Here is a 57,671-nt window from a genome sequence, read left to right as displayed (position 1 = left end):
AGCCTCATCCCTGAGCACAGAGGCGTTGAGCGGCGTATTCAAACGCAGGTCCACCTTAAAATGTGCGAGGCGATTCTTGAAATAGCGTATGGTTTCGTTGAATTCCTCCTTGCCGGGGATCTTGCGCGCCAGGTTAAACTGGCCACCGACTTCATCTCGGGCTTCAAACAAAGTCACCTTGTGCCCCCGTTCAGCGGCGTAGACGGCAAACGCCATGCCCGCAGGGCCCGCGCCCATCACAGCCAGGCGTTTGGGTGACTCAGTCTTGGGGAAATTAATCTCTGTCTCATAGCAAGCTCTTGGATTAACCAGGCAAGTAGCACGCTTGAGCGAAAAGGTATGATCGAGACAAGCCTGATTACAGCCGATGCAGGTATTGATGGCTTCGCTTTGATTGGCCGCGGCTTTATTGACAAACTCAGGATCAGCCAGGAAAGGCCTTGCCATAGACACCATATCCGCCTGCCCCGAGGCAAGGATCTGCTCGGCTATCTCAGGCGTATTGATCCTGTTGGTGGCCACCAAAGGAACACTGAGTTCTTTTTTCAAACGTTCAGTGACCCAGGCAAAGGCGCCTCTGGGTACGCTGGTGGCTATGGTCGGGATCCTGGCCTCATGCCATCCTATGCCGGTATTGATGATAGTGACACCGGCTTGTTCCAGCGCTTTGCCGAGTTCTATGACCTCCTCAAGGCTTGAGCCCTTGTCGACCAGATCCAGCATAGACAAACGAAAGATAATGATGAACTCGGGCCCGACCTTGGCGCGGATAGCACGAACAATTTCCAGTGGCAGGCGAATACGGTTGGCAAAACTGCCGCCGTACTCATCGCTGCGCTGATTGACCCGCTCACAGATGAACTGATTGATGAGATAGCCTTCAGAGCCCATCACTTCCACGCCATCATAACCGGCCCGTTTGGCCAATTCGGCAGAGGTGGCATAATCCTTTATGGTGCCGCGGATTTGCCGCAAAGACATGGCACTTGGCGTAAATGGGGTAATGGGTGACTTGACCTTGCTCGGTGCCAGTGAAAAAGGATGATAGCCATAACGACCGGCATGAAGGATCTGCATACAGATCTTGGCGCCGCCCTCATGCACGGCGCGGGTAACGATTTGGTGTTTGCCCACTTGCCAGGGAAAACTCAGCTGACAGGCGTTGGGGGCCAAACGGCCGCGAAAGTTTGGCGCTATGCCGCCGGTGACAATCAAACCCACACCACCCAGCGCCCGCTCCTTGTAGAAGTGTGCCAGTTTCTCAAAACCGCCCTTTTCTTCTTCCAACCCGGTATGCATGGAACCCATGAGTACCCGGTTTCTCAGCTGGGTAAACCCCAGATCCAAGGGTTCTAATAAATGAGGAAAGCCCGACATTAAAACATCCTTTTTAAACAAGTGATTTAAATCAGCATAACCTGAGCCGCCATCAAGCTCAACATAAAGCATGCATTGCAATCTCCCTTCGGCTAAGCCGGTAAAAGCACGCGTATAAAATCACTTACAAATGTGTTTTCCCGTTGCTGTTATTTTCAGTTAGCATTAGCGGAATGCATGGAAAAATGGAGTGGCTATGTCCGCAAAACCCCTGACAACCAAGAATACCCTGATGTTGATCTGGAATGTGATCAACTTCATTCGCAAGCTGGTGTTGAACCTAGTGTTCTTCCCGCTGTTCTTTATCGCTTTGATAGCCGTGGTCATCGCCATGGTCAGCAGTGATGAAATCCAAGTTGAGGATGGCTCGGCGTTGGTATTGAACCTGGCCGGCGGCATAGTGGATCAGAAACGCCAGATTGACCCGTTCGAGGCGATGTTAAACCAAGGCAAAGGACCCGATGTCAACGGCGAAATCTTATTGAGTGATGTGCTCTATACCATTAACAGCGCCACCAATGACAAGCGAATTAAGGCCCTGGTATTGGATCTGTCCGAGTTGCAATATGGCGGCCTGAGTAAGCTGAGCGCCATAGGCCAGGCACTCAATGAATTCAAGGATAGTGGCAAGCCTGTGGTCGCCATAGGTAACTATTATGATCAGAACCAGTATTTCCTGGCGAGTTTTGCCGATACAGTCTACCTCAACCCAGAGGGTATGGTGGCGGTAGATGGCCTGAGCCGCTACCGTCAGTACTATAAGTCGGCACTGGATAAGTTAAAAATCAAGGCGCACATTTTCCGTGTTGGTACTTTCAAGTCAGCGGTTGAACCTTTTATCCGTGACGACATGTCAGAAGCCGCCAAGGAAGCCAACTCTGTTCTGCTCAACGACATCTGGGGCAGCTATACAGACACAGTGGCAGCCAATCGTGGCATAGACAAATCCAACCTAGGCCTTAATGCTAGCACTTATTTGGCAGAGCTGGAGCAAGCCGACGGCGATTCAGGCACCATGGCAGTTAACCTCAAGTGGGTCGATAAACTTGCCAGCGCCGAGGACTTCCGCCTGGCGATGTTGGACTTGGTGGGCAAAAGCAAGGAAGGCGATAGCTTCAAGCAGATCAGCTACTATGACTACGCCAAGTTGATGGCACCGCTGCCCGAGTTGGTCCCCTCAGAAGAGATTGGCGTTATAGTGGCCAAGGGCAATATTCTCAACGGCAGTCAGCCGGCCGGTGATATCGGCGGCGAAAGTACCTCCGCCCTGCTGCGTAAGGCGCGCTTCGACGACACTATCAAGGCCGTAGTACTCAGGGTCGACAGCCCCGGCGGCAGCGCCTTTGCTTCCGAGCAAATTCGTCAGGAAGTGCTGGCATTGAAGAAAGCCGGTAAGCCTGTGGTGGTCAGCATGAGCAGCATGGCTGCATCAGGCGGGTACTGGATTTCGGCCAGCGCTGACTATATCTATGCCAACCCCACTACCCTGACCGGATCCATCGGTATTTTCGGCATGATAACCACCTTCGAGGACTCCCTGTCTTCCATCGGCGTCAATACCGATGGGGTGGCCACCTCTGACTGGGCCGGTCTTTCTGTTACCCGGCCACTTTCCGATGGCGTCAAGGCGGTGATCCAGCGCCATATCGAACGTGGCTACAAAGACTTTATCTCACTGGTGGCCAACGAGCGCAATATGACACTCGAGCAGGTGGATAAGATTGCCCAAGGCCGCGTTTGGTCCGGCAAGAAAGCCCTGGAGCTGGGTCTGGTGGATGAGCTTGGCGATCTCGATAACGCTATCGCCAAAGCGGCCGAATTGGCCGAGCTCGATAAGTTCGACAGCCGAGTGATAGAACAGGAACTGACACCTGAGCAACTCTTCATTCAGGAGATGTTCGCCAGTGTCTCAGCTTATCTGCCTCACAGCGTCAAGCAGTCCAGCGTACTGGAAAAGCTGCTGACTCAATGGAGCCAGGTACTGGAAGAGTTTGCCGCCTTTGACGACCCCAACGGCGTCTATCTCTACTGCGATAACTGCAGTTACTGATAATCCTGAAAGCCCGGTTCGCCGGGCTTTTTTGTGCCTTATGCTGTCGGGGTTGATTTGCTATAATCCGGCCTCTCTTTTGCTCCAATGATAAATAAAGCCAGATTATGAACAAAAAAAAGTCCATCTATGTCGCATACACGGGCGGCACCATAGGGATGCAAAAAACCAGTAATGGCTTTGCCCCGGTCGCCGGTTTCCTAACGGAATGCGTCAACTCCATGCCGGAGTTTTTCCATGAAGAGATGCCGACGTTCGTGATCCAGGAATATAGTCCGCTGATAGACTCCTCCAACATGGCTCCCAGCCACTGGCAGATGATAGCCGACGACATTCAGGCCAACTATGACAAGTATGATGGCTTTGTTATTCTTCACGGCACAGACACCATGGCGTTTACCGCCTCGGCGCTGTCTTTCATGCTGCAAGATCTCGGTAAGCCGGTTATCGTCACCGGCTCGCAAATTCCATTGGCGCAGCTGCGTTCAGACGGTCAAACCAACTTACTTAATGCGCTGTATATAGCGGCAAATTACCCAGTTGCCGAGGTTTGCCTGTTCTTCAACAATAAGTTGTTCCGCGGCAACCGTACCACCAAGGCTCATGCCGACGGCTTCGATGCCTTTGCTTCGCCGAATTTCCCCCTGTTGCTGGAAGCCGGGATCAAGATTCGCCTGCGCGCCGGTAAAATTGCTCCGCCCTGCGATAAGCCCCTGAAAGTGGCGCCCATTACCCCTCACCCCATAGGTGTGGTTACCTTGTATCCCGGGATCTCCACCGAGGTATTCAACAACATATTGCAGCAGCCGGTAAAAGCACTGATATTACTGACCTATGGTGTCGGCAACGCGCCGCAGGACCCCGCCTTGCTGGAAACTCTCAAGCGGGCCAACGACAAAGGCACAGTGCTTATTAATCTGACTCAGTGCCTGCAGGGAAAAGTCAATATGGGCGGTTATGCCACAGGCAACGCCCTGGCAAAAGCCGGCGTTATCAGCGGCGCCGATATGACCACGGAAGCCGCCTTGACCAAGTTGCATTACCTGCTCTCCCAAGGGCTGAGTACAGAAGAGATAAGACGGCAGATGCAACAAAACCTCTGTGGCGAACTCACTTCGGATTGAATTTAATTGATAGTAAAAAGCCCTGTTTATACAGGGCTTTTTATCATTCGAATCCAGAAACTTAATTAAAGATCAGATTCTTTGAACTCAGCAATGCTCTCACCGCGAAACTGCTTTTTCAGCTGCGCCTTGGACAACTCGTTGAGTTGGCCACCGGCACCTATAGTAAAGTGTTCGGTTTGCTCCAAACGTCTGGCCTGATAGAGCATCACCAGTTGCAGCGTGTTTTCCCGCTGTTCCTCGGTCAGCACAGTGCCATCTTCCCACTTACCTATCTCGGCGGCGCTGCGCAGTCTCTCATAGACCTCAACCGGCATCTCTTCAATCACTTTGTTGATATCTGTCATACACTTTTCCGCTTGTGCAAAATAATACGTACCCGGGTTATCAGGTAACCTACGAAACCGAGCGTAAAGCAGACCGCACCGGCGATGGCTCTATTGCCTTCAGCGACTTCGCCACCCCAGAACCAGATAACCACCCCGGCGATAAACAGGGTCAAGGCCAGAAAGCTCTGATTCATCAGTTTGGTCGACTGCTGAATATGGCTAATCCTCGACAGCGACTCGGTGTTGGGTCCCAATTTGGAACTACAGTGCGGGCAACTGGGTGCCTTACTGGAGATCCGCTTGCGGCATAAAGGGCATTCAACCAGTGCCATAACTGCTCCTTACCTGAGTTTGTCCACGACGGCCAGCATGGCGGTCAATGAAGCTTCACCCAGGTACAGGCAGCGCTCCGGGGACCAGCCCACCAGCGGATCAGCCAGATTATCGTTGTCTTTAAATGGCATTTCCAAGGTGTTGGACAGGCAGTTGAAGGTTTCGCCGACCCAGTTGGAACCTATGGTCAGGTTGGCCTTGCCGGGCTCGTCCTTTTCATAACCATGTTCGGTTTGGAAATCTGGGCTAACCAGCAATAGTGCCGAGGCAAATTCCTGTTGCAGTTGAGTCAAACGCTCATCCCAACAAGGAATGCCTTCACAGCCGGCCAGGAACACATAAGGTAGACCTTCATCACCGTGGACATCATAGAAGAGATCCACACCGGTTTCTTTCATCTTTTGTACCACATGGTACACCTCGGGGCTCTTCTCCAGGCTTGGCGTTTGCCACTCACGGTTTAGGTTAACTCCGGCGGCATTGGTGCGCAAATGGCCGCGGGCGCTGCCGTCCGGGTTCATATTGGGTACAACATAGAAGTTAGCCTTATCCAGCAACTGTTTGGAAACAGGATCGTCCGAGTCCAGCAAACGATACAGCAAACCTTCCACCAGCCATTCGGCCATGGTTTCCCCCGGATGCTGACGGGCGGTGATCCAGATATTGCGCTTGCTGTTATCGCCATCCCCCACCTTGACCAAGGTCAGATCGCGGCCATCCAGGGTCAGACCCAGGTGTTCCAGGCTTACCTCAGGATGCACTTGCACAGCGCTGAGCAGATCCAGGTGGCGCTCGTAACTGTAAGGTGCAAAATAGGCTATCTGAATAGCGTCGGTGTCCAATTCAACATTGATGCTTAGTTTGCCGTCTTCATATTTGGTCGGCAGACGGAACCAGTGCTGGCGATCATAGCTGGCAACCGCCTGGTAGTTTTCCCAGCCTTTGGGATAAGAAGCGCTGCCGGCGTTGATGATATTGAGGGTGTAACTGTTTCCTACCTGGCCTTCAAAACGGAAATTGAACCACTGGTAGAACTCTCCGCCCTGATCCGGGCGGATCGCCAGTCTGATGTCGTCCTTATTATCAAGACTGATGACCTGAATATTGCCACCATCAAAATTCGCGCTGATCCGCATGATGTTTTCCTTCATTGCTTTTATAGGGTGTGGAGCCGAAAGGCTCGCGCAAGTGGGCTATAGGATAAACCAAATCGGCCGCGCTTGAAAACGCGGCCGACTCTGGCTTGATATTCGGGGAAAAATCAGTAGAGTTTACCAAAGGCTGAAACTGTATCCTTGGCCGCGTACAGTATTAATAAGACTTCTTGGCAAACGGGTCTGCTCCAGTTTACGCCGGGTGTTGGAGATATGCATATCCAGGTTTCGGTCAAACCGCCCCAACTCTTTTTTTAACACCCGTCGCTGTAGCTCCTGCTTGGTAACCACCTGGCCCTTACGCTCAAACAGATATTTAAACAAACGAAACTCTGTCTGAGTCAATGCCAATTGCTGATCGGCAATGGCTACTGTGTAATCCGTCTCATCAAACTGAATATGCTTATTGAGCGCCAGATCGGTAGGTTCCTGCCCCTTGCTGATATTGATCCTTCTTATGAGCGCCTGAATACGGACCAACAACTCTTTGACGCTAAATGGCTTACTCAAAAAATCATCAGCCCCCAGCTCATAACCTTTAATCCTTTCCTCTTCGCTATCGACAGCCGAAATCACTATCACAGGTGTACTGTCCTTACGGGCAAGTAACATCTCAAAACCATTGAGTTTGGGCATCATTAAGTCGAGCAAGATAACATCCGGGGTAAAAGTGTCGAGTCTCATCAGTGCATCCAAACCATCAGCGGCACAAACAACATCGTGCCCCTCGCCCTCCAGTGCTTCCTTGAGCAAGTCCCTGAACTCCAGGTCATCGTCCACCAATAAAATTTTCGTCATTTTCGTTAATACAATTCTCAAATAAGAACCATTACCATTAACGTTAACATAATTATCCTGACCGAGCCAGAAAAATTCACTGGTTATAATGATGTAAGGTGCACAGAGTCACATATAACGAGTTATGAAAAAGGGATAGCCGGTCAAACTGTCCCTATAGTCAACTGAACAAATTAAGTTTACCGCCACTGGGCAGCAAACTTTATCCCTGCCTTTTGTTGTCCACCTTACTTGTCTTGCATCAACTGGCTGATGTATTTGACCGGAGCACTGCCATAACTGAGGAAGTTTTCGTGAAATGCCTTGAGCTCAAACGCCTTTCCTTGTTGCTGTTTAAGTTCTTCCCTGAGGTCGTAAATTTCACGATATCCGGCGTAATAGCTGGTTAACTGTACCTGGCTCAGCGTTGCCCGGCGCCATTTACCTTCCGCCTCGGCTTGCTGCTGGAAGGCTTCTTCAGTCATCAATTTGATAGCCTGCTCTTCAGTCATCCCCTTGACCTGAATGCTGTAGTCCAGAATGGTGTTACAAATCACCCTGAGGTTCCACTTGTAGTACATCAGCCACATTTCCGGCTCAAAGTTGCCATAGCCCTGTTCCAACATCATACGCTCGGCATAAACGGCCCAACCTTCGACCATGGCGCCGTTACCAAACAGGCTCTTGACCAGGCTCGGTGATTCATTGGAGTACACCAGTTGGGTGTAATGGCCGGGGATAGCCTCATGTATGTTCAGTACCTGCAATATCCAGTGGTTGTACTCGCGCAAGTAACTTTCGGCCTGCTCGTCAGTCATGCCATCGAGGGGAGTCACGTTATAATAAGTGTTGCCGCCCTTTTCATAAGGGCCGGGAGCACTGATGGAAGCACCGGCAAAACCTCGCATATATTCAGGTGTTTCCCTGACCACCAAAGGCTTTTTCGGATCCAGAGTCACCAGATCGTGTTGATTGACAAACTTCACCAGCTCGGGGATCTGCGCCCTCACCTCGTCCACAAAATCTTCCCGCTTTACATGCCGGGCCGAAAGCTTGTCGATCAACTGTTTGATAGCCTTCTTCTCGTCTTGCGGCTTGGGCTCTTGGAAATACTTGCTCCAGAGCTTATCGGTAATTTTCGCCATTTCACCCTGAACCCTGGCCTTATCGGCCAGCGCCTTTTCATAAAGGGCCTTGGCGCTCATACCGGCCTGAATATCGAAGGCAAACTTCTCCTCATAAAGTGCTTCTCCTATCCGAAAACTACGGCTGCCTTCGCGCTTAAGTTGCTGCTCAAGCTGTTTTAGAAACTGGATATGCCCTTCGATGGCTGCCACGGCATTAGCCAGTCTTTGCTTGAACAACGCCTTTTCATCAGCGTTCAGGCCGGAGGCGTTCACCTTGACGAGCAGTTCATCGGACAATACCGTAAAGGCACCCTGATTTTGCATGATGGCCAACTCTGTGTGCTCCAGAGTGGGATTATCTATGTTTTGCTGCGCCGCCCGGTAATAGGCCGGCACATTTTCCAATCGGCCCAATACAGAGCGCAACCTTTGATCCAGAGGTGCAAAGTCCTCATTGATGATTTGCGCAAAACCTCCGGCCACGTTGTAACTGGATGGGTCCCACTGCCAGGACTTGAAGCGTTTGATTTCCCACTCCATGCTGCCGAGAACATTTTCAATCAAGCGATAGTCAATCAGGTTGGCTGCGGTAAGCGCCGCAAAATCAAAGCTCGCCATCTTGGCACGCTGCTGCTGAATAAAGTTCAGCGTCACGGTGCGGCTGGCCGCATCCGGTACCAGGAGTTTGGCATCATATTGATGAAAACCATTATAGAGCGCCCAAGTCGGTGCAACTTGCCACAAAGAATCGATAAAACTTTGACTGAATGCAGTAAAGGCTTGGTTCTGATCTTGTTTGACGATAGCAGAAACGTTAGATGCCATCGCCTCTGGCGAGCTTTGGGTTTGACATGCGGACAGACCTGTCAGCGCCAGTGACACCGCCAGGCACAGGGTGAGTTTTTTCATATGATTTCCTTCCCGGCACCCGTATGTTGGAAATTTGAGTTTTTATCGGTTTTTCGGGTGCATAGTTTGCTAGTAAATCATGGAAGCAGGAACTTTTCAGCAATTGTTAGTAAAGAAACATGCTTTGTTACAGTTTGCGAGCTGGCATGAATTGCATGTGACCATAGTGAAGACAACGGTGAAGACAATAGTGAAGCCATTTCAAGCTGCTATGGAAAAGTAACTAATTACAGAAGAAGCATTTCACGCGCGGAAAAACAAAGAGTATCTGGCATAAAGAAGCTTCTTAAACGAGTTTTTATATTGTTTAATTTTAACTTTTTGGGCAACCGGAATATAAAGGATGATTGTGTGCTAGGGCGCCGTGCTTCCATATGGGTTGAACAGAAGGTGTTCAAAATTCTGTGTCACGCTAAAAAATACCGCTCATTGTAAGTGAGCGGTATTTTGCTTCTAGGACAAGGCTATTGTTAGTCGCGGTAAACCTCGCCGTAGAAGCTTGCCAGCAACAGGGCTTTTAACTCACTGATCAGAGGATACCTGGGGTTGGCACCTGTACACTGATCATCAAAAGCATCTTCAGCCAGTTCATCGAGCTTATCCAGGAAATCGGCTTCTGTGACACCGGCTTCCTGAATCGACCCCGGGATCCCCAAAGCCAGCTTCAACTGCTCAATTTTGGCTATCAAACGCTCGACTTTTTCGGTGTCACTCAGCTCGGCGTCTGTCAGCTTGAGATGATCAGCAATGGCAGCATAGCGGCAGAGCGCCTTGGGCCTGTCATACTGGCTGAAGGCGGCTTGCTTGGTCGGCAGGTCGGTGGCGTTGAAACGGATGACATTGCTTATGAGCAGTGCATTGGCCAAGCCGTGTGGCAGATGGAACTCGGCGCCCAGTTTGTGAGCCATAGAGTGACATATGCCCAGGAAAGCGTTGGCAAAGGCGATACCGGCAATGGTGGCGCCGTTGTGCACTTTTTCGCGGGCAATCGGCGCCGCGGCGCCCTCTTCGTAGGCCTTGGGCAGGTGCGTAACCAGAAGATCCAAGGCCTGCAATGCCTGGCCGTCACTGTACTCATTGGCCATCACGCTGACATAGGCTTCCAAGGCATGGGTAATGGCATCTATCCCGCCAAAGGCGGTTAAGGACTTGGGCATGTTCATCACCAGGTTGGGATCCACAATCGCCATGTTGGGGGTCAGTTCATAATCTGCGATAGGATACTTGGCACCTGTCTGCTCATCAGTCACCACGGCAAATGGTGTGACTTCAGAGCCTGTGCCCGACGTGGTGGGGATAGCGACCATCTTGGCCTTGCGCCCAAGTTTGGGGAACTTGTAAATACGTTTACGAATATCCATGAAACGCAGCGCCAGATCGGCAAAGTCCACCTGAGGATGTTCATACATCACCCAGATGATCTTGGCAGCGTCCATAGGGGAGCCACCGCCCAGTGCGATGATCACATCCGGTTGGAAACTCTCGGCCACCTTGGTGCCGGCGCGAACTACTGCTAAGGTAGGATCGGCCTCCACTTCATAAAACACTTCGGTATCCAGCCCCAAGCCCTTGAGGATCTTGACGGTTTCATCACAGTAGCCATTATTGAACAAGAACTTGTCTGTCACTATCAAGGCGCGGCGTTTGTCGGCCAACTCCTCCAGGGCAATAGGTAGACTACCGCGGCGGAAATAAATGGAGGATGGAAGTTTGTGCCACAACATATTCTCGGCCCTCTTGGCGACAGTTTTCTTGTTGATAAGATGACTCGGGCCCACGTTCTCCGAAATCGAGTTCCCCCCCCAGGAGCCACAGCCCAAAGTGAGAGAAGGTGCCAGCTTGAAGTTATAGAGATCGCCAATCCCGCCTTGAGATGCCGGGGTGTTTATCAGAATTCGAGCTGTTTTCATCCGCTCACCGAAACGCTTGACCCGCTGCACCTGGGTATCTTGATCTGTATAGAGTCCAGAGGTATGACCGATACCACCGAGTTTCACCAAGGCATCGGCCTTATCCAGCGCCTCATCAAAGTCGTTGGCGCGGTACATACCAAGCAGCGGCGAAAGCTTTTCATGGGCGAAGGCTTCGGCTTCGGTGATTTCATCCACCTCACCGATCAGTACCTTGGTCCAGCTCGGTACGCTAAAGCCGGCCATTTCGGCAATGCGCGCCGCACTCTGGCCAACTATGGCGGCATTGAGCGCGCCATCTTTGAGGATAACCTGTTTCACGGCAAGGCATTCTTCGTCATTGAGCAGGTAACCGCCATGATGAGCAAAACGCTCCCGTACTGCTTGGTAGACGCTATCGAGTACCACGACCGCTTGTTCAGAGGCGCATACCACACCGTTATCAAAGGTTTTTGACATCAATATGGAAGCCACCGCGCGTTTGATATCCGCGGTTTCATCAATAACCACAGGTGTATTACCTGCGCCGACACCTATGGCAGGTTTCCCGGAAGAGTAAGCGGCTTTCACCATACCCGGGCCGCCGGTGGCCAGAATAAGATTTATCTTTTCGTGGGTCATCAGGTGATTGGAAAGTGCGACGCTGGGTTCATCTATCCAGCCTATAATGTCCTCGGGAGCTCCGGCCTTAATGGCGGCATCCAGTACTATTCGGGCGGCTGCGACTGTGGATGCCTTGGCTCTGGGGTGCGGGGAGAAGACGATGGCATTACGGGTTTTCAGGCTGATAAGCGCCTTGAAGATAGCGGTGGAAGTAGGATTGGTTGTCGGTACTATGCCGCAGATGATCCCCACGGGTTCGGCAATTGTGATGGTGCCGAAGGTGTCGTCTTCTTCCAGAATGCCGCAGGTCTTTTCATCTTTGTACTTGTTATAGATATACTCGGAAGCAAAGTGGTTTTTAATCACTTTATCCTCCAGCACTCCCATGGAGGTTTCGGCGGCGGCCTGTTTTGCCAACGCTATTCTGGCATCGGCGGCAGCCAGCGCGGCGGCGCGAAATATCTTATCGACTTGCTGCTGACTGAAACCTGCGAATTTCGCCTGAGCCTGGCTGACTCTTTCCAGTAGCAGATCCAGTTCCTGAGTATTGGTGACTTTCATAATCAGTTTCCCGTAAAAAAAATTTAACAAAGGCTCATCTTGGTTAAACTCTCTCACATGAAATAAAATTACATCCAAACCGGGTGGACATCTGTGATCTTGGCCACAGGCATGGCGTTTTATGTAATTCAACAACGTTAAATCAGATTCAAGCATAGAAAAAATCTTTGTATTAGAATCGACTATACTGCAGCTTTGACTGCACTGATATTACGAAAATTTATTCGAAGTTGTGACCAAGTATAGAAAATCTCATTTCTGGGGTTTGTTAACTTAGGGTAGAGTATGCACCGTCTCAAGTTACTGTTTCCCGGTGAGTTCCCTACACTGGAAGGATACGAAATTGGATTTGACCCTGTACGTTAAATTTTTCCTCGGACTGGTGGCTATCATCAACCCGGTGGGCCTGTTGCCGGTATTTGTCAGCCTGACCAGTCACCAGACTGAGGCTGAGCGTAACCATACCGCTAAAATATCCAACTTTGCCGTGGTGGTAATCCTCTTGGTTACCACAGTGGCGGGTCAGTATATATTGAATATGTTCAGTATTTCGCTGTCGGCATTCCGAATTGCCGGCGGTACACTGATTGCCATCATCGCCATGTCCATGTTGCAGGGAAAGCTTGGCGAGGTGAAACGCAACCAGGAAGAAGACAGAGAAGCCTCGGCGATGGAATCTGTGGCTGTGGTACCGCTGGCTTTGCCTCTAATGGCTGGCCCAGGGGCTATCAGCTCAGTTATCGTCTTTGCCGCCGAGCATAAAGGCCTGGCTAATCTGCTGGCCATGTCGGTGACTGTAGCGCTGTTTGGTCTGCTCAGCTTTGCATTGTTCCGAATGGCTTCGGTCATCAATAAGCTCCTCGGTAAAACAGGGATCAACGTGATCACCCGTCTGATGGGACTCTTGATGCTATCCATTGGCATTGAGGTAATAGCCGCAGGTTTTAAGGGGCTGTTTCCCAACTTACTGGGATAAAATCAAATCGGCTAATGTGTTGATATTATGGATCCCCCTCTCACAAGCTGTGCCGCATACGTCAGGATTAGTCGTACAAAGCTAATTTGCTGCAGAAAGGTTGGGAATCTTGACTGCGCAGCCGCTATCATTCAAAGGACTATGCTCAGAAAAGCAAAAACCCGACCATAAGGTCGGGTTTTTTTTATCTGGCGGTGAAGGAGGGATTCGAACCCTCGATACGTTGCCGTATACACACTTTCCAGGCGTGCTCCTTCAGCCACTCGGACACCTCACCGTTTCGATACTTTTTACTGTGGGTATCAACACAACTATCAGGAGTGATATCTCTATCCCCTTGATGGAGCGGTACTTTACGCAAAAGGCGAATGCCGGTCAAGCAAAAATCCGCCTTAATCTCCGTTTGCGTGTTTGCTGAGCAAAGGCGATGAAAAATACTTCAATCAGTGTTCGTTTAAGCGGAATTTACTTACCTCATCGCTCATTTTGTTGGCGTCTTTAATCAGCAGTTCGTTGAGTTTGCCAAGCTCATTGGCTATATCCTGGGTATTGCGGTAGATATCACTGATCTGCATCGCATTGCGATTCACCTCTTCTGATACGGCCGACTGCTCATGGGTTGCGGCAGCTATCTGTTCATTCATGCTATCAATAACTTCCACGTGTTCAACTATGCGCCTGAGCTCCTCACCGGCGCGGTTTGCCTCATCAACACTGATGCCGGCCTGAGCCTTGCCTTTGGTGATAGCGGCTACCGCTACTTCGGCGCCCTGTTTGAGCCTTTCTGTCATATTACGGATATCTTCGGTGGAAGATTGTGCCCGCTGCGCCAGATTGCGCACCTCATCGGCCACCACGGCAAAGCCGCGGCCCATTTCGCCGGCCCGGGCGGCTTCGATGGCGGCATTAAGCGCCAGGAGATTGGTCTGCTCGGCTATGCCACTGATGACCTCCAACACACTGACAATGCCGTGAATATCTTTATCCAGTTTGGATATTGCATCGGCGGCATAACTAATTTCTTCAGCCAGTTCATTGATGGCCGATGCCGTGCGCCCCACTTCCAGGCTCCCTTCCCTGGCCTCAGTGCTGGCTTGATTGGATGCTTCAGAGGCCCGTACCGCATTGGAGGCAATTTCCTGTACGGTTGAACTCATTTCTGTCATCGCCGATGCCACTTGCTCTGTCTCGCTGGAGCCAACCGCTACATCGGCCTGCATCTGAGTAGAATGCTGTTCCATCTGTTGTACCACTCCCAGCAAGGTCTTACTACTGGAGCGAACCCGCAGTATCACCTGCTCAAAGTCGGCCATCATACTATTGAAGGATTCAGCCAGCTCACCAAACTCATCTTTACCCGTATGGGGCAAACGCACACTTAAGTCATAGTGAGCCCGGGCTCGGGTAACGCCCTGATGCAATTCCCGCAAGCTGCTATGCAGATATTTGAGTATGATGCTGGAGACCAGACTGACAATGATTAAACCAAACACCATAACCCCAAGTACTATCCAGGTTTGGTTAGTAGCATTTTGCTGTTTGTTCAAGGTCTCGGCCAGGAGTTTATTAGACAGCTTCTGCTCAAGTTCATGTAACAGATTGATGCGTACTGTCGACTGATTAAACCAGATCTCCGGAGATTGGGACTTGAGATCCTCGGCTTTCTGGCCATAAGCCAATTCCCTCAAGCGAGCGACTTCGGCGACAGCAGCTTGGGTTTGCAATGCCTGTAAATCCTTGCGGGCGGTTTCATCAGCCAAGGCCACAAACCTTTCCTGGTAAGCGTTTTGCTCAGAAACCAGAGTGATAAATTTACGATATACTCCGGGTTTGAATTCACTCTGTCCGAAGGTTGAACTCAGTACCGCCCGCTCGATACCTGCGCGTTCCTTCATCTGCAAAAACGCCGAAAAAGCGGCGGCCTTGATGGCAATCTGTTGATCGCCGCCCTTCTGCACACTAAGATCGACTATCGACAGCAGTAATTTATTCAGCTCAGTGTAAAATGCCACTTCTTCGGCAACGCTTATCCCTTGTCTATCTACCAGATTGCGAATGTCTTGCAAACGGGCAATGCTATCGTTAAATCAGTAGCAAAATCGGCGGGAAGCTGATGATTATTCAAGAAATCATTAAATTGCTGGAGTTGTTTATCTGTGAGTTGCCGCTGGCCCGGTAGTTTATCGGCAAAACTCTTGCCCTTTGAACCGAGATAACCCGCGCTCATGCCGCGCTCTTTTTGCAGTTCATGTACCAGCGCCGAGTTGACCACCGCCAACTCGCTGAGATCCAGCACCTCTTCCAGACCATCGGCGAGTGACAGTCGATCGCTGAACAATAAAATACCAAATAGGGTTGCCGCGATAAAAGGCGGCAGGATAACCAAGAGAAATTTGTGTTTCAGAGGAAGATTTTCAATCCATTGCCATTTCATTGATGCATCCTTTAAGCAGCTAACTAATTCATTTATTAATATGAAATTTATTTTTCAGCATACGTTGGCAAGTATAGTCGATGCCAATGGATGTCAATGGAAAAAGAGCCTACAAATGTAGGCTCTTTATTGGCTTGTCGAATAAAAAACAGTTTGAACTATTCAGGCGTTGCCTTTGACCTGCATATTGAGGGTTTTGGCAAAATCCAACATTCGAGTCAGCGGCACCAAAGCGCCTTGACGCAGCGCTTCATCGACGAAAATCTCATGTTGACTGTTGTCCTGGTTTTCCAGCGCGCTGGCAATCGCCTTGAGACCATTCATTGCCATCCAGGGGCAGTGAGCACAGCTGCGGCAAGTGGCACCTTCACCGCCGGTTGGGGCTTCTATCAGGGTCTTGCCCGGCGCTGCCTGTTGCATCTTATAGAAGATGCCTCTATCGGTGGCCACGATAAAGGTATCATTGTCCATGGTCTGGGCAGCCTTGATCAACTGGCTGGTTGAACCTACGGCATCGGCCATTTCCACAACGCTCGCCGGAGATTCAGGGTGAACCAGAATGGCGGCGTTCGGGTGCAGCGCCTTTAATTGACGCAAGGCGTTGGCCTTGAATTCATCGTGCACAATACACTCGCCCTGCCACATCAACATCTCGGCACCAGTTTGCTTGGCAATATAACTGCCCAAGTGACGATCCGGCCCCCAGATGATTTTCTTGCCTTCACTGTCCAGGTGCTCCACGATCTCCAGTGCTATGCTGGAAGTCACCACCCAATCGGCTCGGGCTTTGACCGCAGCCGACGTGTTGGCATAGACCACTACCGTGTGATCCGGATGCGCGTCGCAGAAAGCACTAAATTGCTCAATAGGACAACCAACATCCAAAGAACAGGTGGCTTCCAGAGTCGGCATCAGAATGGTTTTTTCCGGGCTCAGGATCTTGGCGGTTTCCCCCATAAACTTAACCCCGGCAACGATGAGCGTTTTGGCGGGATGATCACGACCAAAACGCGCCATTTCGAGCGAGTCGGAAACGCAGCCACCGGTTTCCTCGGCCAGAGCCTGAATTTCAGGGTCCGTATAGTAATGGGCAACCAGCACCGCATTCTGCTCTTTGAGCAGTTGCTTAATCCTGGCTTTGTATTCGCTTTTTTCCTGTTCAGACAAGGGAACCGGTTTTGGCGGGAAAGGATATTGAATATTTTCTATGCTTGGTGCTACCTGACTCATAACAGACCCAATGCGACTAATACTGTTGGCAATTATACGAAATCTGCCATCAAATCGTAACCACTTTGTGCTCAGGATCAAATAAAGCCATTGCCTTAAGCAGGCAGGAGTAATCTTGCTCCCGAAACACACCTAAAACAAGGCCCCGCATTGCGGGGCCTCCAATCTTATCTCATCGCCAACAGCATTTCCTGCGGCTGCTCGAGATATTGTTTCCACTGATTACAGAAGCGGGCAATGGTGCCGCCATCTATCACTCTGTGATCGCCTGACCAACTGACCTGCATCAGTTTACGGGCTTCTACCTTACCCTTGGCATTAAAGCGCGGCAGGGTTTGCACCTTACCCAAAGCCACAATCGCCACTTCGGGTTTGTTGATAATGGGCGTTGCCACAGTGCCGCCCAGCGCGCCTATGTTGGAGATGGAGATGCTGCCATCTTTAAGATCGGCAGGCGCCACTCTACCTGAGCGCGCAGCCTGGGTCAGACGGGTCACTTCGGCAGCAACATCCAGAATCGACTTATCCTGCACATCCTTGACGTTGGGCACCAACAAACCGACCTTGGAGTCGACGGCCATCCCTATGTTGTGACGACCAAGATAGGTGAGTTCGGTACAATCGGCGTTCACTCGGCTGTTGATCACCGGAAACTCGGTCAGCGCCAGCGACATGGCCTTCATAAAGAAAGGCATCATGGTCAACTTAAGCTCGTCATTGGAGTACTTGGCCTTCATCGCTTCACGAAGGGCGATAAGCTCGGTCAAGTCCAGCTCTTCGCAGTAAGTAAAGTGCGGAATGCTGGAGACGGACTCTGTCATCATCCGCGCCATCACGGCGCGAACGCCCTTGATAGGCTCAACCCTATCGCTTGCCGTTGCCGCTTTGCTGGCTTGCACTTGGCCCTCTGCCAAAGTTTGGGTTTGTACCTGAGGGGTCGCGCCTTTAAGGAAACGCTCGATATCTTCTTTGTAGACCCGGCCGTTTTTACCGCTGCCAGGCACTTTGGCGATATCAACATCCAGGCTGCGAGCCATACGTCTTACCGCTGGGCTCGCCAGCGCCTTGCCCTGGGCCACCATACCGCAGGCGGCAGTTTGCGAGCTGCTCTGGGCTTGAGTCTGGGCTTGAGAGACGGTAGATGCTGAGCTTGATGGAGCACTTGCTGCAGCGGTTTGAGCCACGGCTGCACTGGTGGATTCAGTGGCAACTTCAATGGCAAACAGTGGCTGATGCACCTGGGCCAACTGCCCCTTACGGTAGTGCAGCTTGACAATTTTACCGGCCTTCATCGCCGGAATTTGCACCAGTGCTTTGTCTGTCATTACATCGCAGATAGGTTGATCTTCAACCACAGTGTCGCCTTCTGCGACCAGCCACTCCACCAGTTCGCACTCGACTATGCCCTCGCCGATATCCGGCAGCATAAAGTCTTCCACCTGGCTGCCGGCGCTAGCCGTAGTGTTAGTGCTAGACGATGCGGCAGTATCGGCGCTGGCTGCAGGTACAGGCGCTTCGCTGTCTGCAGCATCCACTTCCACGGCATACAAAGGCTCATGCACCTTGGCAATTTCACCCTTGGCGTAATAAAGCTTACTGATAACACCCGGGAAAGGCGCAGGAATTTGCACCAGTGCCTTGTCTGTCATCACATCACAAACAGGTTGATCTTCGGCGACGGTATCCCCCTCTGCCACCAACCATTCCACCAGTTCACACTCGACAACACCTTCGCCTATGTCGGGCAAAATAAAATCTTTAATCATCCTGGCTCTCCTAAAAATTCACCGAGGCCTTGATGGCTTCAAAGGTTTTAAGCGCATCCGGCATATATTCTTTTTCATGGATTAAGGGATATGGCGTATCCAGACCACAAACCCGGCTGATGGGCGACTCCAGATACAGGAAACATTCCTGTTGGATGGTAGCGGCAATTTCACCGGCAAAACCACCGGTCAGTGGCGCTTCGTGGTTGATAAGCAATCTGCCGGTCTTTTTCACCGACTCGGCCACGGTTTCCACATCCCACGGGGCCAGAGTACGAAGGTCGATGACTTCGCAGTCAATACCTTCCTCTTTGGCCATATCGGCCGCCTTCTCGATGATTTCCATCTGCGCGCCCCAGGCCAGCAGAGTGATATCTTTACCTTCACGAACCACTTCGGCTTTACCCAGCTCCAGTTGATAATCGCCTTCCGGCACATCGCCGACAGAGGCGCGGTACAAGCGCTTGGGCTCGAAGAAGACCACAGGGTTGCTATCGCGAATGGCAGCCAGCAGCAAACCCTTGGCTTGGTAGGGGTTACGGGGAACCACCACCTTGAGACCGGGCGTTTGGGTAAAGTAGGCTTCCGGTGACTGGGAGTGGTAATGACCGCCGGCAATGCCGCCGCCATAGGGGGTTCTGAAGGTCAGGCCGCCGACATCAAACTCGTTGCCGCTTCGGTATCTGAACTTGGCTGCTTCGTTGACGATTTGATCGAACGCCGGGAAGATGTAGTCGGCAAACTGGATTTCCGCTACCGGCGTCATGCCGTTGGAAGCCAGGCCGTTGGCAAAGCCGGCAATCCCCTGCTCGGTAAGTGGAGTATTGAAGCAGCGCTCACGGCCAAACTTTTCCTGCAAACCGGAAGTTGCCCGGAACACACCGCCGAAATGGCCTACGTCTTCACCGAAAACCAGCATCTTGTCGTCGGCTTCCATCGCTATGGTCAGGGCATTATTGATGGCCTGTAACATATTCATCTGTGCCACGCTTATGATCTCCCTGCTGTTTTAGGATAGGCTTTCGGATACTTGGCAACATGGGCCTTAAGCTCGGTTAATTGCTGCTTGAGCGCCGCAGTCGGCTGATCAAAAACGTCTTCTATGATGGCTTCTATGGCTGGTGCCGGAACCTTTTCGGCCACTTTTACCGCGGCCAGCACTTCCTCACGATACTTCTCATACAGCTCGGTCTCGTCGCTTTCCTTGAGCCAGCCTTTGTTGATCAGCCACAACTTGAAGCGTTTCACAGGGTCGTGCTGTTGCCACTTGGCTTCTTCCTCTTTGGAGCGATAACCGGATGGATCGTCGGAAGATGAGTGGGCACCCAGGCGGTAGGTCATGGCTTCAATCAGCACAGGCGCGTTGTTTTCAAGCGCGTAAGCTCTGGCTTGCTGAGTTGCGGCCAGAACCGCCAACATATCGTTACCGTCGACTCTGATGGTGTGCATGCCATAACCAACGCCGCGGCTGGCTATGCCGTTACCGGCGTACTGCTCTTCCGTAGGGGTTGAGATGGCGTAGCCGTTGTTACGGCAAAAGAAGATAACCGGCGCTTTATGAACTGCGGCCATATTGAGACCGGCATGGAAATCGCCTTCAGAGGCAGCACCTTCACCGAAGTAACAGATGGCGACATTACGCTTGCCTTGCATCTTCAGCGAGTAGCCTACACCGGATGCCTGCGGGATCTGAGTCGCCAGCGGTGAAGAGATGGTTTGGTAGTTGAGTTCACGGCTGCCGTAGTGAATAGGCATCTGCCGGCCTTTGCCCAGATCTTTCTCATTGCTGAACATCTGGTTCATAAACTGCTCTGTGCTAAAGCCGCGATAACGCAGTGCGGCATGTTCGCGGTACTGGGCAAGGATCACATCCTTGTCATCCAGCGCGGCGGCACTGCCGATAACAGCGGCTTCTTCACCGATACAGGTCATGTAAAAACTGATCCTTCCCTGACGCTGGGCGCCCAACATACGTTCGTCCAGGACACGGGTAAAGACACAGGTATCGAATATCTTGCGTGACAGGGCTTCATCTATGACGGGCAATACCGCCTCTTCATAGGTGGTGCCGTCGGCCTGAAGTATTTTGAGTACAGGGATATGCAGCGAGTCCTTGTTCAAAAAACTCACCCGATGCACCGTCTCGTTCATATTTGTTGCGTTGCTCATAGTGTGCTCTTGTTGTCTCTGGGTTTGTCCGGCTCGAAACCGGCCCTACCGATTTTTTCAGTACGCGCCCCGAACATTACGTTAACGTAAACTTGCAAGCAACTCCCACCATGGGTGCTTTGCCAACTAGCATGGGATCGGCGCGTATATATTGGTTTACAATTCAGGCCAATGGCACCTCTTTGGCTTGAACTAGGCAGATTACTGTACGTTGGCCAATGGGCACCTTGGCGTTGGGAAACACCACGGCTTCCGAGTCCTGTTCTACTCGAATATCCCTGCCCGCTTCCCGCGCCAGCACATAACCCTTGGGGAAAGCGCTGAAGTTTTCCACATCACTGGCGAAGGTAAATTCAAAGTCGTCGGCCTGCTTATTGATGACCCTACAGACCTGATAGATATTGACCCGCTCAAGCGCCTGCTCCTCGAGTTCGAGCGATTGTTTGCAGATCAAACGACTCAGCATCTCCCGGGTAGCGATAAAACGTGTCATATCGTTTTGTCCCATGGGGTAAACCTTGCCCAGCTCAATGGTAAAGGCGTCGGCGCCAAACTGATTTGACGAGAAATAGCTGAAAGTGGTTGTGGGTTCGTGATGCAGCAACACGGTATCGACTCCGGCTGCCTCCAAGAACATCAATTGTTCACGGCTGTAAGCCTTACCCGGTCGATAGGGATAGATGGCAAACTTTTCATGCTTGGAGCCGCGAATGGCGGTGTGCAGATCGTAATGGATCCTTTGTCTTGCCCCTTGTGGTGCGTCTTCGAAGAAACGTGTGACATAAGTTTCCAGCTTCTTGGCGCGGATCCGCTCCGGGTTCACCAGCCCGGGGGGATTGGAATGCTCGCCACTGAACAGTCGGTTGAGGTTTTCATCGACAATACGGGTGCCACGGTTAATTGCCGCCGGGTTACCGAATATGAAAAGTACTCGCTGCCCTACCCGTAGCTCTTGCTTCAACAGCGACTTGATAATGCCATTGCACAGCTCGATAGGTGCAGTTTCATTGCCGTGTACCCCGGATGACAGCACAATATCTTTATCACTTTGTTTATCCAGAGGCTCGAACAGCAAGACTCCTGTGTCCCAAATCGCTATCCGGGTGTGGTCGCCAAGCGTGCCGCTAACACTTTCCAGTGAATTGGGGTTATCCAGAGTCAATGACAGGAAGTCAGGATTATCCTTCAAGGCTTGTAACACGAAATACTCCTTCTTATTGCCGCTTTGGCTGTTGTTTCCATTAACGCTGCCTCCTGGGAACTTGTCAAAATGCGTTTGCTTGTTGAGACCAGCGCCAGAGAGCAAGGTTTCATAGTATCACAGCTTAACCTGTTGGCTATGTGACTAACTACCTCGCTTCGCAGGAGTTTTATCAAAACGGCTGTCGCCAAAAGCCACCTCGAGCTGGCCAGGGCCTATTCAAAAGAGAGCTAGCTATATGCACAAGTCAAAATCAGTCAAACACGACACTTGACAGGAAAACTTATTGCACATAATTTTAGCCATCTGGACATCTAGAAGGTAAATTAAATGGCGGTAGCAACATTCGGTGGCGGTTGTTTTTGGGGAGTAGAGTATTTCTTTCGCCAAGTACCCGGCGTATTAAACGCCAGCAGTGGTTATATGGGCGGTGATGATAGAATCAATCACTATGAAGAGGTAAAACAGGGCAACAGCGGCCATGCCGAAGTGGTTCAGGTGGAGTTCGATGAAGCCCAGGTTTCATTTACAGAGTTGCTGCAAGTTTTCTGGCGTAATCACAACCCTACCAGCCTAAATCGCCAAGGGGGCGATATCGGCACTCAGTATCGGAGCGTGATTTTTTTTCACAGCAAAGAGCAAAAGGAGCAGGCTGAGGCCTCAAAACTGGCATTAGCTCGTAGTGGGAAGTGGGGGCAGCGGCACATAGTGACGGAAATTGTTCCAGTGAAACAGTTTCATCGTGCGGAAGAATATCATCAGGATTATATCCAGAAGAATAACCTGCCCAGTTGCCATCTGGAATATTGAACCCCGGGAATAAAAAAGCGCAGCTGTGTTCACGGCTGCGCTTTTTTACTGAACTGGCAATCTCTTAAGCTCAGTTCGGCTTGCCTTTTAGGGCGCTGGTTATCAGCGCTCTCGCCTGTTCCAATATCTGCTGCAGATGCTGCTCGCTGACAAAGCTTTCGGCGTAAATTTTATAGAGTGCCTCAGTGCCTGATGGTCTGGCGGCAAACCAGCCGTTGTCAGTTAACACCTTAATACCGCCAATGGCACCATCATTGCCGGGAGCCTTGGTCAGTACCGCCTCAATCTTGTCTCCAGCCAAAGTCTCTGCCCCCAAGGTATCTGCATTGAGGGTGGCAAAACGCGCCTTTTGCTTGGCATTGATTGGGCTGTCTATCCGTTTGTAGAAGCAATCACCGTGTATGGCAGCCAGTTCTGCATAACGCTCGGCTGGATTTTTGCCGGTAACGGCGAGGATTTCAGCGGCCAGCAGCCCGAGAATAAAACCGTCTTTGTCCGTGCACCAAGTTGTACCGTTACGGCGAAGGAAGGCGGCGCCGGCGCTCTCCTCGCCGCCAAAGGCCAGGCTGGCTTCACTCAAGCCACTGACAAACCACTTGAAACCAACCGGTACTTCACAAAGCTTGCGCCCGTGTGAGGCAACAATCTTGTCTATCATGCCACTGGAAACCAAGGTCTTGCCTATTTGCAGCGTCTGTGGCCAATCGGGTCTGTGTTCCAGCAGGTAATCTATCGCCACTGCCAAAAAGTGGTTGGGGTCCATCAACCCTGTCTCTGGGCAGACTATCCCGTGTCTGTCGTAGTCAGGATCGTTGCCAAGACAGATATCAAACTCATCCATGTGCTTAAGCAAGCCTGCCATGGCAAAAGGTGACGAGCAGTCCATACGGATCTTGCCGTCTTTATCCAGTGGCATAAAGCCGAAACTGGGATCGACTCGATCGTTGACCACTGTGATATTCACGCCATAACGGTCGGCAATATGTGACCAATAATGGATGCCTGAGCCGCCCAGGGGGTCGACACCTATGCGAATGCCGGCATCTTTGATGGCTTGCATATTTATTACAGAGGCGAGATCGGCAACATAGGGCTCAATAAGATCGGTCTCTTTGATGAGTCCGATACTGGCGGCTACGCCATAGTTGAGTTTCCTGACCCCTTCCAGCTGTGCCTTGAGATAATCATTGGCTCGCTGCTCAATCCAGGCGGTAATCTCACCTTCAGCAGGCCCACCATGGGGCGGATTGTACTTAATTCCACCATCCTGCGGTGGATTGTGGGACGGGGTAATAATAATGCCATCACTGAGCTCGGCGGCATTTCGGTTTGCGCTAACTATGGCATGGGAGATAACAGGCGTTGGCGTAAAGCCCTGCCTCTCTTGCACCACCAACTTCACATTGTTGGCCAGCAAGACTTCAATGGCTGATATATAAGCAGCCTCGGACAAGGCATGAGTGTCCATGCCCAAATAAAGCGAACCTTCAATCCCCTGAGATTGGCGGTAATCTACCACTGCCTGGGTAATGGCCCAGATATGATTTTGATTGAAACTGCCATTGAAGGAGCAGCCCCTGTGCCCAGAGGTGCCAAAACTCACTTTCTGGGCAGGGTCATCACAGTTGGGGACAATTCGATAATAATGGCTCATCAGCCGCGGAATATTAACCAGATCCTTCTGTATGGCCCTTTTACCGGCCCGCTCATGAATAGCCAAAATAGTACTCCTTGATGATGACAGATGTTGATAAACAGATTTACGCTTTAATCGGCAGCGCCAGATCGGCTATTACTTTGGCCTTGTCGCCGTCGCAGCCCATCTTTTCCAGTACTTCGGTCAATATGGTGTGCTTCTTGGCAGTGTTGTTATTGGTGGTTACCCAAAAGCCACTGCTGCCGACTTCTTTGGGGTTGGCCGATTTACTGGCCTTCAATAGCGCTTCCTTCGAGGTGGCAAAGTAAAGACGGTCACGCCCTTGAACCTGCAGCACCTGCTCAAACCCTTTTGGGTCCTGGTTATAGAGGCATTCGAGGGCAAACAAAAAACGGCCAACAGCCCCCTTTTGAGCTTCGATAGCCGCACTGCTGAATAGATTGTCAAAGTCCAGGGTTGGCTCGGCCTCGGGCAATGTATTGGGACGATAACCCTGCTCCATGCTTGGCTGGCTGATGTCAGCCGGTGCCTTGGGTTCAACAGCCGTCGCATCCAAGCCCAGCAGTCGACGAAGAATATCCGATGCACTTTCACCTATCCTTTCGGTTTTCCCGGCAATAAAGCGATACAGTTCCTCATCCACCTCAATATATTTCATGGCCCGATTCCTTTAGTTTCAACTTGTTCTATGTAGCCATCATGACATTGCCGTCATAGCGCCCGTGGTCGCGGCTACGAGATTTGGCTCAAAGTATGCCATAACTCGCCTGCGGGGGAAGGCTGAATCGCGCCAAAATGAGATAATTGGCTTACAAACCTAAGACTTGCACTGCAATTTGTTGAAAAAGCAATCAAAGCGATGTTTAATCCGCATCCATCCTTGTCAAATACCGGCCTTTGTCGCAGAATTTGCCCCCTGCTGAAATACCGGCAACAAACTCACTGTGAAGGGGGCTGTATGCACTTTATCTCGACCGGAAGCGGTAGTCCGGTATTGCTGATCCACGGCTTATTCGGTGATTTGGATAATCTTAAATCGCTCGGGACCCTGCTTGAGCAAAATCACCAAGTGATAAGAGTCGATTGCCCCAATCACGGCCAGAGCGAACATTGGCCGCAAATGGATTATCCCGGGCTTGCAAACGCGCTTGTGTCCCTGCTTGATAAACTGGCGATAGACAAGGTGCACCTGGTGGGCCATTCCATGGGCGGCAAGATTGCCATGGCAACGGCGCTGGCTTATCCGCAGCGGGTACAGTCTTTGACCGCCGCCGATATTGCGCCTGTGGCCTATTCGCCGAGACATGAAACAGTGTTTGCCGGCCTAAGCAGTATGCCGCTGGATATTAAAGACAGACGTCAGGCGCTGGCACATCTTTTGAACCATGGCATCGACGAGGCGACGGCGCAGTTTCTGCTCAAGAGCTTACGCCGCACCGAATCCGGCTTTGAGTGGAAGATGAATTTACCGGGGCTGATTGACAGTTATCCGGCTATCATAGGTTGGCATAACGGCCCTGAGCGCTGCGACGGCCAACTGAGCTATCAAGGGCCCACCTTGATGATCCGCGGCAGTGAGTCAAATTATGTGACCGCCGCTTACAAAAAAGAGATTGTGACTCAGTTTCCTCAGGTCAAAGCCAAGACCCTTGAGGGGTGTGGACATTGGTTGCACGCCCAGAAACCGGCGATATTCAACCGTATAGTGTCCGACTTCATTGACAGTAACGATTAATATCCAAGGCCAGGGCGTGGGTAAAGGCGGTAGCCGCCCCCGAACCAATATGCTATATTCGCGCCTCTTTTTGGCTAGGGAACACCGGGAGGCTGCAGCGTGTTGAACCAGTATATGCAACAGATAGAAGCCGTTGGACTGGATCTGTTTTTCGCAGCAATTTTCTTTTTTATCGGTATGGCCATCAGGGATGTACTCAATCAGGGTAACGTGCCTAAGTTTGGTCGCTTTATTGTTTGGTTGGTACTCTTCCTTGGTTGTGCAGGCTTTGTCGTCAAGGGGATAATTCAAATGACCTGGGAAGGCTCAGGTATAGGTTAAACATCAGATTTCAAATGGCAAAAGAAGCAACAGATAGAACAACCATAGACCTTTTTGCCACTGAAAAGCGCCGCGGACGGCCTAGAAGCAACCCTCTGCCCCGCGAGCAGCAGCTCAAGGTGAATAAACGTAACCAGATCATGCGGGATCGGGCGAAAGGTCTGAAACGAATAGAGTTAAAAGTGTCACAAGATTTATATGACGCCTTGAATGAGAAGGCTTTGGCCAGTAACATCAGCCGCAGCCAGTTAATAGAATTGATCCTTCAGGAGCAGCTAGGTTAGCCCCTGTCAGGAAAGATCGAAGTAGATAGCGAACTAGACATTAAAGGAAAGACAATGGCAACTGTAGGTCTTTTTTTCGGTAGCGATACAGGTAACACCGAAGCTGTAGCCAAGATGATCCAGAAGAAACTGGGCAAGAAGATGGTTGAGGTGAAAGATATCGCCAAGAGCACCAAAGAGCAGATCGCCGAATACGACTTGCTGATCTTCGGGATCCCAACCTGGTACTATGGTGAAGCTCAATGTGACTGGGATGACTTCTTCCCAGAGCTGGAGCAGATTGATTTTACCGATAAGCTGGTAGCCATTTTCGGTTGCGGCGATCAGGAAGACTATGCCGAGTACTTCCTTGATGCCATGGGCATGATCCGCGATATCGTTGAAGAGCGCGGCGCAATAGTCATTGGCCACTGGCCGACTGACAGCTATAACTTCGAAGCCTCTAAAGGGCTGGTTGACGACAAGCACTTTGTTGGTCTGGGTATAGATGAAGACCGTCAACCCGAGTTGACCGAAGAGCGTGTCGACGCCTGGGTTAAACAGATTTACGAAGAGATGTGCCTGGCTGAGCTGGAAGACTGATATTCGCTCCCCGGTATGTCTCCGGCGGCCTATATGGCCGCCTTTTTATTGGCTATTACTCAGGAAAATAGAAACAAGATGCAAGCCGACAATCTGCGTCATTGGGATATCTTCTGTACTGTGGTGGACAACTATGGCGACATAGGCGTTACCTGGCGCCTGGCGCGGCAGCTGGCCGGCGAATACGGTATTGAGGTACGCTTGTGGGTCGATGATCTCAACAGCTTCGCGCACATTTTACCTGAGCTAAACCCGGCCCTTGTCAGTCAACACTTTGGTGGTGTTGAAGTCATCCACTGGCGCGCTCCTCTGCCCCTGACCTGGCAACCGGGCGAAGTTTTGATAGAAGCCTTTGCCTGCGACTTACCCTCGGAGGTGCTTACAAGCCTGCCTGAGCTTGCCAAGGCGCCCAAATGGATAAACCTGGATTATCTCAGCGCCGAGAGCTGGATAGATGATTGTCACGGCCTCAGCTCACCGGCACTCAAAGGAGTCAAGAAGACTTTTTTCTTCCCGGGCTTTACCCCAAAGTCAGGCGGACTCATCTGCGAGCAATCCCTATTTAGCGAGCGTGATGCCTGGCAAGCAACGCCTGAGCACGCTTTGGCTCACTTTGCAAAAATGGGGCTGAGTGATATTAGCACTGATGATTACCTCATCAGCCTGTTCAGCTACGAGACCCAAGCCTTGCATGCGCTGCTTAAGCTTTGGCAACAGAGTGAGCGGCGGGTACAATTGTTAGTCCCCAAGGGGCGCAGCTTAGGCTGTATCGCGCCTTTGCTTGAGCAATTTAACCAAGACTCCGGACCCAAGGTCGACTGGCAAGATCCCGCCAGTTGGCAAGCCGGTCAAAGTTTCAGCCGCGGCGCACTCAAGGTGCAAGTCCTGCCGATGACAGATCAGAACGGCTATGATCGCCTGTTGTGGAGCTGTGATTTCAACATAGTTCGCGGCGAAGATTCCTTTTTACGCGCTCAATGGGCCGCAAAACCTTTCATCTGGCACATCTATCAGCAAGAAGAGCAAGCTCATCTGCTAAAATTGGATGCTTTTATGGCACGATACTGCGATAATCTGCCTCCCCTTGCCGCCCAAACCTGGCGAACGCTGAATACCGCGTTCAACTGCGGCCAGGGAGATCAAGCCAGCCAAAGCTGGCTGGCACTGAATTCTGCCATGCCGACATTGATACAACACGCAAAAAAATGGCCGGCTGAAGCAATAAATGAAGCAGATCTGGCAAACAGGCTAGTGCTAATGGCCAAAACCGGCTAAGATTCTGCGCTGAATTGAAAAACCGTTTATATAGGAACATACGTAATGAAGACTGCTCAGGAAGTCCGCGCAGGTAACGTTATCATGGTTGACGGCAACCCTATGGTTGTACTCAAGACCGAGTTCAACAAATCCGGCCGTAACGCTGCTGTGGTAAAGATGAAGCTGAAGAACCTGCTGCAAGGTTCCGGTACTGAAACTGTATTCAAGGCTGACGACAAGCTGGAAGATATTCAGCTCGAGCGTCTGGAATGCACCTACTCTTACTTTGCTGATCCTATGTATGTCTTTATGGACTCAGACTTCAACCAGTATGACGTTGAAGCCGAAAACATGGGTGATGCCATTAACTACATAGTTGATGGAATGGAAGAGATCTGTCAGGTCACTTTCTACGAAGGCAAAGCTATCTCTGTAGAACTGCCTACTACTATCATTCGCGAAGTAGGTTACACTGAACCTGCCGCCCGTGGTGATACCTCTGGTAAGGTAATGAAGCCAGCCTCTATCGTAGGTACAGATCTGAAGCTGATGGTTGCCGACTTCGTTAAAGAAGGCGACAAGATCGAAATCGATACCCGCACCGGTGAATTCAAGAAGCGCGTTTAATTAGAGCGCCCTCCTTCGTAAAAGCCAGCATCATTGCTGGCTTTTTTGTATTTGAGTTATTTCTCGCTTCACCTAGAGTAACTCAATTATCCAGGTTACGCTGAGCCAGTACGCGCTCAACTGTATCGACTATGGTTTGAGTCTGACTGTCGATTTCAATATTCAGCCAGTCCCCTTCCCGATAATCCTCTAGATTGGTCAATCTGAGAGTCTCAGGAATAAGATGCAGCATAAAGCGGTTCCCTTTGACCTCGCCGATAGTGAGACTGCAACCATTGATACCGATAAAACCTTTATAGAAGATGTATTTCAACCAGGCTTCAGCCACTTCCAATTGCATATTGTAATGGCTGTCACTGACGTCCAGTTGCACCAACTGTGCTTGGGTATGTACGTGGCCGGAGAGAATATGGCCCCCCAGCTCGGCGCCAAATTTGAGTGACCTCTCTATATTAACCTTGTCACCCACCTTAAGGCCGACAAGATTAGTCACTGCCAGAGTCTCTTCCATTACGTCGAAAAACGCCCTATCATCAGCAAGCTGGGTTACCGTCAGACAAACGCCGTTATTGGCGACACTCGCTCCTATTTCCAATCCCTCGCGCAAGGCAGGAGGCAGAGCGACTTCGAGGGTATTTAACCCCGGCTTTTTCTCGATCGCCAGGATTTCACACTTGGCTTGAACAATACCTGTAAACATTTTCTCACTCGCTTAGTTGTTAGGGCTGCTTTCATGAATCACACCGGCTTTCAGGCCAAACGCTTAGTTCAACTGGCTTTGCCTGTGCTTATTGCACAGCTTACCCAGACAATGATGGGGTTTATTGATACCCTGATGGCCGGCAGAGTCAGTGCTGTCGACATGGCAGCCGTCGCTGTCGGAACCAGTCTCTGGCTACCGGCCATTCTGTTCGTTCAAGGCCTGTTACTGGCATTTACTCCCATGTTCGCCCATCATCATGGCGCAAATAACCAAAAGGCGATTCAGCCACTTGCCTTTCAGGCTGCCTATATTGCCATAACAGGAGCCTTGGGTGTGATGCTGTTTCTGGCATCTGCGCCACATATTTTGGATTGGATGGAACTGGAGCCCGAACTCAAGCGCCTGACCATAGGTTATCTTGACGGCATTCTCTGGGGCGCGCCGGCCTTTGTGCTCTATCAAGTACTCAGGGGCTGCAGCGAAGGGATTTCCTATACCCTGCCGACCATGGTCATCGGCTTTGTCGGTCTGGCGGTGAATATCCCCGCCAACTATATCTTTATCAATGGTCACTTCGGCATGCCCGCCATGGGCGGCGCCGGCTGTGGTGTCGCTACCGCTTTGGTATTTTGGGCTATGTTGTTTGCCATGGCCATCTATATGCAGTGGCATAAACGCTTTGCCGAACTGGCGCCTTTCAAGGCATTTCATAAGCCTCATTTACACACCATTGTTGAGATGACCAAGCTGGGCATGCCTATTGCCATGGCGCTATTCTTTGAGGTCAGCCTCTTTGCGGTGATAGCCCTCTTATTGGCGCCTCTCGGTGCCACTGTCGTGGCCGGGCACCAAATTGCACTGAACTTCTCCTCGATTGTGTTTATGTTGCCACTCTCCATTGGGATTGCCGTTTCAATTCGGGTCGGTTATTACCTTGGGCGTGGTCAGAGCGATGTATCGGCACTGGTGACCAAGGTGGGATTATCCATTGCCTTCTCTCTGGCCATGCTCACTGCGGTGGCAACTGTGGTATTCAGGTATGAGATAGCCCTGCTCTATAACGACAACCCCGAAGTGGTTACTCTGGCAGGCAGCCTGATGCTGATGGCTGCCCTGTATCAACTATCCGATTCAGTTCAGGTGGTTGCCGCCGGAGCCCTGCGCGGCTACAAGGATACCCGCAGCGCCTTTTTCATCACCTTGTTTGCCTATTGGGCAGTAGGTATGACCCTGGGTTATGTATTGGCGTATACCGATTTTCTGGTACCCGCTATGGGGGCACACGGATTTTGGATTGGGCTTATCGCCGGTTTAACCGTAGCGGCTATACTCTTTGCCATTCGCTTGAGATATATACAGAAAAGCGGCAAGCAGTTTGACGTCATCTCAGATGAGGCGACGAATTAAACCAAATACGATCAAAGCCCCGGCAAGTTGCGCAGCAATTCGCCACTCGATAAAAAAATCTGTTTTTTTACTTGCAACTAGCGGCTGCTCGCCCTTAATATAGCGCTCGTTCGAGGGCGACAGCCTGAAAAACACAGTACACCCGTAGCTCAGCTGGTTAGAGCACTACCTTGACATGGTAGGGGTCGGTGGTTCGAGTCCACTCGGGTGTACCAAAATTTGCAATACACCCGTAGCTCAGCTGGTTAGAGCACTACCTTGACATGGTAGGGGTCGGTGGTTCGAGTCCACTCGGGTGTACCAAATCAACCTGCTTAAAGCAGGTTTTTTTATGCCTGAAATTCCCCTTTCCCGCCATTCAAATTTGCGTTTCCTCTTGCTCTTGCCTTTTCATTCACGCAAAAAGAGTAAGCACCTCTACTGAATGGTATTTTTTGTAAATCAAGCCCTACTTTTTGCATATTGCTTACTTGCTCAGGCCATGGAATCATGGGGTATAGACCAAAGTCCTTTGTCGACAGGGAAATCCATGAGCCAACGTACTCTGCACACGCTGTTCAAACCCGGTTCCATCGCCGTCATAGGTGCATCCAATCGCGACAAACGAGCAGGCAATGTAGTAATGAAAAACCTGCTTTCGGGCGGCTTTGCCGGGCCGATTATGCCGGTCACTCCCAAATACCATGCAGTGATGGGCGTGCTGGCCTACCCCAATATCGAATCTTTACCGATCAAACCTGATCTGGCCATCATCTGTACCCGTGCCTCCAGCGTGCCGGCAATAGTGGAAACTCTGGCCCAATTTGGCTGCAAAGTGGCTATCATCATGGCTTCAGGCATGGCAGATGAATTAAACGACCAAGGCGAAAACCTGCTTGAACTAACCCAAGGTAACGCCAGACGTTACGGCATGCGGCTCCTCGGTCCCAACAGTTTGGGAATGATGTTGCCACCTTTGGGCCTCAATGCCAGTTTGGCCCATGCAGGCGCGCTGCCCGGCAAGATAGCTTTTGTATCCCAATCAGCAGCCATCTGCACTACAGTGCTCGACTGGGCCAACAACAAAGGGATCGGTTTCTCTTCCTTTATTTCGCTTGGCGATGCCACTGACATAGACTTCGATGAATTGCTGGATTTTCTTGGTCGCGATTCCCGTACCAGCGCCATCATGCTCTATATAGATTCGGTCAATGAGAAGCGTCACTTCCTGTCAGCAGCCAGAGCCGCAGCCCGCCATAAACCTATACTGGTGATCAAATCAGGTCGCAGCGCCGAGGGTGGCAATGCAGCCAAACTGCACACCGGAGGTATAGCTGGTAATGACGCCGTCTACGAGGCCGCCTTTCGCCGTGCCGGTATGCTGCGGGTCACCGACTTGGTTGAATTGTTTGCCGCACTCGAGAGCCTAGCTCACCTCAACCCACTCAATGGTGAGCGTCTGTGTATTCTTTCCAACGGTGGCGGCCCGGCCGTGCTGGCGGTGGATGAACTGGTACTCAAAGGTGGCAAGTTGGCACAATTGTCCGAAGCCACCCTGGAGAAACTCTCTCAGATGTTGCCCTCTACCTGGTCCGGGCAAAACCCGGTGGACATTATAGGCGATGCCGGCGCCGAGCGTTACAGCCAGGCACTGTCGGTATTAATGGACAGCGATGAGCTGGACGCCATCTTGGTACTGCACTCCCCTTCGGCCCTTGGCGAAAGCGTCACCATAGCCGATGCCTTGATTGAAACTGTCAAACAGCACCCGAAACGTAATCGGGTAAGCATCTTAACCAACTGGAGCGGGGAAGATGCCGCTTACCGGGCTCGAAAGCACTTTTCCAAGGCGGGGATCCCAACTTACCGTACACCCGAGGGCGCCGTGCGCGCCTTTATGCATATGGTTGAGTATCGCCGCAACCAAAAACTGCTGCAGGAAGTACCACAATCGATACCGGATTCAATTCCCACGGATAGCGCTACCGCCAGAAGTTTGCTGCAGCAAGCCATTGCCAAAGGCAAACGAGTACTGGAAACCCATGATGCCCGCAACATACTCAACGCCTACGGCTTGGATACTATAGATACTTGGTATGCCAAAGATGCCGCCGAGGCTGTCGCTATTGCCGATAAGGCAGGCTACCCTGTGGCATTAAAAGTGCAATCACCGGATATTTTGCATAAATCAGACGTTCACGGGGTGATGCTGAATCTGACATCGGCAAATGAGGTCAATCAGGCCGCAGCAGCCATTGTCGAGCGGGTCCACACAGCTAACCCAGCCGCTTCGGTCGAGGGCATGATAGTGCAAAAAATGGCGCTTACCGCCGGCGCACAAGAGCTCAGAGTTGCGGTAATAAGCGATCCTGTATTTGGCCCAGCCATCATGCTCGGTGAAGGTGGCTCCGAATGGGAACCCACCCGGGATGCTGCAGTCGCTTTGCCGCCACTGAATATGGCGCTAGCGCGCTATATGGTGATCCAGGCACTCAAGACCCAAAAGATCCGCGATCGCCACTTGCCCCAAGGCTTGGATATGCGCGCCCTATGCCAGATGTTGACTCAAATCTCGCAGCTCATTATCGATTGCCCCGAAATCGAAAGTTTGGATCTCAATCCTGTATTGGCGGCGGGCGATAAAATTACCCTCTTGGATGTCAATCTGCGTCTGAATCCGGAAGTCACGGATAATGCCGGCCGACTGGCCATTTTACCCTACCCCAAAGAGCTGGAAGAAAAAGCCAAACTGCGTAATGGCCTTGAGGTAATGTTGCGGCCGATACTACCGGAAGATGAACCCAAACATCTGGACTTTGACAACTCGCTTACGGATGAAGACAGATACAAGCGCTATTTTGGAGTACGCTCGCGTATGACTCACGAAGAGATGGCGGTATTGACCCAGATAGATTACGCCCGTGAAATGGCGTTTATCGCCACCATAAGAGATGAAAATGGTGAAGAGGAAACCTTGGGCGCAGTGCGAGCCTCTATCGATCCGGACAACACTGAGGCGGAATTTGCCATGGCAGTTCGCAGTTCTCATCAGGGTATTGGCATAGGCAAGTTGCTGCTGGAGAAGCTAATCAACTACTACCGCACCACGGGCACTCAGGTGTTAACCGGCTTCACCATGTTTGAAAACCGCAATATGGCCAGCCTCGCCAAGAGTCTTGGCTTTACTGTCACCTTTGATATGGAAGAACACCTGATCAAGATGCACATGGAGCTGCCGGGCAAGGAGCCATAGACTCCCCTTATTTAACACCTAAAAACCAATAACCCGGCCAACGCCGGGTTATTGATCATTTGAGCAGACAGTCTCAGCGACGACACAGGGCGATTAAATCCAATTCAGGCAGGTACACCTTGCTGCTGACATCGAATAGCCCTAACAGTGTATCGAACAGGTTGTCGTGGGAAACACGCTTCACCGCAGCTTCCCTTGCCAGGCAGTCATCATTCAGCCCAAGTTGTTGCTTGAACTGATTGGAAAACCAAGCCATCCAAGGCACCCGTGTTTGTTCACTCGGCGCTATGGCATAGGGAGAGCCGTGTAGATACATGCCCTTCTCCCCCAAGGATTCACCGTGATCAGACAGATACATCATGGCGGTATCATAGTCGCCACTGCGGCCCTTTAGCTGCTCGACCACCTGAGAGACGATATAGTCGGTATACAGAATCGTGTTGTCATAGGTATTGGTGAGCTGCTCGCGGCTGCAGTTTTGAATGTCACTACGCTGGCAATCCGGGGTAAAGCGACGAAATTGCTCGGGGTAGCGCAGATAATAGGTAGGTCCGTGACTGCCGATGATATGCAACACTATCAAGCGATCCTGACCATTGTTCGGCTGCAACAAGGCTTGTTTGAGTTCATCAAGCAGTACCTGATCCTGACAAAACTGACCGTCGCATAACTTGGGATCGGCATTCAGCGCTATCAGCTTGTTTTCCACCCTGTCACACACGCCTTTGCAGCCACTGTCATTATCAAACCACTGCACTTTCACACCGGCGTAGTTGAGCACATCCACAACGGTATCCTGAGCCTTGGCAACTCGGGAGTGATAATCTTCCCGGCTCATTCGGGAAAACATACAGGGCAAAGACACCGCCGTGGCGGTGCCACAGGAGCTGACATCGCCGAAGATCAGCGGTGAAATCGCCTTGGTGTAGACATTGGTTGGCCTGTCATAACCATAGTATTGATAATTTTGCGCCCTGGCGGTTTCACCGACCACCAGTACCATCAGTCTGGGTTTAGTTGCACCGGCTGATTTTACCTGCTTGGCATCTGTACCCAATTTTTGATATTCGAGCGGCTTTTCCAGGTAGTGCTGATTGATGTATTTGGCCGCCGAACCGACAAAATAAGTCGGCACTATGTAACGTTTAATTTCATCATGATTGCGGCCAAAAGCCAGATAGTTCTGCATATAGAAAAAGCCAATCACCACTATGATGAGCACATTCGCTACTATGTATAGCGCCTTATACGCCAGTTCCTTGCCTATGGGCTTATAGTCAACCTGAATACGATACAAAAGCAGCGCAGGCAGAGCCCCGGTCAACAACAGGTTTAATATTGATGCCCAGTTCACATAAGTCATAGCTTCTGCGCTGTTGGTTTGAAAAGTGTTTTCAATCATGCCGGTATCGAATACTACGCCATATTTGAACGCGGCAAAAAATACCCCAGATGAACACAGCAGCAACACAATAAAGAAAGGTTTGAGAATATATTTAAAACTGAACAGGGAAAACAGTATCCCCAAAGCTGAGATCAAGAAGATGGGAATGGTCGCCACAAACAAAGGGTCCACATGCGCTTGGTTCTCGAGCCCCTGTTTGACTATAGTAAAAAAAGGCATATTGAACACGGCCACAAAAAACAGTGCCAGTACAAAGGTCAGGCGATTGACGGAGATGGGATTCAACACACTCATTCCTAAATGACGGTTAAAATTGATGCAAGGCCCAGCAATTTCAACTTATGGTTAACTAAATGTTAATATAACAATTTTATCTTAAGGTTCCCTTATCGGTTCCTACATCGCTCATGGGGCCGAATTAAGCTGTCAGACCCTATGCCAATGGGGAAGTTCGCGATGCACCTTCCTTAGTTAAAACGGCGAGATAAAAGATTAAAAGAGTCGTTTGACAACTCAACAACCGCTTTGCATGCAAATGTCCCGCAATTGTAAGTTGTGCAAGCTTGATGAGTGTTCGGCGATTATTAATATTCTAGAAAAAGAAAGCGCCCAGAAAAGGCGCTTTGTGGTTTTATATCAGGGTAAACAGTCGCAATTAAAATTCGCTGTTGAGCCGCTTGAAGAACCCAAGCAGTTGCTCCAGCTCGGCGTCACTGAATTTCGCTGTCATCTCACGGGTTAATTGCAGATGCAAGGCATCATGCTCCTTAAACATCAGCTCGCCTTTTTCGGTTAAAGATACCTGAATGGCGCGTCTGTCATTTTCCAATGATTGACGCTCGGCCAGGCCCGCCTTGACCAAACGTTCAACCTGCACGGTCAAGGTGCCTGTGGTAATACCGAGCTTTTCCGCCAGTTCCTTCATCTTCATAGGGCCGTGAGCGCCCAGGATCTCCACTGTGTGGATCTGCGCCAATGAAGCGCCTTGGTCTCTGACTACGCTCTGCTCCCAGGAGGATAGACGCTCATAAAACTCTATAATGGCGTGGTTGATTGACTGTTGCAGCGAATCCTGCCGCTGTTGCTGTTTCATCTATTTTTGCACCTCAATGATGATGGTGGTGATGTCCTGCCTCCGTGTGGCTCACTTGCTCACGCTCATTGGCTCTCGGCGTTGCCGCCTTATTGCAGTCAGCACACTGATTAACTTCAATGGTTAAATGATCTATGCGGTTAAAGTCCGCCAGCAACTCATGATAATAGTCGGTACTGTGGGGAGCATGGCTCACCAAAGAGATCATAGCTGCGTGATGATCGGCACTGACCGGCCACACATGGATATCGGTTACCTTGTGATCTTTTTCGGCTTCTATCCGTTCCACCAACTTGCGACTGAACTCGGCTTCAACACCTGCATCGAGCAACACGGGACTGGTCTGACTGATAAGTCCCCAAGCCCAGCGGCTGATGATAACAGCTCCGACAATTCCCATCACGGGATCGAGCCAATTCAATCCAAAATATTTACCGGCCAACAGCGCGCCAATTGCCAACAAGGAGGTCAAGGCATCGGCTAATACATGGAAATAGGCTGCGCGCAGATTATGATCTTTGTGGCCGTGGCAATCCCCATGGTCGTGGTTATGGGCGTGAGTATGTCCATGGTTATGCCCATGACTGTGGCTGTGGCCATGATCATGACCGTGGTGATCCTTGAGCAAAAACACACTGACGATATTGACAGTTAAACCTATGATGGCCACCAAAATCGCCTGGTCAAAATGAATATCTTCCGGATACAGGAGTCTGGAGCCGGACTCTATCAGCATTAACAATGCCACTAACCCCAGAGCTATAGCACTGGTAAAACCGCCGAGCACACTGACTTTACCTGTACCGAAAGCAAATCTGGGGTTGTTGGCATGTTTCCTGGCGTAAGAATAAGCAAACAGTGTCAGCATGAATGCCGCAGCATGAGTTCCCATATGCCAACCATCAGCCAGCAGCGCCATAGAGCCATATATGGTACCGGCAACAATCTCGGCCACCATGGTAACCACAGTCAGCAAGAGCACCCACTTGGTACTCTTCTCTCCCTGCTCATTATGGTGGGTAAAGTCATGCTTATGCTGCCAGCGCGTGGTGGTGTGAAACTCTGAACTCATAGTAAGCCACTCTTATATTTTGACATTCAAACTATTTGATGAGCAAAGCATCCCCCTTTCCTTTCACAATTTCAAGCCTTGAGACTGAAAAACTCACAAATACAACCAGAGAACTAACAATTTAATCCCCAAAATGGGGGCTATGTCTTATTTGTGTCACCTTTCAGTTATCTGGCTGTCATATGCCGTCATTAGTCTTTGCGTCGCATTTGCAATTCCTATAATGAAATAGAAGATCACGGAGTGAAATCTTATGAGCAAGGCGACTTTCGATCCGACGCGTTATAACAAGAGTCAGAACGAACCTTTTGCCCAGGTGTTGGATAAGCACCTTTCCCGGCGCAATTTTGTAAAAAGTGGCTTGGGCGTCAGTGCCTTGACTGCATTTGGCGGCTTCGGCCTCGCCGGTTGCGGTTCAGATAACAATAACACCTCTGGCACACCGGATCCTGTGCCCCCTACTCAGGTTCCACCCAGTCAATCCAGCGTGACATTAGGATTTGAGTCAGTTGCCGGTTCTCGCCTTGATGCTGTGGTTATTCCACAAGGTTACCAGGCTCAGGTTCTGGCTCCCTGGGGGACTCCGCTGAATAGTAAAGCCGCCGAATGGCAGGCTGATGGCAGTAATACCGCCCAGGATCAGGCCAACTCCGTGGGGCAAAACCACGACGGTATGCATTTCTTCCCACTCAATGAAGCCGGAACCGATGGCCTCTTGTGTATCAACCATGAATATATTGAGCCAGATGCCCTGCACCCCAACGGTCCAACTGTGGATGCCAATACCGGTTTGAGAACCTTGGTCGATGAAGTCCGCAAAGAGATCAATGCTCACGGCATGACAGTGGTGCGTATCAAACTTAACGGCGGCAACTGGGAAGTAGTCAAGGATGACAAGCATAATCGCCGCTTCACCGGTGCTTCCACCATGGATCTCAGCGGCCCGGTAGCCTACACAGACAAAGTCGTAACCGCCTTCTCGCCCGATGGCAGCCAGACCCGCGGCACCTTGAACAACTGTGGTAACGGTTATACCCCTTGGGGAACTTACCTCACCTGTGAAGAGAACTGGCCCGGCTACTTCGTCAATAAGGGAGAAATGACCTCAGCACAACGCCGTATCGGTGTCAGCAAAAAATCTACCCGTTATGGCTGGGCCGATCTGGCCGGTGATGCCGAAGAGCGCCTGGACGAATTTGCCCGTTTCGATGTCACTCCCAAGGCCAGTGATGCCATATACGACTATCGCAATGAAGACAACGGCTATGGATATATCGTCGAAGTCGACCCTTACAACCCTAATTCCCGCGCAGTTAAACGAACCGCGCTGGGGCGTTTCCGTCATGAAGGCTGCGCTTTTGGCAAGCTGGCCGAAGGTAAACCACTGGTATTCTACTCAGGCCATGACTCGCGCTTTGAATATATGTACAAGTTTGTTTCAGCGGCGCTCTGGGACCCCAAGGATGCCGACAGCAGCAACCGCCTGGCAACCGGTGCCAAGTACATGGATGAAGGTACCCTGTATGTGGCCAAGTTTACCGAAGGAGGCGTAGGTGAATGGTTGCCGCTGACCCTGGATGCCATGACAAAGGACGGCAAGACCCTGGCCGATACATTTGCCAGCCAGGCCGATATCATCATCAACACCGCCGGTGCCGCCGATTTAGTTGGCGCAACGCCAATGGACAGACCCGAGTGGTGTGTGGTGGATCCTTTCACCGGCAGTGTCTATCTGACCCTGACCAACAACTCCAAGCGGACTGAAGCCAATGCCGCCAACCCAAGGCTGAAAAACAACTTTGGCCATATCATCCGTTGGGATGAAGGTGCCAGTGATACCGAGTTTAGCTGGGATATCTTCCTGTTCGGTTCTCCGGCCGACGGTGACGACGCAACCAACCTCTCCGGCCTGACTGAGCTTAACCAACTGGCCAGTCCGGACGGCCTGGCGTTCGATGCCCGCGGTATTCTGTGGATCCAGACAGATAACGGCGCCAAAGAGGTGACTGAGCACACCAATGACCAGATGCTGGCAATAGTGCCATCCAAGATGGTCGATGGCGACGGCAAGCCTTTGACTGTTACCGCCGATAATCAAACCGAGCTGAAGCGCTTCTTCGTCGGCCCCAACGGTTGTGAAGTCACAGGCTTTGCCATCTCGCCGGACTACACTTCGGTATTTGCCAATATCCAGCACCCGGGGAATTGGCCGGTCTCTGCCAATGCCGCCGAGGAAACACCCATAGGCACCAGCATTCGCCCAAGGGCAGCGACCGTGGTGCTGCGTAAAGTCGATGGTGGTGAAGTCGGCATTTAAATAATCCGCAGCGTTCAAACGAACCGCCCTAAACTGACAACGCCCGCCAGGCTGAGCCTGGCGGGCGTTTTAACTCTCAATTACCTGAACCTAAAACAGATACATAACAGGTACTATTTTGATTTGTATGGCAATACAAAATTATTTATGATTTTTTGAAAATAAATAACCCTTTCTCAGAAGTTGGCCGTTTAACACTACAGAAGCGCAATCATACACAGCGCCAATCCAATAGTTGATTTCCGCCCATAGCGGGCCCATAAGGAGAAAACCTATGCTTAAATCCGGTAAACTGAAACTGGCACTTATCGCTTCCGCTTTGTTATCTGCCCAGGTTTTGGCAGTCAGCCCGCCGCATCCACAGGGATACAACCAGAACATGATTACCGCAAACCAATTTGATGCCGACAACTATCAGCCACAGGATAGCAGCAAGATGTTCCCCGCCCCCAAAGAAGGCATGGTGCAACACATACTGACTCTGCCCCAATTGGAAAACGAAGATGACTACATGATTGAAATTCAGGTGGGCCAAACCCAGATGGTTGACTGCAACAAGCATGGTCTGATGGGCGAGCTGAAGCAGATGGATCTCAAAGGTTGGGGTTACACCTATTGGGAGCTGGATGAAATTGGCCCGGGGCGCTCGACCATGATGGCCTGTTTCGATAAGGCCAAGCATCAGGAGTTTGTTCGCATTCCGGGTGAATACAAGCTGAGATATAACAGCAAGTTGCCTATGGTTATCTATCTGCCTGAAAATGCCGAGCTGCGCTACCGGGTGTGGCGCGCCGACACTGTGTTCAACTATTCCAAGTAACACGGCGACTTACCCACTCTGACTGAACCAATAAAGCTGCAATAGACCTTTTCCCGGCCGGTTGCAGCTTTTTTGCTTTATTCTCGATTGCAGAACCTTATAATCGCTGCAGTTTTCCTTTAGAGCCTTTTTTCGGATGAAACTCAGCTTTGTACTCGTCTCCCCTGCTCGCGCCGCCAATGTTGGCGCCGCAGCCCGCGCCATCAAGACCCAAGGGTTCAGTGAACTCATCGTGGTGAATTCGCAAGCTCATTTGGAAGAGGAAGCGGCCTGGGTCGCCTGCGGCGCCGAGGACATACTAACCAACATCCGTGAAGTGGCCAGCCTGGAGGAGCTCAGAGAAGAATTTGAGCTTATGGTGGCCACCACAGCAAGAGAACGTGGTAGCCCAAGACACTATTTAAGCCCGGCAGAACTCGGCGAGCAACTGAGTACCCAGCAGGAACAGGTGCAACGCGCCGCCATCGTCTTTGGCTGTGAGGCCAGTGGCCTGAGTAACGCCGACTTGGCGATTTGTGACTTACTCAGCTACGTACCACTGGCCACCGAATACCCTTCCCTCAATCTGGCGCAAGCCGTGATGGTCTACTCCTACGCTCTGGGTCAGGCTTTGACCTGTGCCGATGGCCGCCTGGGGCTGAAAGATGCTCAATCGCCGTTGCCGCAACTCAGTGCCCTCAAACAAAAGGCCGCCACTTTGCTGGAGAGGGTCGGTGCCGCCGATGATGCCAAGTTAAGCCTGTGGTTGAATGAAAGCCTCTCTCGCTTAAGTGACAGAGACGCCAAAATGACCCACCAACTGCTGGGCGATATCCTCAAGAAACTCAATTGAACCTACTGTGTTCCCTGGATTAACTCTTCGCCGGTGCGCCGCCACGCAGGGCGCGGTAGAGGGCTATCATAGCCAGCAACTTATCGCGTTTTGACTCGCTCAACGACAGCTCGGCGCTGAAACGTTGGCGCTGGGCATCCATCAAGTCAAGCGAAGTGGCAACACCGTTCTGGTATCTGAGCCGCGCCAGGCGCACGTATTCAGAGGCTGCATCAAGCAAGCGTTGTTGCTCTATCAGAGCCTGCTGCGTTCTCTGATAATCATTCATCGCATTGCGCACTTCCATATAGGCGTTCAATACCGTGCTGCGATAAACAAGCATGGCCTGCAGCTGCGCCTCGTTGGCTATCTCATATTCGGCACTTATCTTGCCGGCATTGAAAATCGGCGCCGTGATCCCACCGAGCAGCGACCAGGTGAGTCCCTTGGAACTGAAAAGGTTATCCAGGCTATCGGATCCGCGGCCATATTCGGCGGTAATGGTAAACCCGGGGAAAAAGGCACTCTTGGCGACCCCGACCTCCGCCGTGGCCGCTACCAGGGCCAACTCGCTGGCGCGAACATCCGGGCGGCGCGACAGTAACTGTGAAGGCACCCCAACCGCCAGAGACTCGGGAAACTCGCTACTCACCAGTTTGGGAAGCTCTGGCAAGGGGTGCTCGTAAGCTCCAAGTAAGATAAGCAACTGATTGCGCTTGGCCTTGCTGTCATATTCGAGCTGGGGCAAGGTCACCATGGCGGTTTGATATTCCACTTCAGCCTGGTGTACATCAAGACCCGAGATCATCCCGTTGGCCCGCCTGAGTTTAGCCAGTTGCAGTTCCTTGGCGCGGATCTCGGCCGTTTCCCGAGAGATCTTAAGTCTTTGTTCTATATCGGTCAGCTGATAAAAGGCAGTAGCGATATCACTGATAAGGCTGATTTTGGATGCCTCAAGCAGCTCTGCCTGCGACAGAGTATTGGCCAGTGCCGCCTCACTGGCCCGGCGGTTGGCGCCCCAAACATCCAGCTCCCATGAAGCGACCCCCTTGAGATTAACATCTGTCTCGGCACTGGGATCTTTATTGGTAATGGCGCTGCTGAGTGACCGTTCGGCTTCAAACTCAAGCCCAAGCTCGGGCCACAGAGCCGCATCAACCACCCGCCCTTCGGCTCTGGCGGCTCGCAGCCTGCTTTGCATCATCGCCAGGTCGATATTGTTATTCAGCGCCTGACGAATAAGTACCTGCAACTCGGGATTGAGGAAAAACGTCTGCCACCCATCCTTAACGGCTTCATCGGACTCTACTTGCGGCAGCGCCTTATCAAACTGCGCCGGCATATTGAGCTCAGGGCGCTGATAATCCGGTCCCAGCGTGCAGCCCCAAAGGCCCAAGGAAAGTGTCAGGGCGAGCAGTTCCGGTCTAGTGCGTTTACTAAGGACCAGTAGCTTAATCGGTTTCACCCGGCTCATGGTTAATACCCCTGTCTTCATACGCCTTCCTCCGTGGCCGACTTTTGGCTTGCCGAGTCACCCTTAACCTTGGTGCGAACCCAAGCGGCTGTGGTCACAAAGAACAGCGGCACCAGTACAATCCCTATGCTGGTGGCCAGCACCATGCCTCCAAGGATGGAAATAGATACCGAGTGACGACTGACAGAGCCGGGACCGGCCGACAAAACCAGCGGCAAGACACCGAGAATAAAGGCCATGGAGGTCATCAAAATCGGCCTGAAGCGCATTGCGGCGGCTTCCATTGCCGCCTCCAGCCGTGAACGGCCCTCTCGATGCAGTTGATTGGCGAACTCGACAATCAAAATCGAGTTTTTGGCCGCCATCCCGATAAGGGCAATGAAGGCAACCTGGAAGAAGAGATTACTCTGCATACCACTGAGCAGTGTTGCCAAAGAGGCTCCCAGCATGGCGATGGGCGCAATAAGTAGCACGGCGACAGGAATGGTCCAACTCTCGTACAGCGCCGCCAAAAACAGGAACACGAACACCAAGGCCAGCGTAATGGCGATACTGGTCTGGTTGGCCGAGCGCACTTCCTGGAAGGTGAGCCCGGTCCATTCATACTTGAACTCGGGCGGTAACATGGGCTTAGCCACCCTATCGATGGCTTTTATCACATCACCGGTCGCATACCCGGGCGCCGGAGTGACATTGATGGACGCACTGGAGAACAGATTGTAATGGGTCACAGCCGCAGGCCCCACAGTATATTCATAGTCGGCCAAGACCCCTATCGGCACCATGGCACCATTGGATGACCGGACATAATAATCTTTGATCTGCTGGGGAAACTGACGATAACTGTCTTCGGCCTGTACTCTGACGCGGTATACCCGACCAAACAGATTGAAATCATTGACCGTGGCCGAATCGGTAAAGGTCTTGATGGTACTGTAGAGATCGGCCACATCTACCCCGATAGCCATCGCCTTGGCTTCATTGACCGAGAGGTACAGCTGTGGAATGGAACCCTGCAGCGACATGGCCGCTGCCGCAACCTCAGGTTGTTGCTTGAGTTGCTCGACCAATTCGTTGCTGGTTTCCATCAATCCTTTGAAGTTGGTTCCCGAAGTATCCTGCAGCACCATCTCCACCCCGGAGCCGTTACCCAGACCGGGCACAGCCGAAGGCAGGTAGAGGTTGAACTCAGCCTGCAATACCTGGCTGAGCTGATATTTAAGCTCTTTCATTACCTTCTGCACTGTGGCCTGATTTTGTTCCCGTTCGGCCCAGGGTTTGAGGATCACTTCAAACTGACCGTTGGCCTGATTCGACCCAGAGCGGCGGTTTTCCCCGGCCAGGGTAAAAGACCAGGCGACGGCCGGATGGGCCAGCACATGGCGCTCGGCAATCTTGAGCACCTCTTGGGTGCGGTTGACCGTCGCCCCGGCAGGCAGCGTCATATCGATGAAGAAACGGCCCTGATCCTCATCCGGCATAAAGCTCGATGGCAAATGGCTCATGATGTACCAAACCGCCACCACCATGGCGCCAAACACCAGGTAACTGCGCCGCGCATGCTTGTTGGCTAAGCCTACCAGGGACACATATTTGTCGGTCAATTTGGAGAGACGGTTATTGAGCCAGAAGAAGAAACCGCTGTTGGCCGCATCGCCCGGCCGCAACAGCAAAGCGCAAAGTGCCGGGCTCAGGGTCAATGCCACCACAGTGGAGATCAGCACAGCCACGGCAATGGCGACGGCAAATTCACGGTACATAATGCCGGTGATCCCGGCAAGAAAAGACACAGGTACAAACACGGCGCACAGCACCAAACTGGTTGCTATCAAGGCACCGGATAACTCTTTCATGGCGCTGCGGGTGGCCGCCATCGGGCTCATGCCCTTTTCATTGATAAGTCGCTCGACGTTTTCCACCACCACAATGGCATCGTCAACCACAATGCCAATGGCCAAAACCAGTGCCAGCAGGCTAACGGTATTAATGGTAAAACCGAAAGCCAGCATGGCGGCCAATGTCCCAATCAGGGAGACAGGTACCGCAATTGCCGGGATCAGGGTCGCCCGCCAATTCTGCAAGAACAGGTATACCACCAGCACCACCAACACCAGGGCTTCGATCAGGGTTTGCACCACCTCATCGATGGATTCTTCAATAAACACAGAAGCATCGTAAAACACCTGCCATTCCATACCGCTGGGAAACTTGGTCGCCAGCTCCGCCATGGTTTCCTTGACCTTACGGGTCACCTCAAGGGCGTTGGCACCGGGCAACAGATACACCTGCAAGATGGTGGCATTCTGGCCATTGAGTTGGGATTGCAAGGTATACGCCGATGAGCCGAGCTCCACCCTGGCAATATCACGCAGGCGAATGATGGATCCGTCCGGATTGGCGCGAACTATGATCTCTTCAAATTCCCTGACACTGGACAGCCGCCCACTGGCGGTTATCGGTAAGGTCTGGCTCAAGGCATCACTATTGGGTTGGGTACCCACAGTACCGGCCGGGGTTTCCTTGTTTTGTGCCTTGATGGCGTCAGTAACATCTGTCGTGGTCAGGCTATGACCGGCCATGGCATCCGGGCGCAGCCACACCCGCATAGCATAACTGCGGGAGCCGGTATTCCGGGTACGACCAACGCCGGGGATCCGTCTCAGTGCCGATTCGATATTGATGGAGGCGTAATTGGAGAGGTAAATTTCATCGAAACGGGGATCTTTGGAGGTCAATGCCAGCTTGAGCAGCTCCACCGAAGAATCCTTGGAGACAGAAACACCTTCGGTTTGCACATTGATTGGCAAATTACCCAGAGCCTGCTGAGTCGCGTTCTGCACATCCACCGCCGCCAGATCCGGGCTTGTGCCTACATCAAAGGTAATGGTGACATTGGTGCCGCCGGAATTGGTGCTCTTGGAGCTCATATAGATCATATTGGGCACACCATTGACCTCCTGCTCCAGCGGTGTTGCCACGGACTCGGCAGCGGTTGTGGAGGCGGCTCCCGGATAGGAAGCCGAGATACTCACCTGCGGCGGCGTGATATAGGGATATTGATCCACCGGCAGCTGGAACATGGCTATCAAGCCCAAGAGCACAATAACAATACTGATAACGGCCGAGAACACGGGTCGGCCAATAAAGAACTGAGCCATTTACTTACGCTCCTGTTCTTTTGATTGCTGCTCCAGTGCCTCCTGCTTTTCCTGCTCGTCGAGCCGCTTTTGATACTCTTTGGCATCAAGCGGCTCGGCCAGTTGGCCATGACGCACGCGGTGCATGCCTTCGACTATCACACGTTCACCGGCGTTGAGACCGCTTTTGACCACCACGCCCTCAGGCCCCTGATGCTCAATCACGATAAAGCGCCGCTCAACCTTATTGTCCGGCATCACCACCATCACATAAACGCCGCCCTGATCCACCTGGGTTGAACGCTGCGGGATCACTATGGCATTGTCTATCTCACTGAGTTTGATCCTGACATTGGTGTACTGACCCGGCAGCAACTCCTTGTCCGGATTGGGCAAAACCGCCCTCACCTCGAAAGTACCTGTACTGGGGTTAACCTGAGGATCGGTGAAACTGACGTTACCCAGATAGCGATATTCACTGTTGTCCGGCAAGGTGATACGTACAAACCCTTCTACCGCCTTGCCTTCAGTCTCGGCTTCCTGTTGCTGGTTATAACTGGTCATGCGACGTCTGGCATTGAGGTAATCCAGCGCCGACATATTGAAATTGACATAGATGGGATTCACCTGCTTCACCCGTGTCAGCAAGGATTGCCCCTGGCTACCGACCAAGGCGCCGATATCCACCTCGGAGCGACTGACTAAACCTGCGATCGGCGCTCTTATCTCGGTGTAACTAAGCTCCAGCAGCGCTTCTTCCAGCTCGGCGTGGCCGGCGGCCAGAGACGACTTGGCCTGAGCCAACGCCGACAGCGCATTGTCATAATCCAACTGACTGGCGGCATCCTGTTCATAGAGAGGTTTCAGACGCTTCACATCCCGCTGCGCCTTTTCCAGTATCGCCTGCTGTGACTCAACATTGGCCTTGAGTCGGTTAACCACTGCGTTATACGGCTTGTTATCTATCTTGTATAAGATATCGCCGGCATTGACAGCGCTGCCCTCGGTAAAGAGTCGCTCCTCGACAAAGCCATCGACTCGGGCCCTGACCTCCACATCCAACGAAGCCTTGGTGATACCGACATAATTACCGTAAACAGGCACAGTCGCCTGCTCAACCTCTTCCACCACCACCAGTTTGGGGGTGATGGTCACGGGTTCAGGTTCACAACCGAGCAATAAAAAACCACTGACAATGAGCAGTGGCAATAGTGGAGCAATCGAGTGATTGAAATAACCCTTACGGGCAAACACGGGTTTTAGTGCAGTAACAACTAAGGACATGGCAGCTTCCAACATTCAATGGGCGGTCCTGATGGCTCAACAACCCGGCGTTTGGCGCCAGATTGTTTTATTTCCCAGTGTAAGTGCTTGAAGCTACTTGTCAATTATCATCCCTGGTTAGGGACGATAAGTTATCTGTTCGGAATACAAATCGGCGACCTGGCGGGTAAACTGCTGTTTGAGTATTTGAATTTGTTCTGGCTTATTTTTTACCAAGCGACTGCGGGTTGCCAAACTGCTGCTGATAAAGAGCTTAAACCAGGTATCCAAGGCTTCGGCGCAGCCTTGTTCCCCTAAAGATTGCAGAGTTAATATCGCCACTTCGGCGGTGCCCATCTGAAAGTCGCGGCTGCCCTTTCTAAGCTGATAGCGAGCCAAGGTTTCAGCGCTGAATGACAGCATAGGTAATTGATGCAGATAACTACTCTTGCGAAACATCTTCACTGCCTCACGCCAACTGCCATCGAGCACAATAAACAGCGGCAGCTTGGCTTGCTCGGGCTCTCCCTGATTAGCGAGCACCTCACTCAAAGCCTCAGTCACCACCTCTTGCCCAGGTAAGGCATATTCCCCAGGAAACACCAGGTAGGGTTGATAATCCGGATTTTCCAGCAAGGCCAAGAGTTGAGGGTCCGGCTGAGTTCGCGACCAGAGAAAGGCATGGGTATCCGGAATGAGGTCGGCTATCAAACGCCCACTGTTGCTGGGTTTCAATACCTCGGCATCATACATAACCAGCGCAAACGCCGCTTTGGAAGGCAACAGTCGCCTGTGCTCACAGGTACAAAAGCTCTGCTCCAACAGACAACGACCGCAGCGAACAAGATTCTTGCCCCTTGATGCATAAGGTTTGGTCGACAGCGACTGACGGTGTTCATACAGGCGGTGAACCGCGTGAGGTTGAATTGACATGAATATCCCGAATGACAATGACTTAATAGCTAGTTTGTGCCATTGGATTAGGTGCGGTGTTGAGGCAGTGACAGCCGAACCTAATGGCCGGCGCAGTTTACTGCCGCATCCTGGTTGCAGCAAGCGCTTTAAGCTCACTCTTTCCCGGGGGGAATGCTGGCGGCTTGCCGATAACACGAGTAACAGGCTTGGGATCCAAAAATTAATTTACCAAAGCAGACTGTAAACATCTTATTCCACATCAATATTCAACTGCTGACTTCAAAACCAATAAAAGCGAAGGTGTGCGGGTTACAGAGATGACTTACTGTTGGCTTTGCCCAAGAATCAACCCAACAACTGTAAACTAATAATTACACACTATTGTGCCGGATGAAAAGTTATCAATATCCCTAGTTTTTTCTTGTTTAACAGCGACTTCTGTCATTGAAATTGCAAAATAGCCGAGTATGATAGCGCCCGTCTCGGGGAGACCCCGAGCAGGAAGATGCGCCTCCCTATCCGGCACTCGTCTTTGCGTATCTTCCCAAACGATCTTTTAGTTCTGTATCAAGGTTGTGGAGTATTGACTGTGGTACCTGATGAGAATGTTTCCGGCGTATCCTTGAGCCCCCTGTTAATCATGCTGGTGATGATGGTCGCCTGCGGCCAGATAGCCCAAACCATTTTTGTGCCCGCTCTGCCTATGATGGGTGAGCAATTCAGTGTCAGCGCCGGTCAGTTACAGGCGATTATGGGCACTTATCTGTTGGCCTATGGCCTGCTGCAATTTGTTTATGGCCCGGTATCGGACAGATTCGGCCGTAAGCCGCTGCTGCTTATCGGTCTCAGTCTGTTCGTCATAGGCGCTATCATTGCCGCCTGCGCCGGGAGCTTTAACACCTTGTTGCTTGCCAGTGCCATTCAAGGCTGCGGCACCGCCAGTGCCGGCGCCCTTTGCCGTTCTATTCCAAGAGATTTCTTCTTCGGTGAAAAACTGGTGCGCTTCAACAGTTACGTGTCCATGGCCGTGGTGTTCTCACCGCTGCTGGCTCCTTTTATTGGCGGGGTGTTGAGTATGCATTATGGCTGGCATGCCGTGTATTGGTTCCTGGCATTTTTCGGTGTCTGCGTGGTAATCACCCTGGCGCTGAAATTCAAGGAATCCCTGCCCAAAGAAAAACGCCAGCCGCAATCTGTGCTCAAGTCTTATGCCTTGGTGCTCAAACACAGAGCCTTTCGCGGTTATCTGCTGTCTTTGGTGGCTACCTTCGCCGGGATTGCCGCCTTTGAGGCTATTGCCGGTATTCTCTATGGTCAGGTGTTGGCCATGAGTCCCATGATGGTCAGCTGCTATTTCGTGGCCCCTATTCCGGGCTACTTGCTGGGCGCCTGGTATGCCGGCAGACAGGCATCACTGCATAAACTGTTTCACCACGGCGTAGCTCTGCTGGGCGCCGGGGCGCTATTTTTACTACTGCCCGGCCTGTCAACTTTGGTGATAGGCTGGTGCCTACTGATTGGCTCTGTGCTCTTCTTTACCGGGGCAGGCATACTGTTTCCGGCACTGACATCGGCAGCGCTTGAACCCTTCCCGCGCCAAGCCGGAGTTGCCGGTGCCCTGCTCGGTGGCCTGCAGAACTTTGCCGCCGGTCTTGCGGCCATGTTAATGTCGCTGGTGCCCATGATGGGACAACTCAGCATAGGGCTTTTGACTTCTTCCATGGTGCTGCTGGTGGTGTTGGCACTCAACTATGCCAGAACCCATCCAGATATTGATGTGCATACGGCTGGAGATCCACTCTGAACTCGGCCACAACAAGACGGCTAGAACCGTCTTGTTGTGATACGGTCAATGACGAGACACTGCTATGGCTAACTCATAGTTTGATGGAAAATTTTGCAAGGCGGTAACAAAAAGCCCAAGCTATTGAATAGCTTGGGCTTCCTATTTTGGCGGAGCGGACGGGACTCGAACCCGCGACCCCCGGCGTGACAGGCCGGTATTCTAACCAACTGAACTACCGCTCCAAAATCTTGCTTTATCGCCTGGGCAATAAAACTCAAATTCGTTAACTTGACTGGCGGAGCGGACGGGACTCGAACCCGCGACCCCCGGCGTGACAGGCCGGTATTCTAACCAACTGAACTACCGCTCCACTCAAGTTGCCGGGAATAATACGTAGAGCCTATGCCAGCGTCAACAACTTTTTCTTTAATCGGCTCTCAAGCAGCCAAAAAAACAGCAATCTACTAATAATCAAAGTGTTCTGTTTGATTTTTGTTCATCTTCATCCGGCAAGGTCAAATCGATCTCCGGTAAAGTATCAACCTCAGGCCTGGACTGCTGCTGTTCCAGCATTTGGGCCTCAGCCACAGCCAAGGCCTGTTTCAAACTCTGGCGCTTGCGCCAAAACAGAATGGCGCCGACCCCAAACAGCAGTAGCAAAACGTTACCGCCTATGATCAGGTAAAGGGCATTTTCTTTGGCTGCCGCCTCTTCTTTGGCTGCTATTACTGCAGCCCTGGCGGCCATCTCTTCGGCGCTCGGTGGCGGCTTGGGAGGCTCAACGAAATTGAAGAAACGTTCCGGCAGGCTCAATACCAGTTCCCTTCCCTGTTTATCTGTACTGAAGACAGTACCCTTGATGCGGTAACTGCCAAAATCACTCACTTGGGGCAACACAAGCTGTGTGCTACCTTCCTTGGGCTGACGCACAGTAAGCGGTAATTGCAACCCGGCTGGTCCCAAGAGTTCAATATCAAAATAGGTTTCCTCAAGGCGCAGAATATCAGGGTTGGCCCTCAGCATTAGGCCCCAGGGCTGAGTCAGAGGATCGTCCGGCTCCAGCACCTTGATATCCACAGGAGTAGGCTCCAGCCTAAATGCCTGTTTAAACTCCCGTTCAAACACATCGTTTTGCACATTGACCTGTAGGGTGTAATCCCCCCAGGGCTGGTTGAGGTTAATGTTTGCAGTGAAAGTGCCATCATCAGGCCTTTCATCCAGCGCTTCACCATTATCCTGATAACTGCCGACAATCAGGGTACCGGCAGCAAAGTTTTCATCTCCAGGTTGATGGGAAGAGGCAAAACGCGCGGTCCATCTCAATAGATATTCAAGCCCAGGCAGCCGCATTCTCAGCGAATCACCGGTGAGATGGGCGGTCAATTTAAGCCGCTCACCTTGATAAAGAGGTTGAGGCAGCTCATCCACCTCAATACCCAACTCTGACACCCGGGTAATTTGCGAGCCGGGCACGACTTTACCAATGAGCTGCCAAGGGCCGGGCACAGGGTTTTCCACCGAAATCATGTCGCCTGTAACCCCATCGGTCCACTTGACATTCTCCGGGTGGCGCGAGGCATACCATTTACTGCCATCGGGCAAGACCACCACCACAGGGGCGGAGCCGTATTCCCGCTGCACCAGCAGTACGATTCTGTCGACCATATGATCGATCCGAAAACGATTCTTAAGCTCTGAAGCCTGTTCCTTGGGGACAATCTCGGCAGCTGTCGCCCCCCCGAAGCCAAGCAGCAGACACGCCATGAGGCCCAGCGCTGGTCTCAATCCCATTATTTGCTTCAATCCATAGGTTGTGGCTCGTCGCGCCAGAGGCACTTGCCTGATTTTGCAACTAAATCGAGCCTTTGCTCATGCATATTCAGTTCATCGGCCGATGCGGCGATCACTTTAAGTTTTGCGCGATTGGTATCGAGACGCATGATGCCACCGGCTTCCTGCCCTGCTTGATCGCTGGAAAGGTTGAACTTGGTCTGGCCACCAGTCATCGCCAGATATACATCGGCGAGGATCTCGGCATCGAGCAAAGCGCCGTGATATTCACGACGGGAGTTGTCTATATGGTAACGCTTACACAGGGCGTCCAGATTGTTCTTTTGCCCCGGGTGTAAAAACTTGGCAATGGCCAGAGAGTCGAGGATCTGACAAATATCCGCCGTCACCGGCCCCCTGGGATTGGTCATGGAAAACTCATGATCCATAAAGCTCACGTCAAACGAAGCGTTGTGAGCCACAATCTCAGCCCCTTGAATAAAGGCGATAAAGTCGGCGGCAATTTCATGGAATCTTGGCTCGTTGGCCACTCTCTCATTGGTAATTCCGTGAACCGCAATCGCTTCTTCATCAATGGGTTGGCCAGGGTTGATGTATTGGTGGAAAGTGCGACCTGTCAGGCGGCGGTTAATCACTTCCACGCAACCTATCTCAATGATCCTGTGGCCCTGATAGACGGGGCCTGCGCCCTGGTTCATACCTGTGGTTTCGGTATCAAGAATGATCTGCCGACTGGCATTCGATATGATATTCATCTATTTTTTGCAGCTTCCTGAGTGAATTTACGGGTATACTCGCCCGCATTTGCCGGATATGGTAACAACTTGATGAGCGAACTGAAACAGATCCAGATATACACCGATGGCTCTTGCCTGGGCAACCCCGGCCCCGGCGGCTATGGTGTCGTCATGCGTTATAAACAACATACCAAAGAACTCTCCGGTGGCTTTGCCCTGACAACCAACAACCGCATGGAGTTGCTGGCCCCCATTATCGCGCTGGAAAGCCTGAAAGAGCCTTGTAAAATCGTGCTGACCAGCGACAGCCAATATATGCGCCAGGGGATCACCCAATGGATCCACGGCTGGAAGAAAAAAGGCTGGGTCACTTCCAACAAGACGCCGGTGAAAAATGTCGATCTCTGGCAGCGGCTGGATAAGGCCACGCAACAACACCAGATAGACTGGCGCTGGGTCAAGGGCCACGCCGGACACCCGGAGAACGAGCGTTGCGATGCCCTGGCCCGCGAAGCCGCCGAAGCCAACCCTGCCACAATCGATAAGGGTTATCAGGACAGCCTCTAAATCCCTTTGTCCGCGACTGTCTTGAGTTTCAAAAATTTGCCGCAAAAGTCGATAAAGGCCTGCGCCAATGGCGTCAGGCTGTGGCTCTTGTGGCGAATAAGGTAAAACGGCCGCTCAAGCGCCAGCCCCTCCACCTCAACCAACGCCAGTTCTCTACGGGCCAGCTCTTTATCCAGTGTCAGCTCGGACAAAACTCCGAGCCCGGCGCCCTGCTTCACCGCCTGTTTGATGGCATCGGGAGTTGGAAAACAGAAACGGGCCTCTGGCTGCAGGTCAAGGCGGTTGGCAGCATCGACAAAGTACTCCCGGGTGCCTGAGCCCTCTTCTCTCAATACCCAGGAGAGCCCCTTGAGCTCGCTTGGCGAGACCTTGCTTCCCGCCAGCGGGTGCGCCGGATGGCAGAATACCTTGAGACAGTCCTGATGCCAGGGCAATACGGCGATACGACTATCGAGGCAGTAACCTTCAATGAAGCCCAACTCGGCGCGAAACTCGGCCACATCGCGAATAACCTTGCGGGTATTGTCTATCGCCAAGTCGACCTGAGTCTGAAGATGTTGCTGGCTGAATGCCACCGCCGCCTTGGCCAGCAGAAAATTACCTATGGTAGAGCTGGCGCTGACATTCAACATACCGGCCAATTCGTGATTATTCGGGGTAAACGCCTGCTCTATGCGCTCGATGCGCTGCAGTACATCGCTGGCCAGAGGCAGCAGTAGGCTGCCTTGAGAGTTAAGCTGCAAGCGGTTGCCTATACGCTCGAATAAGCGGGTATCGAGCTGCTTTTCAAGTTCCGACAACGCCATAGATGTGGCCGGCGCGGAGAGGTTAACCCGCTCGGCCGCTTTAACTACCTGACCACTGCGAGCCACGGCTTCAAAAATCATCAACTGTTTCAGGGTAATACGCATTAAAATTATTGCTCTTCTTTAGTGTCGCGCTCCAATTGTCTGCCGGAGAATCCCGGCGTCGGCGTGGGTTGCCAACCAGGGATCCGCTGGCGGCGTTTATCCCCCAAGGGGGTTAACGGCGAATCCAGCTTGCGGGCCACCAACAGATACAAAGAGCCGGTACCCGGCAGCCATTTTTGCTGCCAATGATGCCATATTTTCAACGGCGCGGATTCGCTGAGCAGCGAATGATATAAGAGCCGCTCGTCATGCACCACCTGATACCCCAGGAGCCCGAGCCAATCTTTAACCCTGGCCGGCATAAAGAAATGGCCGCTCCAGGGTAAGGCCTGTTGAAATCTGGGCAGCAACTTGCCAAAAAAAGCACAGCTGAAGGGGTTAATTCCTACTATAAAAAGATAGCCGCCACTGACCAGCACCCTGTCGGCTTCACGCAAAATCCGGTAAGGGTTTGCCTCAAACTCCAGCACCAGGTTCATCACTACTGCATCTATGCTGGCCGGCGCCAACGGTAGCGAGGCAAAATCGGCAACTATTGAAGCACCTTTATCAGGGAAGAGAGAGAACTGATGCCAGACCGGACAGTTTTTGATCTCGAGTTCGCGGCTTAAGGCACCCAGGCGCAACAGATGATAACCAAACACCCTGGGCCACCAATAGGCCAGTTTGCTTTCCAGTTCACGTTTGATAGTCTCACCGGCGGGCAAACTATCCCAGGAACTGGGTCTGGACTCAGACGAGAGAGGCATAGATACTCCGGTTAAGCCATTCTAGCCTCAGCTTAATAACGAATCCCCTATACAAGCAAGTATGAGGCTCAGTAAAATTGAAACTGATCCCGCCGACTTAAAGGAGCCTTGAGCTTATGTCCAACGTCCATATCACCCATCCCCAGCCTCAGATAACGCCCATAGCCGCCTTCGATGACAATTATATCTGGGCCATAGTGGCGCCCCAAGGTGATAGTTGTTGGGTGGTCGACCCGGGTGATGCCGTGCCGGTATTGGCTTTTTTGGCGCGAAATAACCTGACTTTAGCCGGAGTACTGATAACTCACCACCACAGCGACCATACCGGTGGCATTCCGGCATTGACGGAAACTTTTGACTCGCTCCCGGTTTACGGACCAGCCAATCCGGCCATCAAAGGCATTACCCAGCCACTAACAGAGGAAGGTGAATATCGGCTTGAGCCAGGGCAAGGTAGATTTGCTCTTGAATGCCGGGTATTTAAGGTTCCCGGGCACACGCTGGATCATATCGCTTATTTGATTGACGATGCGCTGTTTTGTGGCGATACCCTGTTCTGCGCCGGCTGCGGTCGCCTGTTTGAAGGCAGCGCCGAGCAGATGTACCATTCTTTGAGTCAGTTTGCTGCCCTCGATGACAGCACCAAGGTGTATTGCACCCATGAGTATACTTTGGCCAATCTGCGTTTTGCCAAAGCCGTTGAGCCGGACAACCAGGCACTGGCTGACTACCAACTTGCCGCCGAAGCGCTGCGCGAGCAGCAAGAGCCTACACTCCCCTCCACTATTGGTCGTGAAAAGGCCATCAACCCCTTTATGCGCTGCCAAAAGAACACACTGCAGAGCAGGCTCGAATCCCACAGCGGTCAGCCCTGCCATGATCCCGTGAGCCGCTTTGCAGTTCTCAGGCAATGGAAAGACAATTTCTGAAAACCGGGTTACAATAAGCCGCTTTTTTGTGTCGTTATTATGACAACGCTCAGCCAAGATATATTTATCTAATTGTTTTAAATAATAATACTTGGCTTTCAGTAACGGCGCTTCTTTTTCACCACGGAAACCAAACCAGGGTAAAAGTATCACCCAAGGTACAATCCCGGGCCAAGGGACCAGGCCTATCCCGGGTTTCCGTTTGATGTGCGTTTGCCTGTCTGTTCAGGCCATCATTCGAGGATTGCTGTTTTTGAAGCAAATCAGATTTTTTATATTGGCGGGGAGCCTCTCCCTGCTTGGCGGCTGTCAGCTGCTGTCTCAAGCGCCGGAGTCTACTGCCGAAACGCCGGTTAAGGCCACCCCGGCTCCGATCATTACTCAGGCTCCACAAGTCATCAGCGAGCCGGAAGTTGTTGTCACTGACGTGTGGCAGCGGATCCGCAACCAACTCAATATGTCGGTTCCCGATGAGAAGCTGGTGCGCCAATACCGTCAATGGTACATAGATAATCCAAGACACCTGGAGCAGATCTCCGAACGGGCTGCTCCCTTTATGTATCTGATTGTCGAGCAGATAGAAGAGCGCAAACTGCCGATGGAGCTGGCACTGCTGCCGATAGTGGAAAGTGCCTTCGATCCTTTCGCCTACTCCCATGGTGCCGCCTCAGGATTATGGCAGTTTACCTCGCCCATGGCGCTGCATTTTGGTCTGGAGATCAACTGGTGGTATGACGGACGCCGCGACGTTCCGGCAGCCACAACCGCAGCGCTGAATATGATGGAATACCTCTACGACAAGACCGGCGAGAACTGGCTCTATGCCATAGCTGCATATAACACAGGCGAAGGTCGGGTGTTGAATGCGGTCAAGCGCAACCGCCAAAAGGGACAGCCTACCGACTTCTGGTCGCTGTCGCTGCCCAAGGAAACCGAGCGTTATGTTCCGCAATTGCTGGCACTGGCAGATGTCGTCAAAAATGCCGATAAATATGGTATCCAACTGACACCGATCGCCAACGAACAGAAGTTGGAAGTGGTCGATGTCGGCAGCCAGATAGACTTGGCCCTGGCAGCGCGCCTTGCCGGTATGGAAGTCAATGAACTGCAACAGTTCAACCCAGGCTTCAATCGCTGGGCCACAGCGCCGGAAGGGCCACACAAGCTGGTACTGCCGCTGGACAAAGCCAAAGAGTTTGAAATCGCCCTGGCCAGTACAGCGCCAAGCGAGCGCCTCAACTGGCTCAGA

Annotated in this window: 45 protein-coding genes, 5 tRNA genes and 1 pseudogene (2 of these 51 running past the window's edge); 21 read left to right on the top strand and 30 right to left on the bottom strand. The window is 51.8% G+C overall.

The window, feature by feature from the left end:
- Nucleotides 1–1,377, bottom strand: the 5' portion of a protein-coding gene (locus CX650_RS16510; RefSeq protein ID WP_101096540.1) for an oxidoreductase. 645 nt of this gene lie to the left of the window's left edge; only the first 1,377 of its 2,022 coding nucleotides appear in the window; the start codon lies at nucleotides 1,375–1,377; the stop codon falls past the left edge of the window.
- Between the two features lie 196 nt (nucleotides 1,378–1,573).
- Between CX650_RS16510 and sppA the strand changes: the two genes are divergently transcribed.
- Complete coding sequence (sppA, locus tag CX650_RS16505) at nucleotides 1,574–3,427, top strand: signal peptide peptidase SppA (RefSeq protein WP_101096449.1); 1,854 nt, start codon at nucleotides 1,574–1,576, stop codon at nucleotides 3,425–3,427.
- Between the two features lie 107 nt (nucleotides 3,428–3,534).
- Nucleotides 3,535–4,551, top strand: a complete 1,017-nt coding sequence (gene ansA / locus CX650_RS16500) for an asparaginase (RefSeq protein WP_101096448.1) — start codon at nucleotides 3,535–3,537, stop codon at nucleotides 4,549–4,551.
- Nucleotides 4,552–4,616: 65 nt separating this feature from the next.
- Here ansA and CX650_RS16495 read toward each other — a convergent pair whose 3' ends face one another.
- The 6 genes from CX650_RS16495 to adhE form a co-directional block, all read right to left on the bottom strand.
- Complete coding sequence (locus CX650_RS16495; RefSeq protein ID WP_039032997.1) at nucleotides 4,617–4,898, bottom strand: YeaC family protein; 282 nt, start codon at nucleotides 4,896–4,898, stop codon at nucleotides 4,617–4,619.
- Complete coding sequence (locus CX650_RS16490) at nucleotides 4,895–5,212, bottom strand: hypothetical protein (RefSeq protein WP_039032998.1); 318 nt, start codon at nucleotides 5,210–5,212, stop codon at nucleotides 4,895–4,897. The genes CX650_RS16495 and CX650_RS16490 overlap by 4 nt, the downstream gene beginning before the upstream one ends.
- Before the next feature lie 9 nt (nucleotides 5,213–5,221).
- Nucleotides 5,222–6,349, bottom strand: coding sequence for a M14 family metallopeptidase (locus CX650_RS16485; protein WP_101096447.1), 1,128 nt, complete (start codon nucleotides 6,347–6,349; stop codon nucleotides 5,222–5,224).
- Between the two features lie 135 nt (nucleotides 6,350–6,484).
- Nucleotides 6,485–7,165, bottom strand: coding sequence for a response regulator transcription factor (locus CX650_RS16480; RefSeq protein ID WP_039033000.1), 681 nt, complete (start codon nucleotides 7,163–7,165; stop codon nucleotides 6,485–6,487).
- Nucleotides 7,166–7,392: 227 nt separating this feature from the next.
- Entirely contained in the window at nucleotides 7,393–9,180 is a 1,788-nt protein-coding gene (locus tag CX650_RS16475; RefSeq protein ID WP_101096446.1) for a DUF885 domain-containing protein, read from the bottom strand.
- 470 nt (nucleotides 9,181–9,650) lie between these two features.
- Nucleotides 9,651–12,254: a bifunctional acetaldehyde-CoA/alcohol dehydrogenase gene (gene adhE, locus CX650_RS16470; RefSeq protein WP_101096539.1), complete on the bottom strand. Its 2,604-nt coding sequence runs from the start codon at nucleotides 12,252–12,254 to the stop codon at nucleotides 9,651–9,653.
- Between the two features lie 343 nt (nucleotides 12,255–12,597).
- Here adhE and CX650_RS16465 point away from each other — a divergent pair, with 343 nt between their 5' ends.
- Complete coding sequence (locus tag CX650_RS16465) at nucleotides 12,598–13,230, top strand: YchE family NAAT transporter (RefSeq protein WP_025010407.1); 633 nt, start codon at nucleotides 12,598–12,600, stop codon at nucleotides 13,228–13,230.
- Between the two features lie 189 nt (nucleotides 13,231–13,419).
- Here CX650_RS16465 and CX650_RS16460 read toward each other — a convergent pair.
- The 7 genes and pseudogenes from CX650_RS16460 to astE all read right to left on the bottom strand — a co-directional run bounded on the left by CX650_RS16460 (nucleotide 13,420) and on the right by astE (nucleotide 22,030).
- A tRNA-Ser gene (locus CX650_RS16460) sits at nucleotides 13,420–13,507 on the bottom strand.
- A gap of 166 nt (nucleotides 13,508–13,673) precedes the next feature.
- A pseudogene (locus CX650_RS16455) lies at nucleotides 13,674–15,664 on the bottom strand (methyl-accepting chemotaxis protein).
- Between the two features lie 162 nt (nucleotides 15,665–15,826).
- Nucleotides 15,827–16,894, bottom strand: a complete 1,068-nt coding sequence (nadA, locus tag CX650_RS16450; RefSeq protein WP_039033005.1) for a quinolinate synthase NadA — start codon at nucleotides 16,892–16,894, stop codon at nucleotides 15,827–15,829.
- 167 nt (nucleotides 16,895–17,061) lie between these two features.
- The gene (locus tag CX650_RS16445) at nucleotides 17,062–18,660 is read right to left on the bottom strand and encodes a dihydrolipoyllysine-residue acetyltransferase (protein WP_101096445.1); all 1,599 of its coding nucleotides are present in this window, start codon (nucleotides 18,658–18,660) and stop codon (nucleotides 17,062–17,064) included.
- 10 nt (nucleotides 18,661–18,670) lie between these two features.
- Nucleotides 18,671–19,648: an alpha-ketoacid dehydrogenase subunit beta gene (locus tag CX650_RS16440; RefSeq protein ID WP_039033007.1), complete on the bottom strand. Its 978-nt coding sequence runs from the start codon at nucleotides 19,646–19,648 to the stop codon at nucleotides 18,671–18,673.
- A 2-nt stretch (nucleotides 19,649–19,650) separates the two neighbouring features.
- Nucleotides 19,651–20,829, bottom strand: coding sequence for a thiamine pyrophosphate-dependent dehydrogenase E1 component subunit alpha (locus CX650_RS16435; protein WP_039033008.1), 1,179 nt, complete (start codon nucleotides 20,827–20,829; stop codon nucleotides 19,651–19,653).
- Between the two features lie 163 nt (nucleotides 20,830–20,992).
- Nucleotides 20,993–22,030, bottom strand: a complete 1,038-nt coding sequence (gene astE / locus CX650_RS16430) for a succinylglutamate desuccinylase (RefSeq protein WP_101096444.1) — start codon at nucleotides 22,028–22,030, stop codon at nucleotides 20,993–20,995.
- Between the two features lie 330 nt (nucleotides 22,031–22,360).
- On the opposite strand from astE, the gene msrA reads away from it, so the two are divergent.
- A complete protein-coding gene (msrA, locus tag CX650_RS16425; RefSeq protein WP_101096443.1) occupies nucleotides 22,361–22,840 on the top strand; it encodes a peptide-methionine (S)-S-oxide reductase MsrA in 480 nt (159 codons plus the stop codon).
- Between the two features lie 70 nt (nucleotides 22,841–22,910).
- Here msrA and pgm read toward each other — a convergent pair whose 3' ends face one another.
- Both pgm and seqA read right to left on the bottom strand, forming a co-directional pair.
- Entirely contained in the window at nucleotides 22,911–24,560 is a 1,650-nt protein-coding gene (gene pgm, locus CX650_RS16420) for a phosphoglucomutase (alpha-D-glucose-1,6-bisphosphate-dependent) (RefSeq protein ID WP_101096442.1), read from the bottom strand.
- A 40-nt stretch (nucleotides 24,561–24,600) separates the two neighbouring features.
- The gene (gene seqA, locus CX650_RS16415; RefSeq protein WP_101096441.1) at nucleotides 24,601–25,155 is read right to left on the bottom strand and encodes a replication initiation negative regulator SeqA; all 555 of its coding nucleotides are present in this window, start codon (nucleotides 25,153–25,155) and stop codon (nucleotides 24,601–24,603) included.
- A 300-nt stretch (nucleotides 25,156–25,455) separates the two neighbouring features.
- Between seqA and CX650_RS16410 the strand changes: the two genes are divergently transcribed.
- The 6 genes from CX650_RS16410 to efp all read left to right on the top strand — a co-directional run bounded on the left by CX650_RS16410 (nucleotide 25,456) and on the right by efp (nucleotide 29,303).
- Nucleotides 25,456–26,232, top strand: a complete 777-nt coding sequence (locus tag CX650_RS16410; RefSeq protein WP_101096440.1) for an alpha/beta fold hydrolase — start codon at nucleotides 25,456–25,458, stop codon at nucleotides 26,230–26,232.
- A gap of 99 nt (nucleotides 26,233–26,331) precedes the next feature.
- Nucleotides 26,332–26,553 (top strand): DUF2788 domain-containing protein, encoded by a 222-nt coding sequence (locus CX650_RS16405; RefSeq protein WP_039033014.1) that lies wholly within the window; start codon nucleotides 26,332–26,334, stop codon nucleotides 26,551–26,553.
- A gap of 14 nt (nucleotides 26,554–26,567) precedes the next feature.
- A complete protein-coding gene (gene ybfE, locus CX650_RS16400; RefSeq protein ID WP_025010403.1) occupies nucleotides 26,568–26,837 on the top strand; it encodes a LexA regulated protein in 270 nt (89 codons plus the stop codon).
- Between the two features lie 54 nt (nucleotides 26,838–26,891).
- Nucleotides 26,892–27,419: a flavodoxin FldA gene (fldA, locus tag CX650_RS16395; protein WP_039033015.1), complete on the top strand. Its 528-nt coding sequence runs from the start codon at nucleotides 26,892–26,894 to the stop codon at nucleotides 27,417–27,419.
- Nucleotides 27,420–27,497: 78 nt separating this feature from the next.
- Nucleotides 27,498–28,694: an elongation factor P maturation arginine rhamnosyltransferase EarP gene (gene earP / locus CX650_RS16390; RefSeq protein WP_101096538.1), complete on the top strand. Its 1,197-nt coding sequence runs from the start codon at nucleotides 27,498–27,500 to the stop codon at nucleotides 28,692–28,694.
- A 45-nt stretch (nucleotides 28,695–28,739) separates the two neighbouring features.
- A complete protein-coding gene (efp, locus tag CX650_RS16385; RefSeq protein ID WP_039033016.1) occupies nucleotides 28,740–29,303 on the top strand; it encodes an elongation factor P in 564 nt (187 codons plus the stop codon).
- Between the two features lie 82 nt (nucleotides 29,304–29,385).
- Here efp and CX650_RS16380 read toward each other — a convergent pair whose 3' ends face one another.
- On the bottom strand, nucleotides 29,386–30,003 hold the full coding sequence (locus CX650_RS16380) for a riboflavin synthase subunit alpha (protein ID WP_101096439.1): 618 nt from the start codon (nucleotides 30,001–30,003) through the stop codon (nucleotides 29,386–29,388).
- A 33-nt stretch (nucleotides 30,004–30,036) separates the two neighbouring features.
- Between CX650_RS16380 and CX650_RS16375 the strand changes: the two genes are divergently transcribed.
- The 4 genes from CX650_RS16375 (at nucleotide 30,037) to CX650_RS16360 (ending at nucleotide 34,645) form a co-directional block, all read left to right on the top strand.
- Nucleotides 30,037–31,413 (top strand): MATE family efflux transporter, encoded by a 1,377-nt coding sequence (locus CX650_RS16375; protein WP_101096438.1) that lies wholly within the window; start codon nucleotides 30,037–30,039, stop codon nucleotides 31,411–31,413.
- 138 nt (nucleotides 31,414–31,551) lie between these two features.
- Nucleotides 31,552–31,628 (top strand) — tRNA-Val (locus CX650_RS16370).
- Between the two features lie 11 nt (nucleotides 31,629–31,639).
- Nucleotides 31,640–31,716, top strand: a tRNA-Val gene (locus CX650_RS16365).
- A gap of 226 nt (nucleotides 31,717–31,942) precedes the next feature.
- Nucleotides 31,943–34,645 carry a bifunctional acetate--CoA ligase family protein/GNAT family N-acetyltransferase gene (locus tag CX650_RS16360; RefSeq protein WP_101096437.1) on the top strand — a complete coding sequence of 901 codons (2,703 nt, stop codon included), beginning with the start codon at nucleotides 31,943–31,945 and terminating at the stop codon, nucleotides 34,643–34,645.
- Nucleotides 34,646–34,718: 73 nt separating this feature from the next.
- Here CX650_RS16360 and CX650_RS16355 read toward each other — a convergent pair whose 3' ends face one another.
- The 3 genes from CX650_RS16355 to dmeF all read right to left on the bottom strand — a co-directional run bounded on the left by CX650_RS16355 (nucleotide 34,719) and on the right by dmeF (nucleotide 38,215).
- On the bottom strand, nucleotides 34,719–36,344 hold the full coding sequence (locus CX650_RS16355) for a phosphoethanolamine transferase (protein WP_101096436.1): 1,626 nt from the start codon (nucleotides 36,342–36,344) through the stop codon (nucleotides 34,719–34,721).
- A 361-nt stretch (nucleotides 36,345–36,705) separates the two neighbouring features.
- A complete protein-coding gene (locus CX650_RS16350; RefSeq protein WP_101096435.1) occupies nucleotides 36,706–37,143 on the bottom strand; it encodes a MarR family winged helix-turn-helix transcriptional regulator in 438 nt (145 codons plus the stop codon).
- 13 nt (nucleotides 37,144–37,156) lie between these two features.
- Nucleotides 37,157–38,215, bottom strand: coding sequence for a CDF family Co(II)/Ni(II) efflux transporter DmeF (dmeF, locus tag CX650_RS16345; RefSeq protein ID WP_101096434.1), 1,059 nt, complete (start codon nucleotides 38,213–38,215; stop codon nucleotides 37,157–37,159).
- A 253-nt stretch (nucleotides 38,216–38,468) separates the two neighbouring features.
- Between dmeF and CX650_RS16340 the strand changes: the two genes are divergently transcribed.
- From CX650_RS16340 to CX650_RS16330, 3 genes are all read left to right on the top strand, one after another.
- Nucleotides 38,469–40,532, top strand: coding sequence for a PhoX family protein (locus tag CX650_RS16340; protein ID WP_101096433.1), 2,064 nt, complete (start codon nucleotides 38,469–38,471; stop codon nucleotides 40,530–40,532).
- Between the two features lie 274 nt (nucleotides 40,533–40,806).
- A complete protein-coding gene (gene eco, locus CX650_RS16335) occupies nucleotides 40,807–41,352 on the top strand; it encodes a serine protease inhibitor ecotin (RefSeq protein WP_101096432.1) in 546 nt (181 codons plus the stop codon).
- 136 nt (nucleotides 41,353–41,488) lie between these two features.
- Nucleotides 41,489–42,184: a tRNA/rRNA methyltransferase gene (locus CX650_RS16330; RefSeq protein ID WP_101096431.1), complete on the top strand. Its 696-nt coding sequence runs from the start codon at nucleotides 41,489–41,491 to the stop codon at nucleotides 42,182–42,184.
- A 19-nt stretch (nucleotides 42,185–42,203) separates the two neighbouring features.
- Here the strand turns inward: CX650_RS16330 and CX650_RS16325 are convergent, their stop codons facing one another.
- The 4 genes from CX650_RS16325 to CX650_RS16310 form a co-directional block, all read right to left on the bottom strand.
- A complete protein-coding gene (locus CX650_RS16325) occupies nucleotides 42,204–43,658 on the bottom strand; it encodes an efflux transporter outer membrane subunit (protein WP_229799927.1) in 1,455 nt (484 codons plus the stop codon).
- On the bottom strand, nucleotides 43,655–46,795 hold the full coding sequence (locus CX650_RS16320; RefSeq protein ID WP_101096430.1) for an efflux RND transporter permease subunit: 3,141 nt from the start codon (nucleotides 46,793–46,795) through the stop codon (nucleotides 43,655–43,657). Before CX650_RS16320 ends, CX650_RS16325 begins: the two co-directional genes overlap by 4 nt.
- Nucleotides 46,796–48,058, bottom strand: a complete 1,263-nt coding sequence (locus CX650_RS16315) for an efflux RND transporter periplasmic adaptor subunit (RefSeq protein WP_101096536.1) — start codon at nucleotides 48,056–48,058, stop codon at nucleotides 46,796–46,798.
- Nucleotides 48,059–48,175: 117 nt separating this feature from the next.
- Complete coding sequence (locus CX650_RS16310) at nucleotides 48,176–48,970, bottom strand: tRNA-uridine aminocarboxypropyltransferase (protein ID WP_100143713.1); 795 nt, start codon at nucleotides 48,968–48,970, stop codon at nucleotides 48,176–48,178.
- A gap of 565 nt (nucleotides 48,971–49,535) precedes the next feature.
- On the opposite strand from CX650_RS16310, the gene emrD reads away from it, so the two are divergent.
- On the top strand, nucleotides 49,536–50,756 hold the full coding sequence (gene emrD, locus CX650_RS16305) for a multidrug efflux MFS transporter EmrD (protein WP_226684339.1): 1,221 nt from the start codon (nucleotides 49,536–49,538) through the stop codon (nucleotides 50,754–50,756).
- Nucleotides 50,757–50,903: 147 nt separating this feature from the next.
- On the opposite strand, the gene CX650_RS16300 is transcribed toward emrD, so the two are convergent.
- From CX650_RS16300 to dnaQ, 4 genes are all read right to left on the bottom strand, one after another.
- Nucleotides 50,904–50,980: transfer RNA gene (locus CX650_RS16300), tRNA-Asp, on the bottom strand.
- 51 nt (nucleotides 50,981–51,031) lie between these two features.
- Nucleotides 51,032–51,108 (bottom strand) — tRNA-Asp (locus tag CX650_RS16295).
- Between the two features lie 101 nt (nucleotides 51,109–51,209).
- Nucleotides 51,210–52,502 (bottom strand): TIGR03503 family protein, encoded by a 1,293-nt coding sequence (locus CX650_RS16290; RefSeq protein WP_373297495.1) that lies wholly within the window; start codon nucleotides 52,500–52,502, stop codon nucleotides 51,210–51,212.
- Between the two features lie 35 nt (nucleotides 52,503–52,537).
- The gene (gene dnaQ / locus CX650_RS16285; protein ID WP_039033209.1) at nucleotides 52,538–53,284 is read right to left on the bottom strand and encodes a DNA polymerase III subunit epsilon; all 747 of its coding nucleotides are present in this window, start codon (nucleotides 53,282–53,284) and stop codon (nucleotides 52,538–52,540) included.
- Nucleotides 53,285–53,356: 72 nt separating this feature from the next.
- Here dnaQ and rnhA point away from each other — a divergent pair, with 72 nt between their 5' ends.
- Entirely contained in the window at nucleotides 53,357–53,833 is a 477-nt protein-coding gene (gene rnhA / locus CX650_RS16280; RefSeq protein ID WP_039033210.1) for a ribonuclease HI, read from the top strand.
- Here rnhA and CX650_RS16275 read toward each other — a convergent pair.
- Nucleotides 53,830–54,744: a LysR substrate-binding domain-containing protein gene (locus tag CX650_RS16275; RefSeq protein ID WP_039033211.1), complete on the bottom strand. Its 915-nt coding sequence runs from the start codon at nucleotides 54,742–54,744 to the stop codon at nucleotides 53,830–53,832. The genes rnhA and CX650_RS16275 overlap by 4 nt on opposite strands.
- Nucleotides 54,745–54,749: 5 nt before the next feature.
- Nucleotides 54,750–55,493, bottom strand: a complete 744-nt coding sequence (locus CX650_RS16270; RefSeq protein ID WP_101096427.1) for a class I SAM-dependent methyltransferase — start codon at nucleotides 55,491–55,493, stop codon at nucleotides 54,750–54,752.
- Between the two features lie 116 nt (nucleotides 55,494–55,609).
- Here CX650_RS16270 and gloB point away from each other — a divergent pair, with 116 nt between their 5' ends.
- Both gloB and CX650_RS16260 read left to right on the top strand, forming a co-directional pair.
- Nucleotides 55,610–56,422, top strand: coding sequence for a hydroxyacylglutathione hydrolase (gloB, locus tag CX650_RS16265; RefSeq protein ID WP_039033213.1), 813 nt, complete (start codon nucleotides 55,610–55,612; stop codon nucleotides 56,420–56,422).
- A 253-nt stretch (nucleotides 56,423–56,675) separates the two neighbouring features.
- Nucleotides 56,676–57,671, top strand: the 5' portion of a protein-coding gene (locus tag CX650_RS16260; protein ID WP_229799924.1) for a LysM peptidoglycan-binding domain-containing protein. It continues 558 nt past the right edge of the window; 996 of the gene's 1,554 nt are visible here — the first part of the coding sequence; its start codon is at nucleotides 56,676–56,678; the stop codon falls past the right edge of the window.

The organism is Shewanella indica (assembly GCF_002836975.1).
GTDB lineage: Bacteria > Pseudomonadota > Gammaproteobacteria > Enterobacterales > Shewanellaceae > Shewanella > Shewanella indica.
Note: the sequence above shows the minus strand (reverse complement) of the source record. Positions and strands in the feature narration are given on the sequence as shown.

What these genes read in the sequence shown, in the direction of transcription:
- CX650_RS16310 (WP_100143713.1), bottom strand. Translation starts at nt 48,970, where the DNA reads ATGTCAATTCAACCTCACGCGGTTCACCGCCTGTATGAACACCGTCAG.
- CX650_RS16445 (WP_101096445.1), bottom strand. Translation starts at nt 18,660, where the DNA reads ATGATTAAAGATTTTATTTTGCCCGACATAGGCGAAGGTGTTGTCGAG.
- sppA (WP_101096449.1), top strand. Translation starts at nt 1,574, where the DNA reads ATGTCCGCAAAACCCCTGACAACCAAGAATACCCTGATGTTGATCTGG.
- CX650_RS16490 (WP_039032998.1), bottom strand. Translation starts at nt 5,212, where the DNA reads ATGGCACTGGTTGAATGCCCTTTATGCCGCAAGCGGATCTCCAGTAAG.
- seqA (WP_101096441.1), bottom strand. Translation starts at nt 25,155, where the DNA reads ATGAAATATATTGAGGTGGATGAGGAACTGTATCGCTTTATTGCCGGG.
- CX650_RS16330 (WP_101096431.1), top strand. Translation starts at nt 41,489, where the DNA reads ATGAAACTCAGCTTTGTACTCGTCTCCCCTGCTCGCGCCGCCAATGTT.
- CX650_RS16495 (WP_039032997.1), bottom strand. Translation starts at nt 4,898, where the DNA reads ATGACAGATATCAACAAAGTGATTGAAGAGATGCCGGTTGAGGTCTAT.
- CX650_RS16325 (WP_229799927.1), bottom strand. Translation starts at nt 43,658, where the DNA reads ATGAAGACAGGGGTATTAACCATGAGCCGGGTGAAACCGATTAAGCTA.
- ybfE (WP_025010403.1), top strand. Translation starts at nt 26,568, where the DNA reads ATGGCAAAAGAAGCAACAGATAGAACAACCATAGACCTTTTTGCCACT.
- CX650_RS16360 (WP_101096437.1), top strand. Translation starts at nt 31,943, where the DNA reads ATGAGCCAACGTACTCTGCACACGCTGTTCAAACCCGGTTCCATCGCC.
- CX650_RS16275 (WP_039033211.1), bottom strand. Translation starts at nt 54,744, where the DNA reads ATGCGTATTACCCTGAAACAGTTGATGATTTTTGAAGCCGTGGCTCGC.
- fldA (WP_039033015.1), top strand. Translation starts at nt 26,892, where the DNA reads ATGGCAACTGTAGGTCTTTTTTTCGGTAGCGATACAGGTAACACCGAA.
- CX650_RS16480 (WP_039033000.1), bottom strand. Translation starts at nt 7,165, where the DNA reads ATGACGAAAATTTTATTGGTGGACGATGACCTGGAGTTCAGGGACTTG.
- earP (WP_101096538.1), top strand. Translation starts at nt 27,498, where the DNA reads ATGCAAGCCGACAATCTGCGTCATTGGGATATCTTCTGTACTGTGGTG.
- CX650_RS16290 (WP_373297495.1), bottom strand. Translation starts at nt 52,502, where the DNA reads ATGGCGTGTCTGCTGCTTGGCTTCGGGGGGGCGACAGCTGCCGAGATT.
- CX650_RS16410 (WP_101096440.1), top strand. Translation starts at nt 25,456, where the DNA reads ATGCACTTTATCTCGACCGGAAGCGGTAGTCCGGTATTGCTGATCCAC.
- CX650_RS16380 (WP_101096439.1), bottom strand. Translation starts at nt 30,003, where the DNA reads ATGTTTACAGGTATTGTTCAAGCCAAGTGTGAAATCCTGGCGATCGAG.
- CX650_RS16435 (WP_039033008.1), bottom strand. Translation starts at nt 20,829, where the DNA reads ATGAGCAACGCAACAAATATGAACGAGACGGTGCATCGGGTGAGTTTT.
- nadA (WP_039033005.1), bottom strand. Translation starts at nt 16,894, where the DNA reads ATGAGTCAGGTAGCACCAAGCATAGAAAATATTCAATATCCTTTCCCG.
- CX650_RS16475 (WP_101096446.1), bottom strand. Translation starts at nt 9,180, where the DNA reads ATGAAAAAACTCACCCTGTGCCTGGCGGTGTCACTGGCGCTGACAGGT.
- rnhA (WP_039033210.1), top strand. Translation starts at nt 53,357, where the DNA reads ATGAGCGAACTGAAACAGATCCAGATATACACCGATGGCTCTTGCCTG.
- CX650_RS16340 (WP_101096433.1), top strand. Translation starts at nt 38,469, where the DNA reads ATGAGCAAGGCGACTTTCGATCCGACGCGTTATAACAAGAGTCAGAAC.
- gloB (WP_039033213.1), top strand. Translation starts at nt 55,610, where the DNA reads ATGTCCAACGTCCATATCACCCATCCCCAGCCTCAGATAACGCCCATA.
- dnaQ (WP_039033209.1), bottom strand. Translation starts at nt 53,284, where the DNA reads ATGAATATCATATCGAATGCCAGTCGGCAGATCATTCTTGATACCGAA.
- CX650_RS16350 (WP_101096435.1), bottom strand. Translation starts at nt 37,143, where the DNA reads ATGAAACAGCAACAGCGGCAGGATTCGCTGCAACAGTCAATCAACCAC.
- efp (WP_039033016.1), top strand. Translation starts at nt 28,740, where the DNA reads ATGAAGACTGCTCAGGAAGTCCGCGCAGGTAACGTTATCATGGTTGAC.
- CX650_RS16320 (WP_101096430.1), bottom strand. Translation starts at nt 46,795, where the DNA reads ATGGCTCAGTTCTTTATTGGCCGACCCGTGTTCTCGGCCGTTATCAGT.
- CX650_RS16315 (WP_101096536.1), bottom strand. Translation starts at nt 48,058, where the DNA reads ATGTCCTTAGTTGTTACTGCACTAAAACCCGTGTTTGCCCGTAAGGGT.
- CX650_RS16355 (WP_101096436.1), bottom strand. Translation starts at nt 36,344, where the DNA reads ATGAGTGTGTTGAATCCCATCTCCGTCAATCGCCTGACCTTTGTACTG.
- CX650_RS16270 (WP_101096427.1), bottom strand. Translation starts at nt 55,493, where the DNA reads ATGCCTCTCTCGTCTGAGTCCAGACCCAGTTCCTGGGATAGTTTGCCC.
- ansA (WP_101096448.1), top strand. Translation starts at nt 3,535, where the DNA reads ATGAACAAAAAAAAGTCCATCTATGTCGCATACACGGGCGGCACCATA.
- CX650_RS16485 (WP_101096447.1), bottom strand. Translation starts at nt 6,349, where the DNA reads ATGCGGATCAGCGCGAATTTTGATGGTGGCAATATTCAGGTCATCAGT.
- msrA (WP_101096443.1), top strand. Translation starts at nt 22,361, where the DNA reads ATGGCGGTAGCAACATTCGGTGGCGGTTGTTTTTGGGGAGTAGAGTAT.
- eco (WP_101096432.1), top strand. Translation starts at nt 40,807, where the DNA reads ATGCTTAAATCCGGTAAACTGAAACTGGCACTTATCGCTTCCGCTTTG.
- CX650_RS16375 (WP_101096438.1), top strand. Translation starts at nt 30,037, where the DNA reads ATGAATCACACCGGCTTTCAGGCCAAACGCTTAGTTCAACTGGCTTTG.
- adhE (WP_101096539.1), bottom strand. Translation starts at nt 12,254, where the DNA reads ATGAAAGTCACCAATACTCAGGAACTGGATCTGCTACTGGAAAGAGTC.
- dmeF (WP_101096434.1), bottom strand. Translation starts at nt 38,215, where the DNA reads ATGAGTTCAGAGTTTCACACCACCACGCGCTGGCAGCATAAGCATGAC.